This window comes from Halomonas sp. A3H3, assembly GCF_000982975.1.
Taxonomy (GTDB): domain Bacteria; phylum Pseudomonadota; class Gammaproteobacteria; order Pseudomonadales; family Halomonadaceae; genus Vreelandella; species Vreelandella titanicae.
On sequence record NZ_HG423343.1, the window covers coordinates 3505210 to 3562392 of the forward strand.

Here is a 57183-nt window from a genome sequence, read left to right on the forward strand (position 1 = left end):
TCAGCTGACGCATCAACTGGACTGGTTCAAAAAGCAGCTGTTCGGTCCCAAATCCGAGAAGCAGGTGTTCGATCTTCCCGGGCAGGACAGCTTGTTCCAGCCAGAGGAAGCGCCGCTACCGGCGCCGCCTGCTGACGAAGAAGAACGCCCCATCAAGGCCTATCAGCGTGGCACCGGCAAGAAGCAGCGCGACGATGGCTGCCTGAACGACACCGGTCTGCGCTTTACCTCTGATGTGCCGGTGGAAGTCATAGAGTATCTGCCGCCAGAGCTGACAGGGCCGGAGGCCGATCAGTACGAAGTAATCGGCAGTAAGACCACCTACCGGCTGGCCCAGCGGGCCTCCAGTTACGTGGTGCTGAAGGTGGAGCGCCCGGTGTTCCGGCGCAAGGGGAGTGACAAGCCCATCACCACGCCGGCCCCGTTCAACGTGCTGGACAACAGCCTGGCCGATGTCAGTCTGCTGGCCGGGTTGCTGGTGGACAAGTTCCAGTTCCACCTGCCGCTGTACCGTCAGCACCAGCGCATCCAGCAAGCCGGTATCACAATCAGCCGCAGCACCCTGACCAATCTGGTCAAGCGCGTGATCGACCTGCTTCGGCCCATTGTGGATGCCCAGACCGACAACGTGCTGCGCAGTCGGGTGCTGGCCATGGATGAAACGCCGATCAAGGCCGGTCACCAGGGTCGGGCGGGCCCGCAAAAAGGCAAGTTGAAATCCGGCTGGTTCTGGCCGTTATACGGCGATGCCGACGAGGTGGTGTTCACCTACTCGAACAGCCGTGGGCGTGCCCACATCGAAGCCATCCTCAGCGAATCGTTCAACGGCACGCTGATCAGTGACGGCTACGCGGCCTATGCCCGCTACGCTGCTGCCCAAGAGAACGTCACCCACGCCCAGTGCTGGGTGCATAGCCGCCGTTATTTTATCGAGGCGCAGAAGGATCACCCGGAAACCGTCACCGAGGCCCTGCAACGAATCGCAGCGCTGTACCGGAATGAAGAAACCATCAGAACCCACGGGCTGACTGGCGAGAAGAAACGTCAGTACCGGTTGGAACACTCGAAACCGGTCGTTAGCGGCTTCTTCCAGTGGTGCCGGGATCAGTTGGCGTCAGGCGGCCTGGTGCCGAGCGATCCACTGACCAAAGCTCTGAACTACGTGCTCAGCCGGGAAGCCAGCCTGAGCGTATTCCTGGAAAACCCAGACGTGCAGCCAGACACCAACCACCTCGAGCGGGCACTACGCCCCATTCCCATGGGCAAGAAAAACTGGATGTTCTGCTGGACTGAATTGGGGGCGGAACACCTGGGCATCATCCAGAGTCTGATCAGCACCTGCAAGCTGCACAATATTACCCCCTACACTTACCTGGTGGACGTGCTGCAACGCATCAGCCAGCATCCGGCCAGTGACGTCAGCGACCTGACGCCTCGTCTCTGGAAAACCCGGTTCGCCGAGAATCCGCTACGGGCGCTGATCGATCCACGCCATCCTGACCGACAGAACAAACAGCCGGAGGCCACCGTTCATGCGCATTGACGACATGAGCATCGACCAGTTGCTGGAACTGAATCAATACATCTGCCGGCGAATTGATGAACTGCGTGACCGGGAGAACCTCCAGGCGCTGAGCCAGTTGCGGGTGGGCCTGAAAGTGACCTTCGAGAGCCGGGAAGGCCCCGTGCTGGGGATTGTCACCAAGATCAACCGCAAGAGCGTGATCGTGCTGGATGAGGATGGCAGGAAGCAGTACAAGGTCTCGCCGGAGTTATTGAGACCTCTCCGGGACGTGAAGTAGGTCAACTACGTCTTGGAATGAACGCTTACCCTCGGCAGGGCGTTGCTTGATGTCCATCCGGTGCGGGATCTTGCCTAATCCCGCCCGCTTCGCCAACATGAGTTGTTATTGCGGCTGTTGCCTACCGAGCATAAATCCCTGCTCTTCAAGTGTCTCTTCCCATACTACACAGCGGTTACGGCCGCTGTGCTTGGCTTGATAAAGCGCTTCATCGGCAAGGCGCAGCAATTTCTTAGGGTCTTGAGTGTGATCAGGATATGTTGCGACACCGCAGGAAAGCGTGATTTTCCGCAGAGAAGAGCCTTGATGAATAAATGCCTGATGAGCAATGGATGTTAACAGCGCCTTTGCGCGCGTCTCGGCAGCGATTCGGGAGGTAGCAGGTAGCAAGGCAACAAATTCTTCGCCCCCAAAGCGACAGATCACATCCAAATCTCTTAAGTGGTGCCGCAATAACAGGGCGATTTCGACCAGCACGGCATCTCCTGCGTCATGACCAAAATCATCGTTAATCTGTTTGAAGTGATCCACATCCAGCATTAGCACGGAGAGTTGACTGTCATGCTGCTTAGCTCGCTGGCAATGGTGCTCGAATGCCGTGTCGAAATGGCGACGGTTGTGCAAGCCTGTTAATGGGTCTTTGCGTGAGAGCCCTTCCAGTTCTTGAACTAACCGGTCGAGGTCGGCGGTTCGCGCCGCCACCTGCTGCTCTAGAGTCTCATTGGCCATGGCAAGTTGTTGCTGTGTATGCCGATAGTGCCACAGAAAAATAGCCGCGTTCGCTAAAGAAAAAGCCAGTGTGCCGTAGCTCAAGGGCACACTGCGCCAGCCCACAAAGCCGTGGGCGACCACCATATCGGCGAGTAGCAGCGGGGCAAAAAAAGTAAAACTCACTACCAGAAGCCGTTGTTCAAGGGTGAGCTTTTGAAAGCGCATGAGCGCAAGTGCCAGCATTATGGGGAGCGTTAAGGCCAGCATGACATCAAAGATGGGGAAGGTTAATGAAAGGCTCAGCACTCCCAATTGAACCAAACCAATCGCCAGCACCAGATACACCAAGTGAATAACCCAAAGGAGAGTTATCCAGCGCTTAACGGTGCCCTCCAACCAATAGCTGAGTAACAACCCCAGTGCCACCGGCAGGGTGTAGTAACTGGCTGCTCGGAGTGTGTCCCAGGTCAATGGCTCATCGGCAATGAGTTGACGGGCTGGGGTCTCCGCAAGCAGCATTAGCCCTGAAGCATAAGCAAACAACGCAATAGACCCAAAACCACGGCGTTCGGGACCTATTAACGCGAAAATGGTGGCCAGGATAGCGAGCACCAATACCAAAGCACTCACACCGAGATCCTGAGCAGATTCATGGATAATTTGCTTTAAAACCTCAATGCGTTCCATTACCTGGACTTGGCCCCATAAGCCAATACTGGTGTAGTAAGAGTAAAAGCGAAAGGTAAGCGTCTGACCGGCGGCATTTTCTGGTAGGTCTATCATGTGCCAGGGCCAGCCCGCAAAATCGCCTTTTCCCTGTTCGTCAAATTCACCATATTGATAGATCAGTTCATCGTCTAGATAAACTTGCCCAATCAAATTGATACTGGTGATAAAAAGTACTGGATCGTTCCAATCACCGGCGGGCACTGTCGTACGTAACCAGAGGTGTTCGTGCCCGTTGCGGCCAGGTGGGTTCGAAGGGGAGTCAATCGACTGCCACTCTGTCGAGTCGCTTTGCAGCCATTGAGGATGGCTATCGGCATCGTAAGGAGAGTCGCCCCAGCGATACTCCCAATTATGGAGCGGTTTGGGAGAGGTATCAGCTAGTAGGTAGCCTGAATATGCCAACAGTAACGCAAGCGTTAAGAGCAGTAGAGTGCTTCGGCGAATGGCGAACCCACTAGGCGGCATGGTGAACGTCCTAATCTCTTGGTCGCGATCTTGCTATTAATAAGTGCTACATAGGGGCCATCATTAACGACGCTACGTGCACAATAAAAGTGAGGCTGAGCATTAAGCGTAGAGTTTAACGAATATGAACCTTACGTAGGTGATGTTTTCTTCAACGGTTGCTAGCGGTTAGCTTCCTGCACTTAACCCAAAAGCCTGGCTACTCGGGCCAGGCTTTGCAAAGCATATAAATACTCAAGTACGTTTTTAGTTACCGCTAGCGGCTCCGCCTACCAGCCCACTGCGAAAATCACTGTCACTGTGATTACGGCTTTTAAGGTGGTTTGCGACAGTATCTTCTGGTGAGCCGGCCATTTCGCGGAACATGCCCATTGAGCCAAGCAGAGCAGAGGACTCGTAGGGTACGAATACTCGCTCACCATTCTTCGCCATATTGGGTAGTACCTTGATATAGCTCTGGCCCAGCAGGTAGCCCACTACGGTGCGCTTATTCTCTTCACTATCGCCAATGGCACTAAGCACCAGTTTAATAGACTCCTGCTCACCCTGGGCACGTAGAATGGCCGACTCTTTGTCACCTTGAGCGTTGAGGATCGAGGATTCACGTTGGCCCTGGGCCATGGCAATCGCCGCTGATTTTTCCCCCTCGGCCTCGGTGACGGTGGCACGGCGCTTACGCTCGGCGGCCATTTGCAGGCGCATAGCGGTTTCCACCTCTTCCGGCATGGCAATATCCTGTACTTCGACACGGGAGATTTTGACCCCCCACTTGGAAGCAGGCTCTTCCATCGCGGCCTGAATCTCATTATTCACTTCCGCACGGGATTCAAACAGTTTATCCAGTTCCATTTTACCAACCACTGAACGTAGCGTGGTTTTCGCCAGTACTTCGACGGCCTGGCTCATATTCTCTACCTCATAGACGGCCCGCTTGGGGTCGATGATTTGGTAGTAGAGCGCGCCATTGATACGAACGGTAACGTTATCAGTGGTGACGACCGGCTGACCGGGGAAATCCATCACCGTTTCGCGGCGGTCAATGCGGGTTTCGTCGGTGGTGATAGCGTTATAGTCCTCACCCATTTTGCGATAGCGCAGCATGGTGATCGCGCGGGGTTGTTCGATAAATGGAATGATGATGTTAATGCCGCTTTCTAAAACGCGGTGAAAAGAACCTAGGCGCTCAACCACCATTACTTCCGATTGGCGAATAATAATTAGGCCTTTAGAGATGATCAGTACTGCGATCACGACAATAATGAGGCTTATTAATAAGCCGGGGCTTATAGGTAGATCCATGGTTAAGGCTCCTTGCGTTGGGAATTGTCATCTTGAAAGGCTGTGTCTTCAGGCTGATGTAATGTGACTAGCGCAGTGGTGCCTTCAAATCGTTTAAATATGACCAGCGTACCGCTGGGTAGCTCGGTTTCACCGCTTTCAAGTACGCGCAGGCGGTAGAAATCGCCGTTGACTTTAATGCCCGTGGCATCATCAAAATCCCGGCGTAGAGTAGTGTAGCGATTACCTTTTTCCACACCTGTGCCTGTTGTGCCATAAGCAATGCCGCGGGGGGAGAAGCGCGGGCGAATGACCATAATGCATATTGGCAGCAGTACCCCGGTAAAAATAGCCATGCCAAGCAGTTGCCAAGGAAGCGTTAATCCTAGCGCTGTAACGGCCGCTGTTAGCGCAGCGGCAATACCCAGCGCTAGCAGCACCATCGCGCCAGAAGTCAGCTCTGCCAAACTTAATAGTAAGGCGAGTACCAACCAGCTATAAGCCGGGCTCCAGTCCATAGCAGTGTTACTCCGTCGTGAATGCAAGTGTTAATGACAATTCGGTCAGCGTAACCTAATTATGTGAACTTATCTTGCTTAGGTCGCAAGCGTGTTTTTGGGTGCGAGCATATCCTCTGAAGGGTGCTATCCTGCCTGCCTTTAAAGATAGCGAGCATAAAAAAGGAGAAGGGCGTGTTGTCGGGCGTGGTCTATTGGCTGGATATGGCGGGTGTCATCGTGTTCGCGCTTTCGGGCGTGATTTTGGCGTGCCGGTCGCGCATGGATCCTATAGGTATGCTGGTGCTGGCAGCGGTGACCGGCATTGGTGGAGGCACGCTGCGTGATTTAGTGCTCGGTGTAAGGCCGGTGTTCTGGGTGACGGATCCAACCTACCTGTGGGTGATTTTAGCCACCGTAGGTGTGTCGTTGATGGGCTTCCACTATATCCACCGCCTGTCGCGGGGCTTTTTACCGATCGCTGATGCGTTTGGCTTGGCACTGTTTACTGTGATTGGGACTCATAAAGCACTGTTGCTGGGCACGTCTGGAACGGTAGCTGTCTTGATGGGCATGATGACCGGCGTAGCAGGCGGCATGATACGTGATGTATTGGCCCAGCGAGTGCCCATGGTGCTTCGCGAAGAAATTTATGCGACGGCAGCGATGGCTGGGGGAATCGTTTACGTGGCGCTGCATGCCCTGGAGGCGCCGCTAACCATGGCGATTGGCGCCTCACTAAGCGTCACCCTCGGGCTGCGTTTGGCGGCGATCCATTGGCACTTGGCGTTGCCGGTGTTTGCCTGGGTCACGGTGCCGCCGAAAACCCATGATGAGGCGGCAGCACCGCTCTCGACACCGCAAAAGGCTAAAGAGCGGGTGAGGATGATTCGCCGTGAGCGCAAAAAACGCTAATCATTAGAGACTAATGATTAAGGGAGCGGTTCGTCTCCCGCCAGCGGTCAAACCAGCGGCGGGGTTGAATAACATGCAAGGTTGGTTCGCTGTCCTCAAGTTCAACCCCTAATCCAATCACGCCAAGGTGGGCATAGAGCGCGCCGTTTGCGCTGCGGTCTGCCAGAGCGACATCGGAAAGCAGCAGCAGCGGGCCACCAGCGAGCGTCAAGTCGCTAAGGCTGATCTGCTTGCCGCTGATCTCTAGCTGCGCCGTGCCCTCGATATCGTGCACATTTAGCAGTCGCCCTAACCAGTCGCTATCCCTTGCGCGTGCGAGAAATAGCCGGGCGAGTAAACCGGTATCGCGCATCTCAAGGCGGAGCTGGCTGACGAGACGAATAGGGTCTTCCCACGCCAATTGCGCATCCAACATGGAAAGCGTTACCCACCAACCGGCATCGGCAGAGCCATTTTCACTTTGTCGGCTAACGTTCTCCAAGCGTAAGAATGAGTCATCTGCGTTAAAACGACGCGTTTCCAGGTCGCCGTCGGTTAGGTGTAAGTCGAGATGAACGTCGCCGCGAAGCTGCTGATCCAACAGCACTAACTCTGCGCCGAAGGCGCGCAGAGTTAGTTCGCCCTGTGCATTTAATCCTTCCAACAGCCACTCGCTTTCCAGGCTGGCTTGCCCATCCAGCAACCTAACACCCGCGCCTTCGGGCAGGTAGCGGTTGTAACGGGTGAAGTCGGGCACCTCGGTAATCGGCAGCGCGATGCGCGTGGTGAAGTGCTCGGGCTGTGGAGATTCAAGCACATCGCTAAAGCGCTCGGTTTGCGTGGTGAGAGCAAAGTGGCGTCCTTCCAGGTGCGGGCTATCATCGCCTTGGCGACTCAAGGCAAAGCGGGGGATGCCAAGCGAGAGCTGGGCCCGCTCGGTGCTATCCAACTGGGCGGTGAGCTCGCCCCGTCCGGTGGCGAGATAATCTAAAAACGTGACTTCTAACTGGTCGGCGTTGACCCGCAGCCGAGTGGGTGCCAGCAAGCGGTTATCGCGAAAGGCGCCCTGAGAAAAGAGTTGTCCTTCACCCGCGATGGCTAAACCGTGGGCGTCAGGCAAAAACGCATTTAAAAAGCCTAGCCGTTGCACGCTTCCCTCGAGTGAAAATTGCCCGCTTGGTACGTCACCTCTGCGTTGAAAGCGACCATCATTTAGCACCAATATGCTCTCTAAGCGTTCGCTCGGTTGGTCGATATCGGCCACTTGCCAGCTCAACCGGGTGCCGCTGATGTTCAGCGTTGAGCCATCCATTGCTGCCTGCTGAATAGGCAGGAAAAGCTGCATATCACTGGTTAACGTGCCGACTTGTTCGCCATGTTGCCAGCGTGTGGTAAGCCCGTTTCCGGCTAAATGTACCTCTCCGCTGAGCTGTTTTGACGCCATGGTGAGCTGGCCGTGGCTGGCGGCTTTCCCGCTAAGCAACTGCAGTGGCGCGGGGTCAGGTAAAATGGCGCCTAAGTAGGTTTGTAAAACGCTGATATTAGGCAGTTGCGCGGATTGCCAGCTCAATGTCGCGGATGCTTCTTCGCGGGCCTTTTCTGGATCAGCTGGGCTCGATGCCGAGACGTTGATAGCGGCATCGTCAAGCAGCAGACGCTCCTGGTGGTGCAGCGTGGCGTTGGCAAAGTAAAGCGTTGCTTCGATAATTTCTTGTGGCGTTAGCTGGGCATCTAATGAGCCGCCACCTCGGGCAATGAAGCCACGCGTATCTGCCATCAACTCAGTTGCTTGAATACTTAGTTGGGCATCAAAAAGGCGCGATTGGCGAATGCTGGCAGAGGCCTCAATTTGCCCATGGCCGGAAAGACTGATGCCTTCCAGTTCAGAGTTCTCACGTTCAGAATCCTGTCCTTCAGAACTCTCTCCTTCAGAACCCCGTTCTCCTATACCGGGCGAAAGATATCGATCCAGCATATCCAGGCGGGTGATATCGCCTTGCAAGGCGAGTGTCGCTGAGGTGGGAAGGTCGAGTTGATCCAGTCGCTGATTAGGAATTTGGGTCGCAAGGCGTAGCTCGGTATGCTCTGCGTAAGGGTGCGTGTCGGCTAGCTCAACATCGGCCAGCTGCGTTGAAAAATGCAGTTGATCGTTCTCAACCGACAAGCGCACTTGGCCCTCGCCCGTAGCCGTGTGACGAGGCGGAGGGGTATCCGCCAGTATCCAGCGCGGCGAGTCAGTCGGCGCATGTAAACGTTGCTCATCAATCGCTAAGCGTAGCAGGGGCGCGTTCAGTATAAGCTTGCTGCCGGGCTGTAATTCTCCTGCGGTGAGCTCCAGTGCTCCAGTTAGCGCCCCGCGCCCCTCAAGGGTTAGCCAGGGCAGGGTGCCTAGGTAGGGCATAAAGACATTCCAGGCATCCGCCTGGGCATCCAACTGAAGCTGTGCTGAGAGCGCTGCTAGTAGGTTGGGGTTCAGCTCGCCGCTGGTAGCGTCGACAGGAGTTATCGAATTGAGCGTTGCATCAGCGTTAAGGTTAATATCACGCACTAAGGTCTCTTGATCACTCAAGCGAACTAAACGACCATTGGTAATGGCGAGGGAAACGTTAGGAATCGCTAGGGTGTCGCGACTTAGCGTGGTCTCCGTTACCTGCAACTGGCCGTCAGCTTCAAGCGCGATGTCACCAACGGTCAGGCGGCGAATACCCTCGGCATCGAGTGTGTCGATATGCAGTTCGCCGCGTAATAGAGCCATTAGCGAGAGCGAAAGGGTGGCGCGTTCGGCTTCAATTGAGATGGGCAGTGCTTCATCTTCACGAGCGAGATAGAGTCCCTCTACTTCCCAGCGGCCTGGGTGGCGGCTAACGCCTTGCTCCCAGCGGATGTCGATGCCCTCGAATTGTGAAATGCGCTCGGGCAGCCACTGGCTGTTAAGCAGCCAATAGCTGCCCGCCACCCAGGTAAAGAGGATAAACAGTAGGCCAACCAACGCCCTTCGCAGCAGGCGAGGTAGGCGATTTTTACGAGTGTTCGCGTCTGACATAGTGGCTTCCCTAGCAGATAACTCCTGTTGGGACGTGTTTTATGGCATTATGCGCGGCGTTGGGCAGTGACGGGTTTTCGATTTCAACGCTAGGCAGGCAACAAACGCCATGTTCAAGGATTTTTACGCGCAGCGCGGAGAGTATGTAGTGATCTCCGCAGAGCAGGCCAGTCGCTTCGCCAAAGGCGTGGCGGGTGACTACAACCCTATTCATAACCCGGATGCACGCCGTTTTTGTGTGCCCGGTGATCTACTGTTTGTACTGATACTCACAAAGTTTGGGTTGTCGCGGCAAATGGAATTTCGCTTCACCAACATGGTGGGCGCTGATACGCCGCTTAAGTTTAGCGAAGCAGACAACGGTGCACTTCACGTCTGTGATGAGAGCGGCAAATGTTACTTACAGGTGGTGCGTAGTGGTGACATTACCCACGATCCTGCGGTGGTGGAAGCCTTTGCGCGTTGCTATGTCGCGTTTTCAGGCAAAAACTTTCCGCACTATCTCAAACCGCTGATGGAAGAGCACGGGGTCATGTTTAACCCCAAACGTCCACTGGTGATCTACGATAGCATGGGGTTTTCACTCGAGCGTTTGGATGGTTTTGCACCGGGCTTGACGCTGAATCACTCTTCGCTGGAGGTTCACGGTAAACGCGCCGATGCACTGCTGGAGTTCTCTATTGAGTCCGCCGGGGAGGCCGTAGGGGTGGGTTCCAAAAAGCTCGTAGTGAGCGGCCTTTGTGACTATGACGCCGATGAAATGGCCGCTATTGTAGAAGAGTTCTATCGTCTCAAGGCCGCTTACGAGACGGCCTCGACTTGAACACTGGTACTTAGCCTCTTGCGAGGCTAAGTATGGATAAGACGCTTATTGGTCAGGCTTGTCCTGCACCGTCAAGCCAACCGTGGTAATACGGCCACCGAGTGTCGCCAGTACCGCCAGCATGATGCCATCGAGCTGAAGTGAGTCGCCTATCTCCGGTTGGCTGGAGAGTGTATTGCGCAGCAGTGCATCGAGAGTCGTCTGGCCATCCTCTCCTTCGATCAACACGCCATACGAGTGGCGTAAATCGTCTATCCTTGTACTGCCCTTGAGCTTTAGCTCCTGATCGGGCAGCTCGTCACTGACCACGCCCACCGCATCTGAAAAGACACAGTCGATAAACGGCCTCGTCTCGGGACGCAGCACCACGCACAGGTGATCGCCAGCCATTAGCTCTGTCGAGCCTCGCGGGGGAATTACGTCCTTACCCCGGGTAATCATCGCGACGACCGTCGTATCGGGTAGTGCCATTTGTGAAAGCCGCCGACCCGCTGCGCGTGGATGGTCGCTCAGGGTGTACTCCACAATATCGGCATCTACCTCTTCCAGCGCGGTAATCTCAAGGCTGGCCGCCGGTACCGCTGGCGGTTTTTCAGTCAATCCCAGCTTGCGGGCCACCACTGGCAGAGTGGTGCCCTGGATGGTTGCCGAGATCAGCACCACGAAAAACACCACATTGAAGATTAATTCTGCACCCTCCAGCCCAAACATCAGCGGAAAAATAGCCAGGATAATAGGGACGGAGCCACGTAGGCCTACCCAGGCCACTAAACTGGCTTCACGGGCATTGAAGCCGAACAGTTTCATGACCGGCAACACGGCGATTGGCCGGGCAACCAAAATCAGTACCGCAGCAATCACCAGCCCTTCCAGCCATACATCCAGCAGAGACACCGGGTTTATCAGCAGCCCCAATACCACGAACATCACGATCTGGCTTAGCCAGGCGAGCCCATCATGAAACAGGAATGTGCTGCGCTGAAAGGCGATACGGTGGTTGCCAATGAACACCCCGGTCAGGAAAATGGCCAGGAATCCGCTCCCCCCTGCGTTGGCTGAGATACCAAAGGAAAGGAAGCCACACGCGGCCACCATTACCGGGTAAAGGCCCGAGGCCACCAGATGGATGCGGTTAATGATCTTGACTGATGCCCATCCTACGCCAAGCCCTACCAGGCCCCCTACGCCCATCTGCATGACGAAAAGCTCAAGCAGCCCCATGCCTGGTTTCATGCCATTGACCAGCACTTCCAGCAACCCGACGGTAAGGAAAATAGCCATCGGGTCGTTTGAGGCGCTTTCGATCTCTAGCGTGGATTTCAGTTTTTTATTGATATGTATGCCGGCGTTTCTTAACAGCGAAAATACCGCTGCGGCATCTGTGGAGCCCACGATAGCCCCTAGCAGCAGGCCTTCCAGCAGCGGTAAGTCGAGAATGTAGGCGGCTGCCACGCCGGTGATTAGAGCCGTGATCAACACCCCGAAAGTGGCGAGCAGGGAGGCGGGTTTCCAGACTTTTCGAATCGATGAGGTAGGCGTTTGAAGCCCGCCGTCAAAGAGGATCATTGCCAGCGCCAGCGTGCCTAGGGCATGTGCCCCCGCTGGGTTGTCGAAGGCGATCCCTCCAATACCACTCTCACCGGCCAGCATGCCAATGACCAAGAACAGAACCAGGACAGGTAAGCCAAGGCGGGCAGATAATTTGCTCGATACAATGCCCACCAATATCAAAATCGCAGCAAGTAAAATGAGCTTGTCAACGGGAAACATAAACGGAGAACCCTTCTAAAAAGGTACTGATAGTTTGAATGGCAGCGTGTCTCTAAAGCGGTGCCACTAATGAATAACTGAACAACTACGTAGTTAGCTCTTTGCGAGGATAGGCGGTGCCCGACCGGGGGGAAGAAGGAGGGCACAGCCGCTGGTGTCGTTTGAAACGACACGGCCAAGAATTGCCTGGCGGGAGATAGCTGAATGCAGCGAGGCGAAAAAGCTAACGGGAGGGGGATCGTCGGCTGACCATTTGATGGCCTTCAAAAGCTCTTTATCTACCTGCCGCTTGGTGGCAGCGTTTCTTATTCGTAGCTTGGTGGGGAGTGGCGCGAAAGCGTAGTGACTCGAAAGACTTTTCAGGCTTTCATCGGTCTGTTGCAGCTCGGTGAAATGTGGCTTGTAAAACTGTTCGACGGCACCCGATAGCAAGACCAGAAAACAGCCCAGAAGCAGGATCTGGGATGCCCAGAGAGGCGCATGCCCGACGTTTTTACCATCACCATCCCTTTGCTGCATCGGGTCTTCCTTGAACAAGCCAGCTATGTATCTGTTATACCTTAGGTGGGGTTGGTTTGCATCAGCCCACCAGTGGCATGACATCCACTTCGACTTCCAGGCGGTGTTCGCCGCCCCCGTTCATGACGCCTTTTAGCGGGGCTACGTCGGCGTAATCTCGCCCCCAGGCCAGTACAGGGTGCTGTTCACTGGCCACGGTGCCATTGGTGGGGTCTAGGGCCAGCCACCCCCATTCGGGAATCCAGGTCGCCAACCATGCATGGGAAGCATCTGCGCCGATCAGGCGTGGCTGCCCGGGCGGGGGCTGGGTTTCCAAATAGCCACTGACATAGCGCGCAGCAAGACCTACCGAACGCAATGCACCAATCGCGAGATGAGCAAAATCCTGGCAGACACCCCGCCGGTTGGCGAGTACTTCGCTTAGCGGCGTTGCGAGTGTGGTAAAGCTGGGGTCGTACTCGAAGGTTTGATGAATCAGTTCATTGAGCGCGAGAGTCGCCTCGACTATTGGCCTGCCTGGGGTAAAGCAGCTGTGGGCAAAGGTGGCCAGCTCATCATTACGGCGAATAAACGGTGAGTCGAGGCGGTAAAGTTGAATGTCAAAACTGTTGTTCTGGCTAAGCTGCTGAGCGACTTGTTCCCACGTCGTTGAGGTGGTGGGTAGCGCTGCTAAGGGGTGTGTACTCAACTGCGTTACCACCGTGACATCCAAGGTTTGATGAACTTCCTCCATGGCGAAATAGAGCACTCGATTGCCGAATACATCGCGGCGCTCCATCTGTACCTGCGGCGTGGGGCTGATCTGCAGTTCCGAGGCACCACAGTGCTGATGCGGCGTTTTACGTGGTAGTACCCGAGCTTCACTATGGCACAGCGTCACGGGGGCGCTGTAGTGGTAGCGGGTGGTATGGCGCAGCGTGTAGTTCATGCATCAGGCTCCATGCTGACTAACTGGCGTGGCCGCTCCACGTGGCTGAAATGACTCTGACTGATGGCTTCAGAAAGCGCGCTTAAGGGTTCAATTAAAGCATCCAGCAGTTGCTCTAAGGCATCCTGTGCCTCCGGTGTATCGGCTAGATGACTTAAGCGATCAATGTCGGCCAGGTGCAGTGCCGCATTGGCCTGAATTAATAGCCGCCGTTCGGCGTTACGGTAGGGCGATGAGCTGCCCGGCAGGCGATCCATCTGTCGTTCAATGCGCTTGAGCATATAGCCCACCGAGCGAGGATTGGTTTCATCGAACAGCAGTAGATCGAGAATCGCCGCAGGGTGAAGCTCACTGCGGTAGCGGCGGCGATAGGCGGTAAAGTTATCGGTGGTGGCGAGCACGACTTCCCACAACGCCAGCCCCGGCGAGTGCGGCGCATTGAGGGTGAGATTGAGCAGCGAGAGCAGTCCCAGTACGCGATCCAGGAAGCGACCAATATCCATAAACCGCCAGCCGTAGTGATGGGGCATGGTTTCGTTACACAGCCCGAAGAAGGCGGCTAGCTGAGCAGACAGCCCCTCGCAAGCGCGCCGTGCCGCGCTGGCCCCCAAGCTTGGGTTGAAGGTGGCCATGCGCTGACGCAGCTGGTGCACCACCCGCCAGGAGTCATCGCCTAAGTGGTCACGCACGCTGCGTGCGTTGCGCATTAGTTGGGCAAACAGTGGCTGTAAGGCCTGGGGATCCACGTCATCAAACTGCGCCAGTAACGCGGCGCGCTTTAGATCAAAACCAATCAAAGGTGCCTGTAGTCGCTGTTGGTCCTCTTCGTTTAGCGTGGTGATATCCAGTGCCAGCAGAAGTTCATCGAGCAGCTGATCGGCGATCTCATCCTGGTCGTACTCCATTAGCCTCATTAGCGCTTCACGCAGCAGTCGCGCGCGGGTGTCTAAGCGCTCGCCGTAGCGGCCTAACCAAAACAGGCTTTCGGCTACTCGGCTGGGTAGGTCGGTGCCGTCACGGGTGGCCACCACCGGGCCGCGGGCCTGGCGGAGCTGGCTGACATGGGGCTGAGGAGAGGCTGCCGTAACCCAGACATCTTTAACGATGGTGCTGCTTAGTGATGGCAAGCCAGGTTCGCCAACCCAAGCTAAACCACCGGGCATTACTTGGTACTCGCCAGCCGCACTATTTTTAGCAGCAGTGCTGCTTTTGGCAGTGGCATTGGGGGTGCGTGTTACAAAGCAGCGTAGGTTGAGCGTGGTGGGCTCCAGGCGCTGTAGGTGGCTATCAAAAACCGGCGCGGTGGCTGGCTGCGTCGTGGCATTGACGTTGGGCAGCAGCAGGGTCTCACCCAGAAGATGCTCGCACAGCATCGGTAAGTAGTCCGCTAACACCGGGGCTTCCAAAATGCCTACCCCCAAGGCGTTAGATAGCGCCACGCCGCCTGAGCGCATGGCCTGGAGTAGCCCGGGTACGCCCAGCTGCGAATCGCCGCGCAGTTCCAGCGGGTCGCAGTAAGCGTCGTCGCAGTGGCGCAGTATCACATCGACTGGCTGTAGACCGCCCAGGGTGCGCAGCCATACTTGGGTATCGCGTACGACTAAATCCTGGCCTTCTACCAGTGCAATATTGAGGTAATTGGCTAAATAGGCGTGCTCAAAATAGCGTGGGCTCCCCGGCCCCGGCGTTAATAAGATAAGCGTGGGGTTATCGCGATGCTGATAGGCCATGGCGATCAGCGTGCGGTGGTGTAGGTCAAGAAACCCCGCTAGCCGCTTTAAGGGCGCATTGCGATACATATCCGGCAGGGCGCGGGCCATCAGTATACGGTTTTCGAGCGCAAGCCCAGTACCGGATGGCGCCTGTAGGCGGTCTGCCAACACCCGCCACTGGCCCTGAGTATCCTGAATCACATCCACACCGTGGAAAATAATCGGCGCGCGGTCATTGGGCAGCGACTGGTGGCAGGGCAGTAATAAATGCGCTGAGGCAAGCAGCTCTTGGGTGGGGAGTAGTCCAGCCTCAAAGAGCGTTTTGGGCCCATAGATATCGTCGTAGAGGGCGCTCAGCAGACGACTGCGCTGGATTAGCCCCGCTTCTAATGCTTGCCACTGTGGTTCATCAATCACCCAGGGTAGCGGGTCGAGCCGCCACGAACGCCCCTGGGTTTCATCATGCATATTGAAAATTACGCCGTTTTCAGCCAGTAGGCGCTGAATCTCGTCATGCTGCTGGTGACGACCCGTCGGGCCCAGGCCCTCCAATGAGCCGAGTAAGCTCTGCCAGCCAGGGCGTAACTGCCCCTGGCCATCGAGCATGGCGTCGAACGTGCCGGGCTGTCCCTTGCCTAGCTGGTGTAAGTAATCCTCAACGAGCCCGTTAGCCACGGGCGCGAGAAGTGAGGGAGAGACAGGGGCCGTCATTATCCTTGTAATCCTAAGCAGTAGGAGGCGGATTATCCTGCACTAGTCGCTAAGAGAAAAGCATTAGCTAGGCGTCCAGCGCAGGTCGAGGGTCTGCGGCAGTTCCAGGCTGGGGGTTTCCAGCTTGGGAACCTGATGGCCATGACTATGGCCGCTGTCACTAAAACGCCCCAGTCTTCGCGCTTCGGCTTCAAACGCATTGACCGGGAAGGTATCGAAATTACGCCCTGTGGGGTGCACTACGTAGTAAGTACAGCCCGCGACTGAGCGCTGGTTCCAGGTGTCGATCACATCAAACACCAGCGGCGCGTGAATGGGGATCTGCGGATGAAGCGCCGAGGGCGGCTGCCAAGCGCGGTAACGCACCCCGGCCACCGCTTCGCCGTTTCTGCCGGTAGCTGAAAGGGGCACCCGGCGGCCGTTGCAGGTCACCACATAGCGGTCACCGCTCATGCCACTCACCTTGACTTCCAGGCGCTCCACTGAGGAATCCACGTAGCGGGCAGTGCCGCCAGCTGAGGCCTCTTCGCCCAATACATGCCAGGGTTCGATGGCTTGGCGCAGCTCAATATCCAGCATGGGGGTGTGCAAGCGTCCGTGCAGCGGGAAGCGAAACTCCAGGAAGGGGGCGAACCACTCTAGATCAAAATCGAAGCCGTGGTGGCGCAAGTCACCCAGCACGTCGTCAAGGTCGCTCCAGAGGTAGTGGGGAAGCATCCAGCGATCCTGCAAGGCGCTGCCCCAGCGCACCGGTTTGGCTCGGTAGGGCGTTTTCCAGCAGCGGGCTACCAGTGCGCGGATCAGCAGCATCTGCATCAGCCCCATGCGGGCATGGGGTGGCATCTCAAAGCCGCGTAGTTCCAGTAAGCCGAGGCGACCGCTGTCGCTATCCGGCGAGTAGAGTTTGTCGATACAGAATTCGGCGCGGTGAGTATTGCCGGTTAAGTCGGTGAGCAGGTGGCGCAATAAGCGATCGACCAGCCAGGGCTGCACCACTTCGCCTTCGGGCATTTGCTGTAGGGCGATCTCCAGCTCATAGAGGGCTTCATGGCGAGCTTCATCCACCCGCGGCGCCTGGCTGGTGGGGCCAATAAACAGACCCGAAAACAGGTAAGAGAGACTCGGGTGGTGCTGCCAGTAGGTGACTAAACTGGCGAGCAGATCCGGACGACGCAAAAACGGTGAATCGTCAGGCGTCAACCCGCCCAGGGTGACATGGTTGCCACCGCCGGTACCGGTGTGGCGGCCATCGAGCATAAACTTTTCAGTGCCCAGGCGGGTTTCACGGGCTTCCGCATACAGCCGTTCGGTTTGTGCCACCAGGGTTTGCCAACTGGCCGCAGGCATAATATTCACTTCGATCACGCCTGGGTCGGGGGTGATCATAAAATTTTCCAGACGCGGATCCCGAGGGGGCGAGTAGCCCTCTATCATGACCGGGCAAGCGAGTTCCTTGGCGCACTCCTCAACGGTGCTAAGTAGATCCAGGTAGTGCTCTAAGCCGGTCAGCGGGGGCAGGAAAATATTTAGGCGACCATCCCGTGGCTCCACACATAGGCTGGTGTGAATAACATTACTTTCCCTATCGCTGTTTGCCGGGGGCTGCTGTTGAACGGATTCGCCCTCGGGGTGTGATGGGCTCGGGTGGCTTGAGCGCCCCAAGCGTTCGGCATCACTGATATGCAGCTGTTCGGCGTTGCGGCGGGCAACTTCACCGTGAATATCACCCAGTTCAGGCCGAGGAGCGAACAGCGATTCAGGCTGCGGCTGCTCCTCTGGGTCAGCCCAGGGAAGCGTTGAAAGGGGTAAGCGTAGGCCCATGGGCGAATCGCCGGGCACCAGAAATAAGTGGTCGCGCTTGAGCGGCCAGCGGCCGCTCTCCCAGCGGTGGGCTTGGCTGATCGAGTGGCGCAGCGGCAGGGCGTAGCCCACGACTTCGTCTAACCCCTGCTCCAATAAGCGAGCTAAACGGTGGCGTTCGGCGTCATCTTTTAGATTGGCTTCGCGTGGGTCGACATTGACCGGCAGCGATTGCTCTTTCCAGAGGTAGTAGTAGGCATCTTCATACGCCGGAATCCAGTAGCGCTCAGCCACGCCCAGGCGTTCGCTAAGTGCTTTGGTAAAGCGTTGGGCAGTGGTGTCATCCACGGCTACCTTGGGGGCGCCTTCCATACAAGCTAGCCATTTTGGATCTCGCCATAGCGGCACGCCATCTTTCCGCCAATAGCAGGCCAGCGCCCAGCGCGGTAACGGTTCACCGGGGTACCATTTGCCCTGCTGTTGCTGAATAGCGCTGCCGGGCGCATAGGCGGCTTGCAGCCGGGTTAGCAGTGCCTCGGCGCGCTCGCGCTTGTGCTCACCTAACGCTTCGGTATTCCACTGTGGGCTCTCCATATCGTCGACGGATACAAACGTGGGTTCGCCCCCCATAGTAAGGCGAACGTCCTGCTGTAAGAGTTCAGCGTCCACTTGGTCGCCCAGCGTGCAGATACGGTGCCACTGTTCATCGCTATAGGGCTTGGTGACCCGTGGGTCTTCATGGATGCGCTCGACCTCCATGGTCACATCAAAGGTGACTTCACACTTATCCGAAAATCCGGTGATGGCCGCGGCGCTACCCGTCGTCGGAGTGGCGGCGAGGGGAATGTGTCCTTCGCCAGCGAATAGACCTGAGGTGGGGTCAAGGCCTACCCAGCCGGCGCCGGGCAGGAAGACTTCGGTCCAGGCGTGCAGGTCGGTGAAGTCCACCTCGCTGCCGCTCGGGCCGTCCAGCGCTTTAACATCTGACTTGAGCTGAATGAGATAGCCGGACACAAAACGAGCGGCGAGGCCCAGATGGCGGAAAATTTGCACCAGCAGCCAGGCACTGTCGCGGCAGGAGCCGCTGGCGAGTGTCAGCGTCTCTTCGCAGCTCTGGACACCGGGCTCCAGGCGCACTAGGTAACCGATGTCATTCTGCAGACGTTGATTAAGCGCGACCAGAAAATCGACGGTGGTAGTCGGTTCACGGGGAACGGCTTTGAGCCACTCCATCAGCCGTGGCCCTGATTCGGTTATTTCAAGATAGGGGCTTAGTTCTTGGCGCAGCGCTTCTGGGTAAGCAAAGGGAATCGTTTGCGCAATGTCGTCCAAGAAGAAATCGAACGGGTTAATCACCGTCATCGGGACGATTAGCTCGACGGCAATGGTTAACTCTTGGCGCGGTTCAGGGAACACCACGCGAGCATTGAAGTTGCCGAACGGATCCTGTTGCCAGTTTAAAAAGTGGTCATCGCCGGAGAGTTTGAGCGAGTACGCTTCGATATGAGTACGGCAGTGGGGCGCTGGGCGCAGTCGAATAACATGGGGCGAAAGACGCACCGGGCGGTCAAAGTGGTAAGTCGTACGATGATACAAGGCAACGCGAATGGTCATGAGCCACCCTCAAAAGAACCGTTATTAACCGGCTGGTCGGTTGGGTTAAGGAATAACCGAACGTTTCGCAAGTATCGTTCCACTTTTACTTTTTTGCAGCCGCTATCTTAACTAAGACGTTTAACTAAAGTGGAAATCGCGTTATGCACCAACTTGATGCCTCTTGCGCGCACCAAGATAGGGCGTAAAGACGTTTTAATTTCCTCGTGCTCTCTGTCAAGTAGCGTTTAAGTAAGTGAACGTTGAAATATCGCAAAAGATGGTACGCATTTTGCTCTCAATTGTTTGATTGTTTTGCACGCGGCAGGCCTACACTGAGCATTGAGGAAGTTGCCGCTTCCACCCCAGCGCCAGGAGAGCGCCCATGAGCCAAGTGAATTGGAATAACTATGCGTGTCGTGATTACTACGATGAGCTGATGGCCGCTCCCGGTCAGCCACGCGAGTCAGCGGGTGAATTGTGCAACATGTTGGCAAGGTTTAGCGCCGAGGAGTTAGCGGAGCGAAAAACCGCGGCGGAGATCGCTATTCGTACCATGGGGATTACCTTCACCGTCTACTCTGAAGGCGCGATGATTGACCGTGCCTGGCCCTTTGATATTGTGCCGCGAATCATTCCCGCCAGTGAGTGGCGTAAAACCGAGGCAGGCCTTAAGCAGCGCGTGCAGGCGCTGAATCTATTTATCGATGACCTTTACCATGATCAAAAAGTCATTAAGGACAAAGTACTGCCCGCCGAGGTGCTGGCACAATCGGTTAATTTCCGCCCCCAGTGTGTTGGCATTAACCCCCCTCACGGCGTATGGGCTCATGTATGTGGCTCTGACCTGGTGCGCGATGGCGACGGGACGCTCTACGTGCTGGAGGATAACTTACGCATTCCTTCCGGTGTCTCCTACATGCTGGAAAACCGCAATGTCACCAAGCGGGTACTGCCGGAGTTGTTCGCCTCAGGCAAGATTTTGCCCGTTGATGACTATGTGGCTCAGCTTTACGACATGCTGGCGGAGATGTCGCCAAGGCCAGGTGATGACCCCCAGGTAGTGGTACTGACTCCCGGGATCTACAACTCTGCCTATTTTGAGCACGCCTATCTTGCCCAGCAAATGGGCGTCGAGCTGGTGCAGGGAAGTGATCTACTCGTTGATGACGATGATGTGGTGTACATGCGCACCGTGGAAGGGCTACGCCGGGTCGATGTTATTTACCGCCGTGTAGACGATGAGTTTCTCGACCCGGAAGCATTTAACCCGGAATCCATGCTGGGGGTGGCGGGCCTAATGCGCGCCTGGCGGGCGGGGAAAGTAGCACTTGCCAATGCGCCGGGGGCTGGCGTGGCGGACGATAAGGTCGTTTACGCCTTTGTTCCCGCGTTGATTCGCTACTACCTCGATCAAGAGCCGCTGATCCCTAACGTGCCCAGCTACTTGTGTATGTTCGAGGACGACCGCCGCTATGTCCTCGACCACCTGGATGAATTGGTAGTGAAACCGGCCAATGAGTCGGGGGGCTACGGTATGCTCATTGGCCCACGCTCAACCAAAGAGACCCGCGAAGAGTTTGCCCGTTTGATTAAGGCGAACCCGCGCAACTATATGGCTCAGCCTACCCTGGCACTGTCGACCACGCCTACGCTGGCGAATGGGTTACCGCAGCCGCGCCATGTGGATTTACGCCCCTTCATTCTTTCGGGGCCAGAAATCCATGTCACCACCGGTGGTCTGACCCGCGTGGCATTGATAGAAGGTTCGTTGGTGGTGAACTCTTCTCAAGGTGGCGGTAGTAAAGACACCTGGATTGTAGAAACCGACGACAAGGCGGCAGCGGCCGCGGTGAAAGGAGCCTAACGCCATGCTGTCACGCGTTGCAGAGAACCTCTACTGGATGGCGCGCTATATTGAACGTGCGGAAGACACTGCCCGTTTGCTGAGTGTCAATAGCCACCTTATGCTCGATTTGCCGGGGCGCCTGCCGTTAGGTTGGGCACCGCTTATCGAAATGACCGGCAGTCTGGAAGCCTTTACCGCACGCCATAAAGACTTTGATGAACGCAATGTGGTGCACTTTTTATGCGCTGATACTGACAATGATATTTCGATTATCTCTGCGCTTGCCAGTGCCCGTGAGAACCTCAGAACCACTCGGGATGTGGTGCCCCGGGAGATTTGGGAAGAGGTTAACCAGCTCTATCTGAGCGTGGCCGATCATGCCGAAAACGGTGTTAGTCCACGCCGTCGCGATAGCTTTCTCAAAAGCGTCATCCGTAGCTGCCAGGCGTTGACGGGCCTGATTGAAGGCACGTTAAGCCATGGCCCTGCGCGTACCTTTATTGAGCTGGGGCGTCAGTTAGAGCGGGCCGATATGACTACTCGCATCGTGGATGTGCGCTCTGCCAGCCTGCTGCCGCAAAACCCTGAAGAGCTGCTGCCGTTTGAAAACCTGCAGTGGATGAGCGTACTCAAATCGCTCACCGCCTACCAAATGTACCGTCAGCAGGTACGCTTACGCGTTCGGGGCCCGGATGTGCTGCGCTTTTTGCTGCAAGATCCTAATCTGCCACGCTCCATTGCCTGCAGCTTGGAGACGCTGGGCCATGAGCTGACGCTACTGCCAAGACAGGATCGACCGGCAGCGACCGTTTCACTGGTGCGCGCCGATGTGGTGGATGCCGATATTCAAGCGCTGGCCCACTCACCCAGCAAGCTGCACCTGTTTATCGACGAACTGCAGATCGGCTTTGCCGCTATCCACGATACGCTTAGCGCAACCTACTTTGTGAATGACGACAGCGTGCCCCGCGTCACCCAAACCCAGAGTCAGAGCCAGAGTCAAAGCCACGCAGGGGATAACGATAACGACTAACCAGTGGGGGAGCCGCGCTCTAGCGGGCTGGCGGCCTGCACGGTTCGATGCAGGTACGCCAGCTTCTCGCGCACCGCTGGGGCAAGCACTCCTGGGGCCAAATCGAGCAGGCCCATATCCCGGTTGAGCTCATTCACTGCCATCCCTACCTGATGAAAGGCAATCAGCATGCTCTCCAGACTGCCGTCGTACTCAACGGGGGTAATACCCATGTGCAGTGCGGTATTCAGCACGGCGACCATATCCAAGTAGTAGGCAAATGTTTCAGCAAAATCTTCCCAGGGGTGCATGGTGGCGTAAGCAGAGATGAAGTGATTAGGCCAGTCGCTGGGCGCCCCCTGCTGGTAGTAGCGCTCTAACGCTTCAGCATAGGTTGGCCGGTGGTGATTGCCAAATACCGCACGGCAATTCTCTTCATCGCGATCCTTAACCAATACATCCCAATAGTAGTGGCCGATTTCATGGCGGAAATGACCAATTAATGTGCGATGGGATTCGTTCATGTCGACCCGCAAGCGCTCGCGTTCAACGTCGTCGGCTTCTTTGATGTTGATGGTGATATGCCCTGCTGCATGGCCGGTATACACCTTCTCTGGCTTGGCAGTGGAACGCCATAAGCCCTGGTCGGGGAGGGCATCAGCCATAAATGAGAAGCTTAACGGCACAGCAATGTCGTCGTCTTTGGTACCGTGGGGAAGTTTAAGTAGATCCAGAGTATGAAAAAGGCGCCGTTTAGCAGCCTCTAGTGCCGCCCAACGCTCACGGTGGCCTGCAATATTGAGGTTGGGTATTACTTCGTTGTAACGACAGCAGTCGCAGAGCGTGTCCGCTTGGCCGTGCTCCATCACCACCAGCCGATTACATACGTTTTCAACAGCGTAGTTGTGGCACTTCATTAGCGCTGTATCGCAACCCGGGTGGGTACAGCGATAGCCGCCGTTATCCAAGGGCTCAATGGCCACGATATTGCTACAAGCAGGGCACCAGCCTACTTCTGACTGACAGGCAAGGCAGTGGGTGTTTTCGTAGAACAGCGTATTGCCACAGCGGCAGTGAAAGGTCTGCATAGATAATTCCCTGTGTTTAAACACGAGCTTTCGCCGTGGGCGATCCGCAAGCCTGCGGCACACTGATTAGCCGAAGCATAGCCAGCGCGGTGCCACAATGAAAAGGCTAATTGACGTTCTGGCGTAGATTTTGTTTACTCATGAGATACTTGGTTGACGTTAACGTCAACTTGCTGCTATACCCTGTGTACTTGTCTTACCGCGATGCGTTTTAAAAACAGCTTTTTTTAATACTCGCAACCATAACAACCACAACCATAAATAGGAGCAACGCTATGTCCGTTCGCGAAATTCCCATGTATATCGATGGCCAGCCCGTCCAGTCACAGAGCCAGGAGTGGCGCGACGTGGTCAACCCTGCGACGCAAGAAGTAGTGGCTCGAGTGCCGTTCTGTACCGCTGACGAAGTAGAACGCGCTATCAGTAGTGCCAAAGAAGCGTTCAAGGAGTGGCGTAAAGTGCCGCTGGGGAAGCGCATGCGCATTATGCTCAAGCTGCAAGCGCTGATTCGCGACAATACCGCTGAACTCGCGGCACTGATTACTGAAGAGCACGGTAAAACCCTGCCCGATGCGGAAGGCGAAGTGGGTCGTGGTCTGGAAGTGGTAGAGCACGCTTGTTCGATTACTTCGTTGCAGTTGGGTGAATTAGCCGAAAACGCTGCCAACGAGGTAGACGTTTACACCATGCACCAACCGCTGGGGGTGGGGGCTGGGATTACCGCCTTTAACTTCCCGATTATGTTGCCCTGCTTTATGTTCCCGCTGGCGATTGCCACCGGAAATACCTTTGTGCTTAAGCCCTCCGAACAGGATCCCAGCTCCACCATGCGCTTAGTGGAGCTAGCCCATGAAGCGGGTATCCCTGCGGGCGTGCTCAACGTAGTGCACGGTGGCCCGGACGTGGCCAATCAAATTGCCGATCATCAGGATATCAAAGCGCTCTCGTTCATCGGCTCTACCCATGTGGGGTCGCTGCTGTATAACCGTGCAGCAGCGGCGGGCAAGCGCATGCAGGCGATGATGGGCGCCAAGAATCACTGTGTGGTTATGCCCGATGCTAACCGTAGTCAAGCGATCAACAACCTGCTGGGCTCAGCTTTTGGCGCTGCGGGCCAACGCTGCATGGCGAACTCGGTAGTGGTGCTTGTCGGCGAGGCACGCGAGTGGCTAAGCGATATAGTAGATGCGGCGCGAGCAATGAAAGTAGGCCCAGGCACTCAGCTTGATGCGGACTTGGGCCCGCTGGTGTCACCTGCTGCCCGTGATCGTGTACTACGTTTAATCGATGCAGGGGAGAAAGAGGGCGCCAAACTGATGGTTGATGGTCGCAAGGTTCAGGTAGAGGGTTACCCCAACGGTAACTTCGTGGGGCCGACCCTGTTTGCCGATGTAACCGCCGATATGACCATTTATCGCGAAGAGATTTTTGGCCCCGTGCTGTGTGTGGTCAGTGTTGAAACCCTGGATGAGGCGATTGCCTTTATCAATGCCAATCCCAACGGCAACGGTACCTCCATCTTTACTAACTCAGGCTGGGTAGCGCGCCGGTTTGAAACCGATATCGATGTTGGACAAATTGGTATTAACGTGCCAATCCCCGTACCGGTCGCTTACTTTAGTTTCACCGGGTCAAGGGCTTCAAAGCTGGGCGATTTAGGGCCCAATGGTAAGCAGGCGATTGCATTCTGGACACAAACAAAAACCGTAACGGCACGTTGGTTTGAACCCGAGAATGTTTCCAGCGGTATTAATAGCACGATTTCGCTGGGTTAAAAAAGTGGCGCTAACTGGCTCCGCTTAAGCGGGGCCAGTTGCTAACGAGGTCGGTTAACCGCTTGGCAGATCAAGCCAGGTGGCTGGCTTAAAAGTTGTCAAACAGCGGAAGGCTCTCTTCAAGCAGCTGTTCAATGGGGCCGAGCTGGCTTTCATGCAATACTAACAGCGACTCCTTACCCATAAAGTGTTCAGCGGGGGGGACGAGCAGAGCAAACTCACCCTCTTCAAGGTGAAACTCATGTATTTCGCGCATTCCCAGCGGAGTTACACACTGCGTGCAGCGGTAGGTGTCATCTTCGCCATAAATCAGCCGATGGTACATTTTAAACAGCGTATATAGTGCCAAACCACCCTCAAAGGCTGGCCAGCGCGCAGGGGTCTCGCGAATATCGTTGGTAAGGTCTTGCCCTTCGGCTTCGGCGTCTGCAATTGCATTGGCAAGCGGGGCGGCAAGAATGGCGCTGTTGTCGGCAGGTAACGGCGTGTTGTGCTTAGAAGCGTGTTCAAAATCTTGTACAGCGCGCTTAAAGTCAGGAACGCCATCAAGAGTATAGTCGACATGCTGGAGGTCTTCGGGCTCACAGCCGCCATTTTCCCAGCCATGAATGACGCGAAGTGTCATTTGACCCCGTGTCATTGGGCGGGCAAGCAGCATATGTAGCATTATACGAATGTGCAGCTGACGCTCATCGGTATCATTTTCAAATGCTCGGTAAGGGTCAGTAAACAGCTCGTTTAGACGACCGGGGGTATGTTCCTTGGCTTCGTTATGGCTCATGACAGTGTCCCTTTGAACGAACTGTTTATTAAGAGTAGCGCATGTTTTTTTGTCACAGAACGAATCTTCAGTATGGCGAGTAGGGCGGCTGAATAAAAGCCTCTTAATTCAGCTTTTTGTTACACAACCGCTAAGCCGTTTTTATGAGATGGCTAAACTTAACAAGAAAGAGGTGAGCATGTCTTCATCATTAAGTCGTTTTAACGTGCCTGAAACATTGGATGACCTGCCTGACGATATTCGCAGTACCATTTTGACCGTTCAGGGTAAAGCGGGTTTTGTGCCCAATGTCTTTCTGATGTTGGCCCATCGCCCTGCTGAATTTCGTGCTTTTTTTGCCTATCACGATGCGTTGATGGAGCGCGAATCAGATACCCTCACCAAAGCCGAAAAAGAGATGATTGTAGTGGCTACCAGCGCACGTAATCGCTGCCTATATTGTGTGGTTGCTCACGGGGCACTGGTGCGCATTTACAGTAAAGACCCGCTACTCGCTGACCAAGTGGCGATCAACCATCGGGTGGCGCCGATTAGCGAGCGCCACCGGGTGATGCTCGATTTCGCCATGCACTGTGCCATCGATGTGGGTGAAATGACTGATGAATGGCTTGCCCGCCTGCTGGAAGTAGGCTTTAGCCAAGAGGATTGCTGGGATATAGGCGCGATCGCGGCGTTTTTTGGCTTGTCGAATCGGTTGGTTACCCTGGCAGGTACGCCACCCAATGAGGAGTTCTACCTGATGGGGCGAGTGCCTCGCTAAGAGGCGACCAGCGCACCTTAACTTTACTAAGCTATGATTTTGATTGAGAATAGTTCTTGAGACAGCGCTTCGAAAAGTACCCAAAAACGTACTTAGAAAAAGCGCTTAGCAAAACACCTACATTCACTGTCGCCAGGGGAGCCCTGCATAAAAGGGCTGAGATGCGGCTACGCAGACCCTGGAACCTGATCCGGTTCGTACCGGCGGAGGAAGTGCGACATGCTTTACCTAACGTTAGCCGTGCTTGGTGCGGCGCTGTGCTGCTTTGCTTACTTAGGCCTCCGGGCTCGCTGGGTGAATGGCCCACTTGATGACTATGTCACCGCCCGTAACTCGCAAACGGCATCTACCCTGGGGCTCTCCTTCCTTGCCTCCGGCATGGGCGCATGGATTCTCTTTGCTCCTCCTGAAATCGGCGCCTTTGTTGGCCCGCTGGCCCTGGCAGGCTATGCATTAGGCTCTGCGCTGCCGTTTATCGTCTTAGGACTGTATGGGCCGAAGATTCGCCGGGCGTTGCCCGAGGGGCGCAGCATCGCCGAGTTTGCTGAAGCGTGCTATGGCCCTGGTGTAAGGCGCTGGGTAACGCTGGTATCAATCGCCTATATGGCGTGCTTTTTAGCTGCCGAGCTAACCGCTATTGGCGCCATTACCGCGCTGCTTTCCGATGTGCCCCCCGCACTGGTGATTATTGGCGTGGCGCTTACCACGCTCATCTATACTGCGGCAGGTGGTCTACGGGCCAGCCTTGCCACTGACCGTTGGCAGGCGTGGTTGTTACTGGTACTGCTGTGTGTGGTCGGTGGCATGGCCCTATGGCGGCTTCCCACTATTCCCAACGAGGCTGCGCTTCCTGCCATTCCCATCACCAGTGCGCTCAGCGTAGCGTTAACGCTAGTGATCGCGGTTACCGCGGCCAATCTCTTCCATCAAGGCTATTGGCAGCGCGTGTGGGCCGCTCAAGACGATCAAAGCCTGGGGCGCGGGGCATGGTTAGGTGGCGCAATGACGGTAGTCGTCGTCATGGTGATTGGTGGTCTGGGTGTATTGGCCGCGATGAGTGGTGTGCCATTAGGCGAGCCGCCGATGCCATTTTTTGCCCTGTTAAGTGATGCTCCTGTTTGGCTGACGCTACCCGCCTTGGTATTAGCGGTGACCTTGGTGGCCTCCAGTGTTGATACGCTGCAAAATGGTATTGCCTCGTTGGTGGTCGCGCGCAGCGAGCAGCAGGGCGTATCACTGGTGGCTGCCCGCTGGGTGACAGTGGTAGTAATGGTACCGGTGGTATTAATTGCCTTGCAGGGGTTGTCAGTACTGCGTCTGTTTTTGATTGCCGACCTGCTGTGTGCTGCCATTGTGGTACCTGTGCTGTTGGGCCTGTGGCAACGAATGACGCCACTGGCCGCCATTGTAGGTGGCATCGCGGGGCTGCTGGGTGCCATTCTCCCAGGGTGGTTAAGCCAAGGAAGCTTGGTCGCCGGGATGGTGGCCGCCAGTTTTCCGGGCAGTGTCCCTACCTTGGGGCCATTCGTCGGGGCGTTAATCGCCTCAACGCTGGTGAGTGTGCTGTTAGCCTACTTAACGCTAGCTATTCGCAAGGACATCCATGATTCGAACTCTTCTGACTACCCCTGAAGGTGAGACCCACGAGGGGGATGAAAGCCTGTTGGCTGTCTGGCAGGCGACGCCTGGCAGCCATATCTGGATCGATATGCAGGGCGAGTCCCAACAAAGCGAGCGGGCGATTTTAGAGGCGTTTGAGTTTCACCCCATGGCGATTCAAGATGCCCACAAAGAGCGCCATCCGCCAAAAATTGAAGAGTTTGATAATCACACCTTGATTATTTATCGTGGCATCTCCTCCTTTGATGCCGAACTAAACTATCTGCCTCAACAGGTCTGTTTCTTTGTGGGGGAGCGATTTCTGGTCACCCTCCATCCCGGCCAAGCGCTCTCCATAGAACGGCTATTCAACGAGCACGGTAAAGCCTTGCTGGCCCATTCGCCGGAACATGTCGCGCTGCGGGTGATGTATATTTCTGCGGGCTTTTATATCGATAGCCTGCTTGAGTTCGAAACGGCGTTAAGCGATCTGGAAGACGAGCTGCTGGAAAATGGTAATGATGTGCTAATGCGCAAGATCATCACTTACCGTTCCCGGCTGGTTAAAATGCGCCGCATCTTTAGCTACCACCAGGGGATTACCCAAGAACTCACCGCTTATGACTATGAGCATTTACCGCGGGAAGAGAGCGAAACCCTGCACGCCATCAACGATGTAGCGGATCGCTTCGAACGCCTCTACACATTGACCCAAATGTACTACGACATTTGCGGTGACCTAATCGATGGCTATATCTCTATTTCCTCCCACCAGCTAAATATCACCATGCGGGTGCTCACGGTGATTACCGCGATTTTTGTGCCGCTCACGTTTATTGCCGGGATTTACGGTATGAACTTCGAAAATATGCCCGAGCTGCGTTATCAGTATGGCTACTTTTTTGTCTGGGGAGCCATGTTGGGTATTGCGGGTGTCATGATTTGGCTATTTAAGCGCAAGCATTGGTTTTAAGGACAGGTTTTAAGGACGGGGTTTAGTCTCCCCATAGAACGACTCCAGGAAACAAAAAGTTGACCCATGCATAGGTGGTCGGTGGCTGAGTGTGGCATCCTCTCCAGCGACCAAGACTATAAGGCATAAAGCCGTCGACTAGCGTTTTCACTGGGAGTTGTTCCATGACGATTATGATTATCGGGCTGCTGATTTTTTTAGGCAGCCACTCTGTACGTATCTTTGCTGAAAACTGGCGTCAGCAGCAGATTGCGAAACATGGCGAAACCACTTGGAAAGTCGCCTATTCGGCGGTATCCATCGTTGGCCTGGCCATTGCTATATACGGTTTTGGCCAGATGCGCCTTGATCCCATCTATATCTGGTACCCGCCAATGGGAATGCGCCATGCGGTGGCGCTGCTGATGGTGCCGGCCTTTATTATGCTGGTGGCGGCATACATTCCGCATAACGCGATTAAGGCCAAACTTGGCCATCCGATGATGCTGGCGGTGAAAGTCTGGGCTTTTGCTCACCTGCTGGCCAACGGTCGCTTGGGTGATATTATCTTTTTTGCTGCCTTTCTTATCTGGGCTATCCTGGCGTTCAAAGCCGCCAAAAAACGTGGCCGTCTTGCACCGCCCGCGCCCGTCAGCACCCATAAAATGGCCACCATTGTTACCGTACTCGTCGGCTTGGTAGCGTATGTGGTGTTTGCCTTTTACTTGCACACAGTACTGATTGGCGTCCCTGTTTTTAGCTAATCTATTTTTAGCAGTTTGACGTTAGCCCAACCTAGGAGTCACTCCATGGCCGAGACAACACACACGGTGCCCACCACAATGGCTGCTATGCTTTTGATCGGACATGGCGGTATCGAAAAGCTGGAATACCATCAGGATGTCGCCACGCCGCAGCCCAAGGCGGGCGAAGTGCTGGTGCAGGTGACCGCCACGGCGAAGAACAACACTGATCGCAAAGCGCGTGAAGGGCTGTACCCTACCAAGGACAAAGGCGATGTCACGTCCTTTGCCATGGGAGGTACGCCAACCTTAACTTTCCCGCGTATTCAAGGCGCCGACGTCGCTGGCCGCATAGTGGCGGTGGGAGAGGGCGTTGACGCTGAGCGCATTGGTCAGCGAGGTTTGCTGGATTTTAATATTTACGCCGATGAACGCCGTGATATTAATCTAACCCCGGATTACTATGGCCATGGAGCCGACGGCGGCTTTGCTGAGTATATCGCTGTGCCTGCTGATCAGTTTTATCACGTGCCCAACCCCGAGCTTCACGACGCTGAATTGGCCTCAATGGGCATGTGCTCTTATCAAACGGCTTACCACATGATGACTGCCGCCAAGGTGAGTGCTGGCGAGCGTGTGCTGGTCAGCGGTGCCAGCGGCGGTGTGGGCACTGCGCTCATTCAGCTCTGCCGTATTGTTGGCGCTATCCCGTATGCCGTTAGCCAGTTAGATAAAGCCGAGGCGCTCAAAGCACTAGGCGCAGAAGCGGTCATTGATCGTGGCGACCTACCGACGTTTGTTGACCGGGTGCTGGAAACCACTGGCGGCAAACCAATCGATGCGGTGATGGACTTGGTCGGCGGTGAGATGACCAACCTGTTTATTGACACCATGATTGTCGATATGCAGGGGCGTAAGAGCTACCCCCGTCTCTCTATTGCCGGTGCCAGCGGTGGGAACCTTAGCGAAATGATGTGGACCCGCGTGTATCTTTATCAAGTACAGATATTTGGCGTTTCCCATGGCACCCGAGAAGAGGCCGAACAGCTGGTGGCGTGGATTCGCAGCGGGGAATTAAAACCGGTACTTCACGCCGCTTTTAAGCTTTCTGACCTGCATGCCGCCGAGCGCTATTTTGTTAACCGGGGCAGCAATTATCTAGGCAAAATTGTGCTTGTTCCCGATGCTCAGTGGGCATCTCACGGTGCGCCGTTCGCCCTTGAAAATCCTTCTTCTGCCGTTCAGGAGCGCCGCTAGTGCATAACCTTCATACTATCCAGCTAATGGACACTCATGCCGGTGGTGACGTTAGCCGTATCGTCACAGGGGGTATTGATGTTCTGCCTGGCGCCACCGTTCGCGAGCAGATGGAGTACCTGCGTGATGACGCCGACGGTTTGCGCCGCCTGCTGCTCGAAGAGCCCTACGGCATCCCGGAAATGTCGGTCGATTTGTTGGTGCCGGCCACTCACCCTGAGGCGGTGGCGGGTTACATCATTATGGAAGTGATGGGGTACCCTATTTACTCTGGCTCCAACACGCTGTGTACCGCCACGGCCGTGCTGGAGAGCGGCATTGTGCCCAAGCAGGAAGGCATACAGCGCTTTAAGCTTGAAGCGCCGGCGGGGCTAGTGCAAATCGAAGCGAAGGTGCATAACGGTGTGGTGGAGTCGGTGACTTGTGGCGGCCTTCCCAGCTATATCGATACCTATCGCGATACGATTCAAGTGCCGGGGATTGGCGAAGTCACCTATTCGATCGCCTATAGCGGTGGCTTTTACGCCTTGGTCGATGCAACCGAGCTGGGCTTTAAGTTGGTGCGTGATGAGGAGCGCGCACTTTCAGAGTGTGCCTACAAAATTGTTGAGGCAATAAAAGCGCAGCGGGGCTTTTCTCACTACACTCTGGGCGATGTGGGGCCTCTGCCATTTTTGCACTTTATGGGGCCTGAAGAGCAGATAGGGGAGGGGTATACACGTTCACGGTCAACGACCTACGTTCATCCAGGCGTTATTTGCCGCAGCACAACGGGCACCGGCACCTCGGCACGTCTAGCGCTAATGAACTACGAAGGGCGTTTGAATGTAGGTGATAAGCTAGAGACGGTGTCACTGCGTGAGACGGGGTTTATCGGCACCTTCATTGGCACCCATCAGGAAGGGGCTTACCAGGTAGTGGAAAATACCATTACTGGCCGCAGCTATGTATTGGCCCACTCGGATATTGTGATTAACTGTGATGACCCGATGGTCGCGTGTGGCGAGCTACACCATATCTTGCGCGACCGTCACTCGCCGGAAGCCCTGCCTTTAGAAACGTAGCCTTTAGAAACATAGCCGTTAGAAACATAGCCTTCGCCTATTAAGCGTTCCCATACCGGGGTCTTTTCGGCCTCGGTCATGCTGCCCCAAACCGCAATTTCATCCAGCGTGCGACCACACCCTTCGCACACCGATGTTGTTGGTTCAATCTGACAGATTTGTATGCAGGGCGAAAGGGGGCGCTGAGCAGGAGGTGCGGCGTCTTTAGTCATTAAGAGGCCGACACCTTACCGCGCAGCGATTTAATTTTGCCCTTACGGGTTTTGTGATCGACGCGGCGGCGCTGTGAACCTTTGGTGGGCTTAGTGGCACGGCGTGCTTTTTGCTGCTTGGTGGCACTCTGTATCAGTTCTTTTAAGCGTGCCAACGCATCCTCTTTATTCAGCTCAAGCTTACGATGGCTCTGGGCTTTAATAATCACCACTCCCTCTTTGCTGATGCGCTGATCGGACAGCGCCATTAAGCGCTCTTTGTACAGCGGTGGCAGTGTTGAGCTAAGAATATCGAAGCGCAGATGTACCGCTGAAGCGACTTTATTGACGTTCTGGCCGCCTGCGCCTTGGGCGCGAATCTGGCTAATATCAATCTCCCAATCAGCCAGGGTAACGTTGTTCGAAATGGTGAGCATTAATGGCCCCTGTGTTACTCGTGAACCCATAAGGCTAGCACAATTGGCATAGTGGTGGTGCTCGTTAGGTACTTAGCTCAAGTTTTAGCGTGCCTAATTAACTGGCTAGATTGTTGACCGGCTGGCCATTGATGTAGGCCAGCAGGTTACTAAACGCATCGCCAAAGTAGAGCTCGTAGCTATCCTTTTCCACATAGCCAAGGTGTGGTGTGGCGACCAGATTGGACAGTCCCAGCAGTGAGTTTTCGAATACAGGTTCTGCATCGAATACGTCTACCGCAGCTTGACCGGGTCGCCCGGCTTTTAGTGCTCTTTCCAGCGCCCCAGGTGCCACTAGCTGAGAACGGCTGGTATTCACCAACAGAGATGTGGGCTTCATCTGGTCGAGGGTTTCAGCGTTGACGATACCGCGAGTATCGTCGTTTAAACGAAGGTGTAGGCTGAGCACATCCGCACGCTGGAACAAATCAGCCTGATTTTTGGCTACCTCTAGTCCAGCATCTGAAGCGCGCTGGCGGGTGCCTTCTCTTTCCCACACCAAAACGTTCATTTCAAATGCCTGGCCATAGCGCGCTACTAAGCTGCCGATTTTGCCATAGCCAAAAATGCCTAGGGTGCGGCCTTTAAGGCCCGTGCCTAAGGTACGCTGCCAACGGCCCGCTTTCAGGTTCTCGACCTCTGCGGGTATATGGCGCATCGCGGCAAGCACCAAGCCCCAGGTTAATTCTGCCGCCGCATAGGGCGAGCCAGTGCCCGTCATAACAGTGATGCCATGACGGCGGCAAGCCTCCATATCCACGTGCGCTGCACCACCACCCGTTTGGCTAATGACTTTCAGGTTGGGCAAGCGTTCAAGCAGGGCGGCCGTGATAGGCGTGCGTTCACGGATGAGTACCAACGCCTCGGCATCCTGAAAGCGCGCGCTCAATGCATCCAGGTCAGTAAGCGTATCGTGATAAACCTTTACCTCTTGACCTTCTAGCTGCTTGAAAGCGTCTAAACTGCGCACACAGTCCTGATAATCATCAGCAATGACAATTTTCATTGAATCGGTTCCTTGCTGGGCAGCATATGTTTGTAAAACGCGTCTATGCTGGCAATGCTGTTGTAAAGTGATAGCTGTTATAGGTTGATAATACGCCTAAACCCATTACTCAGGAGTCAAAAATGAGCGACTACCTATTGGATGATTCCCCACTAAGCCCAGGGGTTATTTATCGGTTGCTGTCGGGCACTGTTTGCCCCCGGCCTATTGCCTGGGTGTCTACCCAGAATAAGCAAGGAAATACCAATTTGGCGCCATTTTCCTTTTTTAACGTGGTCAGCGTGAATCCACCGGTGCTGGCGTTTTCTCCACTGCTGAATGGTAGCGGTGAACTTAAAGATACCGTGCGCAATTTAAAAGAAGTACCTGAATGTGTCGTACATGTGGGTAGTGAAGGGTTGATAGAAGCGCTCAATACCACTAGCGCCAGCTTGCCGCCAGGAGAGGATGAGTTTGCGCTGGCCGACCTTGAAAAAGCTGAGATGCCTGGGGTCAGCGTGCCACGCATTGCCAACGCTCCCGTGGCGTTTGGTTGCAAACTATTCGATATGATTAGCTTTGGTGACCAGCCGCTAGCAGGTACTTTGGTGCTGGCTCAGGTTGTCTCCATCCATATTGACGATTCGCTGTGGGATGGTCGCCATGTAGATATGGATCGACTCAAACCTGTTGGTCGGCTTGCAGGCAGTGATTACATCCGTATCAGTGACCGTTTTGCCATCGAAAGACCTGCTTAAAAGCATAATTTTGCGCTAATGGCGGGTGTGACATCAACTGTTACAATCTAAGTAATATTTGTTACTTAGCAACCAACGATAATTAATCTTTAGTCGTATATCCTCCCGCCGATAGAGATAAGAACTGGTTGGTGATTTCGAACGCGTGCGGTGTTAACCATTGCACGTATTCGATATTGCCATTTATGTAGTGGGGAAGTGATCTAGCCAGCAAGGAGCAGATCAATGCAACGATTGGGAATCGGGTTGTTAATAAAAGCCTTGTCACAAAAGGTCTTATTAAGAAAATACTTATCGAATATAGCATTAGCAGTGGGAATGTTTGTTCCACTTCTTGCGCAGGCAGAGCTGAGTTTCGGTATTGTTGCTCCTTCCAGCGGTGGGGCCGCACCGCTAGGATTGGGTATGCAAAAAGGTATCGAGACCTACTTTGCCGAAGTCAACGAGGCAGGCGGGGTTAATGGTGAAACCCTGGCGTTAATTGCCCGGGATGATCAGTACAAACCGCTGCAGGCCGCCAGTAATACCCGACAGTTGATTCAAGAGGATGAAGTGCTCGCGGCGATCGGAAATGTCGGCACTCCGACGGCCACCGTTACTATTCCCATCTTTAATGAATATGAAACGCTGCTGTATGGCGCTTTTACTGGCGCGGGTGTGCTGCGCAAAACGCCGCCTGACCGCTACGTGATTAACTACCGGGCAAGCTATGTACAAGAAACCGCCGCCATGGTGGACGGGCTGTTGGAGGCAGGTGTTTTGCCCGAGGAGATCGCCTTCTTTACGCAGAACGATAGCTTTGGCGATGCAGGATACAATGGCGCCACCCAGGCATTAACTGCCCATGGCGTCGACAATATCGCGGCACTGGCCCATGGTCGCTTTACGCGCGGTACACGCAATATTCACCAGGGCTTAGCGACGATTCTGGAAGCACCAGTAACACCTCGCGCTGTTATCATCGTCGGTACTTACGGCCCCGCAGCGGACTTCATTCGTGAAGCGAAAAATGACTTGCCAGATACGGTATTTCTGAACGTCTCCTTTGTGGGCAGCCAAGCCCTTATGGAAGAACTGGGCGATCTGGCCGAAGGCGTCATTATTACCCAAGTCGTCCCTCCGCTAAATGCTGACCTACCCGCCGTTGAGGCCTACCGCAAAGCGCTGGAAACCCATGCCCGTGGTAGTGAGCCTGACTTTATTTCCCTGGAAGGTTATTTGGCGGCAAAACTCTTTGTTGAGGGCGTAAGAGCGGCCGGTGCTAACCCTGACCGTGAGGCGATTGTGGATGGTCTGCTTGGGTTGGGCTCGGTTGATATTGGTTTGGAAGAGCCGTTGAGCTTGGGGCCAAATGACCATCAAGCCAGTGATGCGGTATGGCCAACCATTATTAAAAACGGCCGTTTCGAGTCGGTGGAATGGGCAAGCCTGTTGCCCTAAAGCTTACGTTACCTGTCTGTCCCCTGACACAAGTGAAAACAGATAATGAAAAAAACCTTAAGTATTCGAGCGATGTTGATCAGCCTGTTCTTAGCCGCAGTGCTAGGCGCTGTGGTGCTGGCGGCAACCGGTTGGACGACCAACCAACGGCTAATCGACTCACAGCGTTATATTACCAATGAAGTATTGCCGCTTCAGGATGCCAGCATGGGCATGGTGCTTACCATGGGGGCATTTGGTCAACGCCATGCGGATTTGCTTGCCGCAGGGAGCGTGAATGACCTCAACGAGGTCACGACTCAATCGGCATTGGATGCACGTTTTCGTGATGCACGGAAAGGCCTTCAGGGGGTCGATCAAGCGCAAGGGCTGAGTGACCTGGATAGCCATTATGAGACGTTACTAGAAGGCGATACGGCGCTGGAAGCAGTGCGCCGTGAAGAGCTGAGCCTACAAACCCAGATGGCCGAACGCATCAGTGCGATGCAGGCGCTTATTTCTCAAGTGATGCTGAGTGCTGAAGATATTGCCGGCCGTACGGCGCTGGCACAGGTTCGCAGTGACCGCGAACAGCGCGAGTTAATGGAAGCCTGGCGCGAAGATGGCATGACCACGTTACCGACCCAATTGCTCGACAATATGTTTACCGCGCAAGCGGATATTGGGCGCCTGAGTGGTAATGCACGCATGGCATTAGCGCAATTGTCAGATCTTGGCCGCCAGATGATGCAAACGGATAGCGCCGATGCGCTGGTTAACTTGCGCCACAATGAAATTGCCCAGCAGGTGGGGCTTGCTCGCCAATCTCTGGCGGCGATCGCCGACGCGCCAAGCACCGAAGTAGATCAGCGCGCGCTAATCAGTGATTTGGATGCTGTCATCGTAGAGTTGGATGGGTTGATGGTATCCGATGACAACGCTGTCTATGAGCTGCGTTTACAGCAGCTAGAGTTAAATGCCCAGGTGCAAGCGGCACTCACTAATGTTGCCCAGGCCATGGCGCAGATGCGAACGGCGCTAAGTGATGTCGAAGCTTACACCGTTGCCCAGGCAGGTAGTGCGGCAACGCAAGCAGAGACCTTAGCCAACGCTGGTCGCTCGTTACTGATCATGGTCACACTGACCGTCATCGCGCTGCTTGCCATCTTTGGCTGGCGTACCATGGTGCGTGTATTGGGCCCGCTAGTGGCGATGCGCCAGCAAATGGAAAACATCAGCGGAGCCGCAGGGGAAAACGCTGACCTTTCTAAGCGACTTGAGCTTAAGCGCAATGATGAAGTGGGCCAAACTGCCCAAGCGTTTAACAACATGATGAATACTTTTGAAGGCATGGTGGCACAAATTCGTGAAAGTGCCGAAGCCATCGCGGCCAGCAGCCGACAAATAGCCGCCGGTAATGAAAACCTCTCCCAGCGTACTGACCAGCAGGCAGCATCGTTGGCGGAAACGGCTTCAAGCCTCGAGCAGATCACGGCCACGGTGAAACAGACCGCTGATTACGCTGACCAAGCCAAAGACGCTAGCGGTAATGTTGATCAGCGCGCCCGTGCCGCTGGTGAGGTATCAACGCGCACCACGGCGGCAATGGGTGATATCCGCGAGGCGAGCGAAAAGATTACCTCGATCATCAAAGCCATTGACGATATCGCTTTTCAAACCAACTTGCTGGCGCTCAACGCTTCTGTTGAAGCGGCGCGAGCGGGTGAGCAGGGCCGTGGGTTTGCCGTAGTGGCCCAAGAAGTGCGCAAATTAGCGGGACGTAGCGCCAACGAAGCGGCCCAAATTCGTCATTTGGTAGACGACAGTGTCGCCAAGGTAAGCGAGGGTGAGCAACTGGTAAACGCCTCAAGCAAACACCTGCAGGAAATCATTGATAGCCTGGGAGAGGTGACGCGCTATGTTACCGAGATTGCTGGGGCGACCCATGAGCAATCTGCTGGTATTGATCAGATCAACCAGGCAATTTCGCAGCTGGATCAGGTGACACACCAGAACGCCCGCTTGGTGCAAGAAGCGACGACTGCCAGCCATACGCTGGATGATCGTGCCGGTGATATGCATTCACTGGTAGGGCGCTTTCGGGTCGGTGACGCGGCAGGGCAACGGCATCTAGCGCTTCCGCAGCAGGAGAAAGTGACTCAGTAGTAAGCAATTACTACCTATTGTCGGAAAGCGCTTGCTAGTCTCATCTAACACGCCCTGCGTGTGCTCAAACACTCGATCAATAACCATAAGATAACCAAGAGGAGCACTGAGATGAGCAGCAAGCGCATTTTAATGATCACCGGCGATTTCACTGAAGATTATGAAACCATGGTGCCATTTCAGGCACTTATGGCAGTCGGCCATCGTGTCGATGCAGTTTGCCCCGGGAAAGCCTCGGGCGATACTGTGGCGACGGCGATTCATGACTTCGAAGGCGATCAAACCTATTCCGAAAAGCCCGGCCACCGTTTTGCCCTGAATGCCGATTTTGCCAGCATTAATCCCGCTGATTACGATGCCTTGGTAGTGCCTGGTGGACGTGCACCTGAATATCTTCGTTTGAACAAAGAGGTGCTAACCATGGTTCAGCACTTTTTTGAGACCAATAAACCCGTGGCGGCGATTTGCCACGGCGCTCAGCTATTAGCCGCTGCAAAAGTACTGGAAGGGAAGCAGTGCTCCGCTTACCCGGCCTGCCAGCCGGAAGTAGAGCTTGCGGGTGGCCACTTTGCCAACCTGGAAGTGACCGATGCGGTAACCGATGGCAACCTGGTCACCGCCCCCGCATGGCCTGCCCACCCAGCCTGGCTGGCGCAGTTTATGGCGCTACTGAATAAGTGAGCTTGGCCCACTAACCTAACGAAATTTGCGCCCAGCACCCGCTGGGCGCTCTTGTTTGCTGTGCCAATAATTGCCGCTATGCTCTAATCAGAGGATTCCTGATAATGCGTGTGGTTACGAACACCCCGAGAGACAGCGCCTATGTGTAAACTGTTTATTCAAGCCGACCCAGAGCTGTGGCGCAGCGCGACACACTCGCTGCGTATCGATGGCATGGTTACCAGCGTGCGAATGGAAAATTACTTCTGGCACATTCTCGAAGAGATTGCCCAGCGTGATGGAATGAACACGGCCCAAATGATTACCCGGCTTTATCATGAATCTATCGACGCCGGGCACGACTTGGGTAACTTTACCTCGTTTTTACGCGTTTGCGCTCTGCGTTATCAAGCGCTTCAATTGACGGGTGATATTCCTACCCAGCATCAAGTGCCTATCGCCACCCTGGATGCTGAGCAAATTTTAGCGCGTGAGGGCGGCAAAACGCGCGACCCATTGCATTAATAAGAGAGAGTAGGGCGATTATTGAAACGGTCACTCAAGTCGCGCTTCCAGCGCCGTTAAAAATTTTTCAATACGCGCTGCGTTGGTGCCCACGTCGCTGGCACCCAGACGTGATGCCGAGCGCATATCCACCTGTACTCCGTTCTCAAGCTCGGTTAGGCGAATGACCACATCATCCTCAAAGCCAAACCAGCGCGTGGTCGCGGTGGCTTCTATGTGATTGTCGGTAATTCGCGCGATCCGCCAGCCAGCCTCTTCGGCCTCAGCTTGTGCAGCAGCGAGTATCATTTGTGGGGCCTCGTCCAAGACCAGCGGCTTGATATAAGGGTAGGCTGCTTGCTGCTGCTGAGCGGTGGCATCGCCCGGGTAGTCAACCGCGTTAGGCGCCGCTTCTCGTGCGTCAGCTAACGCTTCAAAGACAGGAGGGTTCTGCGTATCGGTGGTGATGTCGTGAATCGCGGGCACTTGTTGAGCGCGTTGCCAATGCTGCCAGGGTACGTAAAGCAGTGCAGCAGCAGCGACGATAACCAGCGTGGCTATTAAGGCGGGCCTAGAGCGATGAACCAGCAGGCTAAACAGTAGCGTGACAATACTGACCGCGACTGCTCCTCCAGCGGCATAAACGCCGTTACGGAGTAAGTTGAACGCCTCGCCTAGGCTGATAAATTCGCCCCGATAAGCAGGCCCGGAGCCCGCCATCATTAGGGTCGCCACCGCTAGCAGCAAAATGGCTAAGCCAGCTAGCACGCCTGGCCAACGGCCTCCACGAGGGCGTACCGTTGTTAGTCGCGTTACCATGTTCTCTCCTTATCACAGCGTATTTCGCTATTCTTAGCACAACTATTTCTTAGCACAAACACTGGATCAATGGGCAATGTGAACGTGTTAAAACCTGACGATAGGATATATATGACCGATAACGTAGCCGCTCTTCGCCAGCTACTGCTTAGCGCACCGCGTGACGCCCTGCCAATGACATATCAGCAGGTGGCTAGCGCGCTAGCGCTAACACCGCCGCAGACTATCGCTCAAGTCACTCAGGCGTTAGAGCAGTTAATGCGCGAAGACGCCGCACAGCAGAAGCCTTTCATCGCAGCACTGGTGGTCAGCCGGCGAGGCGGCGATTTACCTGCGGCTGGCTTTTTTGAACTAGCCGTCACCTTAGGCCGCTTTCCTGCGGATACCGCACAGCACGAGGCCGCTTACCGCGCTGAGTTTCAGAGTGCTCTTGACGAGCGTGAGAACGCAGATAAAAACGCTCAGCCTTAAGTTTCGCCACGCTGGCTAGGCGTTTTTCGCAGTGGGTCAAGCAACGGGCCAAGCCCATTATGATCAATTTCGTGCATCAGATGCAGCAGTTGGCCAATTTCCCCGGAGGGAAACCCCTCCCGAGCGAACCAGTTTAAATAAGGGCCGGGAAGGTCAGCGATAAGCCGACCCTCGTACTTGCCAAAGGGCATGGTACGCGTCACTAGCTTTTCCAGATCCTCTGGTTTCATGCAGTTACTCCTTTGATATTGAACGAAACATTTTAGGCGCCATTATCAGGCCGCTGAGCGATTTCGCCAATCAATTGGGCCAGCGCCCGGGCGGGTTCGCTCAAATGGCCGCTACTGGGATGTATCAGCCCTATGTCGCGGTGAAAGGTGCGTTCGCCTAAATCAATCGCACGCACTTTCGCTGGCCAGGGTTGCTGCGCAATCGCTTGGGGCACCAGAGCAACGCCTACCCCTTTGGCGACCAGTTTAACGATGGCCTCCAGTTCATCCACTTCGCATACTTCACGTACATTGCAGTGATTGTCACGCAGAAAGCGTTCGACCTGCCGTCCCCCAAAGGAAGCACGGTCGTAGCGGACAAACGGCTGGTGGGCGATCAGCTCCTGCCAGTGATCGCCCTCAATATGGCGCGGCACGATTAAACGAAATGGCTCGTGGGCAAGGGGCGTCCAGCGTAAATCGCTGTGCAGTGAAAAGGGCGGGCGAATAATCACCGCCATATCCAGCTCCCCAGCGTCGACTTGATTCACCAGCTCCATGGAGAGCCCAGGCACCACGCGGGTGCGGCATTCGCTATAGGCGTGATGAAAGCGCGCCAGCGCATCGGGCAGTAGCGAACGCTGTATGGACGCGATGGCCCCAATGTTGACCCGTTGAGTGGTGGCTTGGCCTGCAGTCGTCGCACCCAGCGCGCTGTAGAGGGTGAGCAGTGCATGAGCTTGCTTTAACGTTTCCTGCCCACGCTGCGTCAAGATGGCGGCACGCCCTTTACGCTCAAACAGTGGGATACCCAGCTCTTCCTCGAGGCGTTTCATTTGTGCGCTTACCGCCGCTTGAGTCAGGCCAATTTTATTGCCCGCTGCGGCAAAGGTGCCTTCCTGTGCTACCGCAATCAGCGTTTTTAGCTCACGGATCATTGATCAATCCTTTTTGTGAATCAGCTAAATAGTTATTGATTTTATTTTCCCATGAGCGGCCCTAGGATTAATACAGCGGGGCTGCATAAAGTGCCCGCTAACCCTCATAAAACCCAATAATGTGGAGAATGACCATGAGCCTCTCACCCTTCCATCTGGCGATTCCCGTTTACGATGTGGCGCTGGCGCGGGCGTTTTATAATGATGTGTTTGGCCTGGAAGAGGGGCGTTCCAGCGAGCAGTGGGTCGACTTTAATTTCTTTGGCCACCAACTGGTCATTCATGAGCAGCCCAAAACGCCGGGGCAAGAGAGCGCCCACACTAATCCGGTAGATGGGCACAACGTCCCGGTGCCGCACTTTGGCGTCATATTAGCGTGGGACGAGTGGGAAGCCCTGGCCGAGCGCTTGAAATCGCGCGATACGCAGTTTGTGATCGAGCCGTATATTCGCTTTAAAGGCGAAGTAGGTGAGCAGGCCACCATGTTTCTGCTCGACCCCTGCGGAAATGCCCTGGAGTTCAAGGCGTTTAAAGATATGAGTCAGGTGTTTGCTAAATAAGCCCTGCATTAAATCTCGTTTTAAGCGCGTAACGCTTGCTCCTGGCGGCGATGCTGAAGCGGGGGCTCGCCAAAGTAGCGCTTATAGTCACGGCTAAACTGAGGCACGCTGCGGTAACCCACCGCCGCAGCGGCCTGATTAACGTTGTGATTATCCTGCAGCAGCAACTGCTGCGCTTTGATTAGGCGCAACCGCTTTAAGTACTGAGCCGGTGATGAGCGGGTAATTTGCTTAAAGTGCTGGTGAAAAGTCGAGGGGCTCATATGGGCCTGTGCTGCCAACTGCTCCACGCTAAAGTCGTCGGCAAAATGGGTGTGGAGCTTAGACAGCACCTGCACGATACGTGAGTAATTACCGTGCCCTAATACCAACGCCCGTAAAGCGGGACCCTGTTCTCCCTTCAGCGCTTCAAACACCACATCGCGAATGCGAGCGTTGCCCATTGTGTTGCGCTCAATGTCAGCATGCAGCGCGTTGGCCAAGCGCAATACGGCCTCCTGCATGCCCTCTGTCATGGCCACCGAGGCCATCGGCAGCGGAGCCAATGCGTTATGACCGGCATCGCCCATGGCCGTCACCATCTCGCTTAACAGCGCCGGTTCCAGGCGTACCGATATACCCAGTAACGGGGCTTCCGGTGAGCCGTGAGTTTCGCACTCAAAGGGCAGTGGTAGCGTTTGCACTAAGTAGTGGCCGGGGTCGTAGTGGATTTCGCGATCACCCAGATAACCCATTTTGCGCCCCTGGGCAATGATGGTCAGGCTCGGCTCATAGAGCAGTGGTGTACGTACCTGATGGCGGCTTAAACAGAGTAACGACACGCCGGGTAGCTGCGTGTTATTGATTCCGTCGCTTTTAACCAGTGGCGCGATAACGGCAGCCAGCGCATTGCCAGCCTGAGTGGTGGAGGCCATGATGGTTTCTCTCGAGCTTCTGGTGACTTTTGTATAATCATAACGATTTATGGCTATTTTTTGTTATTTTATTACGTAGTATCGGAGTATTTGGCAAAAATGACGTAGCTTCGTTCATCGCCATCACCACTGAATAGGCCAATACTATCGGCACACCTCGCACGAGAGGGAAATGTCTGCTGAGTTATACGGCAGTCTTTTGCTGATAAGGAGTTTCACCGATGAGCCAAGCATTATCCTACGCCGCATTTGCTAACGATAAGCCCTTAGCACCGTTTACTTTTGATCGTCGCCAGCCGCGCTCCGATGACGTCGCCATCGAAATTCTCTACTGCGGCGTCTGTCATAGCGACCTGCACTTTGCTCGCAATGACTGGGGAATGAGCCAGTACCCCGTCGTGCCCGGTCATGAGATTGTCGGTCGCGTGACCTCTGTAGGCGATAAAGTGTCGCGTTTTAAAGCCGGTGACTTGGTGGGGGTTGGCTGCATGGTGGATTCATGTCGCACCTGTAGCGCCTGTAAGGACGGCGTAGAGCAGTACTGCCTGGAAGGCTTCACCATGACCTACGGCAGCGAAGATCGTCAGGATGGCACCCTAACCCAGGGTGGCTACTCCGATTCCATCGTGGTGAGCGAGCACTTTGTGCTACAGATGCCTGATGGTATTGATCTGGCCTCAGCGGCGCCGATTCTATGCGCCGGTGTAACGACTTACTCACCGCTCAAGCATCACGGCGTGGGCAAAGGCCATAAAGTCGGTGTGATCGGTATGGGTGGCTTAGGCCACATGGGCGTTAAATTGGCCAAAGCGTTGGGCGCTGAAGTCACGGTGTTCACCCGTTCCGACGCCAAGGTTGAAGAAGCGAAGCGTAACGGTGCAGACCACGTGGTGGTTTCCAGCGACCAGGCACAAATGGATGCCGTGGCTGAAACCTTTGATTTCATGCTCGACACTGTACCTGTCCAACACGATCTAAACCCCTACCTAACGTCGTTGAAGTATGACGGTACCCATATCATTGTCGGCTTGTTAGAGCCTATTGAGCCTGCTATTGAAGCGTTCAATTTGGTCTTTAAGCGTCGTGTGGTTGCCGGTTCACTAATTGGTGGCATTGCGGAGACTGAAGAGCTGCTCAAGCTGTGCGCCGATCAGGGCATTACCTGTGATATCGAGATGCTCGATATCAATAACATTAACGAAGGTTTTGAGCGCATGGAAAAAGGCGATGTGCGCTATCGTTTCGTGATTGATATGGCCACGCTAAAAAACAGTGCAGCCTAAATAACGGATTGTCTAGCTGCCTATCTATCCACTCAGGTAGGTAGCTAGCTGGAGCAAAACAAAACGGCCCGAGTCCTGCAGAGGACTCGGGCCGTTTTTCTAGCTAGCCACTTTAGCGCCTGAGGCGTTTCAACTTCGTGGTTGGCGTGTGACTCTTGCTGCCACCACGCCGGGCAAGAGCATCAAGCCTGCTAACAGCCAAGCTGGCCAGCTACCCAAGCGGGTGAAAGGCGTTAGACCCTCCATGGCGTAAAACTCACCGGTGAGCGTGGTTGTCTCAAACTGCGGCGCGCGTTCAACAATGCGCCCACTGGAATCGATAATAGCGGTAATGCCATTGCTGGTGGCGCGAACCACATAGCGTCCATTCTCTAGCGCGCGTAGGCGTGCCATCTGCAGATGCTGGTGGGGGCCAATTGAGGCGCCAAACCAGGTGTCGTTAGACACCGTCATGATGACACCGCTGTCTTGGGCTCGGCGGGCGACTAGCTGTGGGTAGATGATCTCATAGCAAATGGCGTTACCAATATGAATCCCGGCGGCCTGCATCGGTGTTTGCTCATGCTCACCTTTGGTAAAGGTCGACATGGGCAGGTCAAAAAAATCAATCGCCCCGCGGAGTACACTCTCCAGCGGCAGGTACTCACCAAAAGGCACCAGGTGTTCTTTCTGGTAGCTGCCCTCTACGTCGCCGACGCCAATCACGCTATTGAAGTAACGCTCCTGCTCGTCGCGCTGAACGATGCCGGTGAGCAGAGCGACGTCGGGCGGTAGGTTCGCTTGCACCCGCTCCAGCACCGGGCGAGCCTGGGTCTCCATCATTGGCAGGGCGGTTTCTGGCCAGATGATCAGGTCAACCTCATCGGCGACTTCGCGGGTGAGGTTGCTATAGGTATTCGCCGCCGTGCGCTGCCCTTCGGGCGTCCACTTCAGCAACTGCGGCAGGTTGCCCTGTAGCAGTGCCACGCGCGTGGGCTCGTCCACAGGCGTGGTCCACTGATGGGGGAGTGCCAAGGGAATTAACCAAATAGCCGCCAGTGGCGCAAGTGTCCACCACTGACGGCGCAGCAGTAGTTCAGCGCCAAGCGCACCGCTAAGTGCGACCAGCAGCGAGAGCAGGTAGACGCCGCCAACGGGTGCCCAGGCAGCCAGCGGCGAGTCGACGTAGCCAGAGCCCAGCAACAGCCAGGGAAAGCCGGTAAACAGGTAGGTGCGTAGCACTTCGCCCAGTACCCAGGCGCCAGCAAAGCTGATAAACGCAAGCCGGGCGGAGGTGAAGCGCCGGTAGAGCCAGAAAGTGCCGGCAAAAAACAACGCCAGAATCGTCACGAACAGCGCGGTTAGGAAAACGGCTAGCGGTACACCGGTATAGCCATAGTCGTGGATAGAGACGTACACCCAGGAGGTGCCGCTGGCGAACAGTGCCACACCGTATAACCAGCCCTTCAGGGCCGCCTGGGCGGGGGTTAAAGTGTGCAGGCCCACATAGAGTAAGCCAATGGCCACCGGGCCCAGCCACCAAAGCTCAAAAGGAGAAGTCGTTAGGGTGGTGAAACCGCCCGCCACCAGGGCGGCAAGCAGCTGTAACAAAAACGCGGGGGGTAAACCCATAGCGATAACCTATCTACGGTAAAGTGCGAGGGAGTGGATAGAAAATAGTGTGACAACAAGCGCCTAGGCTGGCTTGTTCTCCTGGTCATCATCCTCTTCGTCATCGCGGCGGGTGTCGCGATAGGCTTCGAGTAGACGGATGCGTCGGGTGTCGGCATTAAGAATCACAAACCGCCAACCGCCCAGAATGGTGTGTTCGCCGCGCCGCGGTAGATGGCCAAACTGCTGCATCACCAGGCCGCCAACGGTATCGAACTCATCGTCAGAGAACTCGGTGTCAAAGCGTTCGTTGAAATCTTCGATGGGGGTCAGCGCGCGAATGGCGTAGCGGCCATTCTCTATTTCGCGGATATCGTCCTCTTCATCGGTATCGTGCTCATCTTCGATGTCGCCAACGATCTGCTCAAGAATATCTTCGATGGTGATAATGCCCGCGGTGCCGCCGTATTCATCCACCACCACTGCCATGTGATTGTGGGTATCCCGAAACTCTTTGAGTAGGCTGTTTAGCCGTTTTGATTCAGGGATAAACATCGCCGGGCGCAAAATGTCGTCTAACTTGAACGCATCACGCTGGGCCTGTGTCTGGGAGAGCAGGGGAAGTAAATCTTTTACCAGCAGGATGCCCTTTACATCATCCAGGTTTTCACCAATCACCGGGTAGCGGGAGTGGCCGGTTTCCTGAATCAGCGGTAGGTAGCCGTCGCTGGTTTGATCCAGCGCAATGGCTGAGACCTGGGAACGGGGGATCAACACCTCACGAACCTGCTGATCGCTGATCTCAAGAGCGCCTTCGATGATCATAATGGCGTCTTGATCCAGCTTTAATTTCCCTGCGGTATGGCGTAAGAACGTCATCAACTCATCGCGTGAGCTGGGTTCGTCATTGTCTCCGGAAAGGGCGCCAAAGAGTTTCTCGAGCCAGGATTTTTGATTGGGGTTGCTCGATCGGTCTTCGCTCATGCGTCAATTCTCTCGTTTGCGGGCAGACAGTTGCTATCTCGTTGACGACATCGTTATATAAACCATGTCGTCAGGTAGCTGTTTTATCACTGAAACGGGGGATAGTACCAGATTAGTTGTTACGTGATTTAACGCACTCACCGCTAAATAATAAAGAGGTAAGGGGCTAAGCGTGTTCGCTATTGAGCGGGGGGCTGTCAGCATACGGATCAGGAATGCTTAGCTCGGCTAACAGCTCGCGCTCAAACTGCTCCATTTCCTCGGCCTCGTGATCATCAATATGATCGTAGCCCATTAAATGCAAGATGCCATGCACGACCATATGGGCGTAGTGGTGCTCGATCGACTTGTTTTGCTCGTTGGCTTCTTTGGCCACCACGGCATGGCAAATCACCAGGTCGCCGAGTAACGGTAAATCCACACCCGGCGGGCTCTCAAAAGGGAATGACAGCACGTTGGTGGTTTTGTCTTTGCCGCGGTAATCACGGTTGAGCGTTTGGCTTTCAAGCTCATCCACAAAGCGAATAGTCACTTCAAGACGCTGATCGTCAGGGTGGTGGGCAAACACACAGCCCACCCAATGGGTGAGCTGTGTCAGGCTGGGTAGCAGTGGTTCGTCAATCGCCGCCTGACGATCAACGATGACTTCAATGGCCTCGCTCATCGCGAACTATCCCATGCGTCTTCGCGTGCCTGCATACGTGCGTCACGCTCTTGCTGGCGTGCCTCGCGGCGGGCACGCTCTTCCACTTCCTGCTGGGATTCGAACATATCGTAGGCTTCGATAATGCGCTGTACCAGCGGGTGGCGTACCACATCCTTGGCGGCAAAGTGGGTGACGCCGATGCCTTGAGTGTCTTTCAACACGTCGAGCACCTGAATCAGCCCTGAACGCTGGCCTTTGGGGAGATCGACCTGGGTCACGTCGCCGGTAATCACGGCGGTGGAGCCAAAGCCAATCCGGGTCAGGAACATTTTCATCTGCTCCGGGGTGGTGTTCTGGCTCTCATCCAGAATGATGTAGGAGTTATTGAGTGTGCGGCCACGCATATAGGCCAGCGGGGCAATCTCAATCACCTGACGCTCAATCAGTTTTGCCACCTGCTCGAAGCCAATCATTTCATACAGGGCATCGTAAAGGGGCCGCAGGTAGGGATCGATTTTCTGGGCCAGGTCGCCGGGCAAGAAGCCAAGTTTTTCACCCGCTTCCACCGCCGGGCGCACGAGCAGGATGCGGCGTACTTCCTGTTGGTTGAGTGCCTCAACCGCGGCGGCAACAGCGAGGTAGGTTTTACCGGTACCCGCAGGGCCAATGCCGAAATTGATGTCGTGTTCACGGATACTTGATACGTAGCGCTGCTGGTTGAGCCCGCGCGGTTTGATCATGGTGCGTGGGGTGCGCATGATCACTTCATCGCTGCTGCCGACGCCGTCAGCTTCCTCTTCCAGCGCTTCAAGCCCGGACTCTTGCAGGAACAGGTGCACAGTGTCGGCTTCAAGTTCGCTCGCCGCTGTTTCGCGATAGAGGTGTTCCAACACGTTCGCCGCTGCTTTGATGCGGTTGGCTGGGCCCGCCAGTTGGAACACATTGCCCCGGTTGCGCAGCGTCACATCTAGGCGGCTTTCAATCAGCTTCAAATGCTCGTCCTGCTGGCCGCAAAGGCTAGCAAGGCGCTGCGGATCATTGGGTTCAAGGCTTAAGGTGATGATGCGATTGGCCTGAGGTGTTGGCTGGCTCAAGAGTGGGAAACCCCTCGTTAGTGTGTGTATCGTTCAGCTTACTGCCCCGCCAGAAGCGGGGCAATGATCTGTGCTAACTGAAAGGTACTTTATACAGTACGGTGCCGAGAGCAGGTTTCCGCGAGGGCGCTGTGAACCCTTCCTTGGGCGCTACTTTTGCCATCCCTGGCAAAAGACCCTCACTACAACCTGTTCTCGCACTCGTTATCGGGCATTTATAAATGCGTTAAACAATCAATAGCGCTCAGGTGAGGCAAGCTCACCGCGTAGCGAATTGGGAAATGCCTCGGTGATCTCTACATCGACAAAGTAGCCGATTAGTTCGGTGGGGTTGGCAGCGCGGAAGTTAACCACTCGGTTATTCTCGGTACGCCCTGAGAGCTGGCCGGGGTCGCGGGGCGAAAAGCCGTTAACCAGTACACGCTGTGTGCTGCCGACCATGCGGCGGCTAATTTGCGCGGTTTGCTGAATGATCCGCTCCTGCAGAATCGCCAGACGCTGCTTTTTGACACTCTCCGGTGTTTCATCCGGCAGGCCAGAAGCAGGTGTGCCGGGGCGTGCGGAGTAAACGAAGCTGAACGAATGATCGAAGCCGATTTGATGAATTAAATTCATCGTCGCTTCAAAATCTTCTTCTGTTTCGCCGGGGAAGCCGATGATGAAGTCAGAAGAGAAGCTGATGTCCGGGCGGTTGGCGCGGATGCGCTCCATCTTTTCAATGTATTCGGCCGCCGTATGCCCGCGCTTCATGGCAGTAAGAATACGGTCTGAACCCGACTGTACCGGCAGGTGAAGGTGGCTCACCAGCTCAGGGATATCGGCAAAGGCGTCAACTAGGCTGTCGGTAAACTCCACCGGGTGTGAGGTGGTAAAGCGGATGCGGTCAATGCCCTCAACCGCCGCAACGCAGGCAATCAGTTCGGCCAGGTCGATTTCATCGCCAAGCTGGTTTTCACCGCGGTAGGCATTGACGTTCTGGCCCAACAGGTTGATCTCGCGCACGCCCTGGTCGGAAAGGTGAATGACTTCATCCATCACCGCCTCAAAGGGGCGCGAGACTTCTTCACCGCGGGTGTAGGGCACCACGCAGAAGGTGCAGTACTTTGAGCAACCTTCCATGATCGACACAAACGCCGTTGCGCCATCAGAAGAGGGCTTGGGCAGGTGGTCGAATTTTTCGATCTCTGGAAAGGTGACATCTACCGCCGCAATCTGATTATTGCCACGGGCATCCAGCATTGAGGGTACGCGGTGCAGGGTTTGCGGCCCGAACACCATGTCCACGTGAGGCGCGCGCTTGCGAATGGCTTCGCCTTCCTGGCTTGCCACGCAGCCGCCCACGCCAATCACCAGGTTGGGATTGGCGTCTTTAAGTTTTTTCCAGCGTCCCAGCTGATGAAAAACTTTTTCCTGCGCTTTTTCGCGAATCGAGCAGGTGTTTAACAGAATGACATCGGCTTCACGCTCATTATCAGTGAGTTCGAGCTGGTGAGATTCGCCGAGTAGATCCGCCATGCGGGAGGAGTCGTACTCGTTCATTTGGCAGCCGTGCGTTTTGATGAAGAGCTTCTTCGCCATCGGTACCTGTCATCTATGAGTCGTCGGGGGACGAGGATGAATGGAGTGTTGTCGTGCGGTCGGCAGTGATAGTGCCCGAACCGCTGTCGTTAGTTGGCGCATTATACGGATACAAGAAACCAGCGGCTAGCGTTCATCCATAATCGATACTTGACCCTCACGATTCTATGGGTATACTACGCACCGTGTTTGAGCAGTTCCTCGATAGCTCAGTTGGTAGAGCAAATGACTGTTAATCATTGGGTCGCAGGTTCGAGTCCTGCTCGAGGAGCCAATCACTTGCTGGAAGTTATTAGCAATTTTGGTTTCGCTTTAAACACGATAGCGTTTGAAAAGACAGCGCTTATGAAAAGATAGCTTAAGATGTTCCTCGATAGCTCAGTTGGTAGAGCAAATGACTGTTAATCATTGGGTCGCAGGTTCGAGTCCTGCTCGAGGAGCCATTTAATCCCCCCTGTTAGTCTAAGTCTCACTGTTTCTTTAATACCCGCTGCTTAATGGCATCTGGGTGTTTTTCTGTGCCTGAATGCCGCGCATTCGCGCGGTGCTTACTGCTAACGGTTCTTGTGGCGTAAACTACACATAGTCAATCAGTCTGGGAAGTTTATGGTGGGCAAAGTGAATACACCGCAAGCCTTGCAGGTGTTTAAATGTTTAAGCGATGAGACGCGTTTGATGCTGGTACTGCTGGTGGCTCAAGAGCAGGAGCTTTGCGTGTGCGAAATGACTTATGCGCTGCAGGAGTCCCAGCCTAAAGTATCGCGTCATTTGGCTCAGCTGCGTCAGTGTGGGTTGCTGAGTGATCAGCGTGAGGGGCAGTGGGTCTATTACCGGCTTGCCCCCCAGTTGCCTGCCTGGGCTCATGAGGTGATTCGCGCGGGTGGCCAGGGCAGTGCCGCCCAGTTAGCTGCGCTGACTCGGCGCTTAACCAAAATGGGTGACCGGCCAGCCCGCCTGGCGGCGCTCTGTTGAAACCAGGGTTAAAGCCAAAACGTTAAAACCAAAACGCCGCCCCTTGCGAAGGGGCGGCGTTTGCTTCTTTAACTCGGCTTGCTTAGCGCTTAGCGGCTAGCCGCTGAGTGTCTTGCAGGCGGGCGTAGTCGAGCAGGATTTCAGCCGATTCGAGCACATAGGCGCGATCAACAGCCAGTGCGTCATCTTCGTCGCTTTCCCCTTCACTGTCTTGGGTTGCCTCTGCGTCCTCAATTCCTTCTGTGACGCTTTCGGTGGCATCCGTACGAGCATCCATCCACTCATCCAGCTCTTCCAGGCCCAGTGCACGACGGCGTTGGTTTTCCAGCGAAAGCTGTTCGGCTTCCTGGGCTTCCATTTCACGCTGACGCTGCTCACGATTTAAGCTCACGCTGGTGTGCTGCTCGCGTAACTGGCGGGCCAGCGTGGACTGGCGCTCTAAATAGCGGAAGTTGGCGTTGTCCTCAGCGCGTGCGTCGTGCTGGGCTATCAGCTTGTCTAGCATGGTTTCAGGTTCGCCATAGCGGCGATACTGGACATTCTGAACGGTGTCCCAGGCCAAGGCATTATCCAGGCTGCTCTCACCAATCCGCTCGGGGTCAATCAGGCTGGGGAAGTCGATGTCCGGCTCAACGCCGCGGTTCTGGGTGCTGTCGCCGGAAATGCGGTAGAACTTGGCGCGAGTCAGTTTGATCTGACCATGGCTCAGCTCGTTGAGCGTCTGCACGGTGCCTTTGCCAAACGTCGGCGTGCCCAGTACTAAGCCGCGACCATAATCCTGAATCGCACCGGCAAAGATTTCCGAGGCAGAGGCGGAGAGGCGATTCACCAGCACCCCTAGCGGGCCGTCATAAAGTGTCCCTGCTTCGCTGTCGCCATACAGTTGAATGCGCCCCTGGGCATCGCGCACTTGTACGGTGGGGCCGCGGTCGATAAACAGGCCAATAAGCGAGTTGGCTTCCTGGAGCGCACCGCCGCCGTTGTTGCGTAGGTCAAGCACGATACCTTCCACGCCCTCTTCTTTAAGGCGTTCGACTTCTTTGGCAACATCGCGAGTAGTGCTGCGATACTCCTCTTCACCCGCTTGCCAGGCGTCAAAATCGACGTAGAACGTCGGGATGTTAATCACCCCTAAGCGGTGAGGTTCTCCATCACGCTCGACTTCAATCACTTCGCCATGGGCGGCTTGGTCTTCAAGGCTAACGGTGTCACGGGTAATCTCAACGGTTTGCGAGCGGGTCATATCCACCGCTTGGGCAGGTACCACGTCCAAGCGAACAACGGAGCCTTTGGGGCCACGAATCAGATCCACCACGTTGTCCAGGCGCATGCCGACCACATTGACCATCTCACCCTCTTCCTGGCCTACGGCGATGATGCGATCCGCTGGCTCAAGTACGCCGGCGCGCTCCGCTGGGCCGCCGGGCACAAGGCTGGAAACTTTGACATATTCACCATCGGACTGAAGTAGGGCGCCAATGCCCTCAAGGGAGAGGCTCATCTGAATATCGAAGGATTCGCCCTGGCGAGGGGAGAGGTAGCCAGTATGTGGGTCGATACTGCTAGTAACGGCTGCCATCAGTACGCCAAATACATCTTCAGACTCGGTTTGCTCCAGCCGCGTTAGTTGGCCTTCATAGCGCTGGCGCAGGTTGTCTTCAATCTGTTCGCTATCCTGATCGGTCAGGGCGAGCGTTAAGGCGTCGTTTTTAAGCCGCTTGCGCCATAGCTCGTCAAGCTCGCTTTGCCGGGATGCCCAGGGCGCCTCTTCACGATCAATTTCTAAACGCTCGTTGCTTTCAAAATCGAAATCAAGGCCTTCGTCCAGCTTTGCCAACAAAGACTCAAGGCGCGACCGTTGCCGATCACTAAAGGTGTTATAGAGATCAAACGCATCATCCAGCTCACCATTGAAAAGAGCGTCTGCCATGCCCGTCTCTAAGTGACGATAGGGCTCGATATCACTGCGCAGCAGGTAGGCGCGCTGGCCGTCCAGAATATCCAAATAGCGTTGGAAAGCATCCTGCGACCACGCTTCATCAAATGTAATATCAGCATAATGGCCGTAGCGGAGCGAGTCCGCAATTTCCACTGCCGCCTGGCGTTGTTCGCCGGTCGGCTCAAGTTGCGCCAAGGCGGCTGGGCTGGTAACAACCAGCATGACAGCCAGGGCGACCGAACGCGAAAGCGTTGCAAACAAGCTCATCAGTCAAGCTCTCCCGGATTTGTGTACACTCATTCTTCCCTAGACTCGCATATGACCCATGAGTTGCGTAGGTCGAAGGGGTATTGTAGCAGGTCGCCTGCGCGATGAGACTCAATCATTACTGTTATGAGGATTTCCATGTCCGAGACTTTCAACGCTGATCGTTTAACGCGGTTATGCGATTTTCTGCGCCAATCACCGACCCCGTGGCACGCTGCAGGTAATATGGCTGAGCGATTGGAGCAAGCTGGTTTTCAGCGGCTGGAAGAGAAGGCCAATTGGCAGCTAACCCCGGGCAAGCGCTACTACGTCACCCGTAATGACTCGGCGATTATTGCTTTTCAGTTGCCTGAGTCTGAAGTGACGGCGCTGCGTATGATCGGTGCCCACACCGATAGCCCGGGGTTGCATCTAAAGCCTAACGCTACGCAGTGCTCTGCAGGCTGGCTACAGTTGGGAGTGCAGGTGTATGGCGGTGTTTTGTTGGCGCCGTGGTTTGACCGTGATCTTGGGCTGGCAGGGCGTGTGCATGTGCGCCATGCCGATGGTCGCTTGGAAAGCGTATTGCTTAATGTCGATCAGGCAATTGCCATGGTGCCGAGCCTGGCGATTCACCTGGATCGTGATGTCAACGCGGGACGGCCGATTAACCCGCAGACGCAAATGGCGCCAGTATTGATGCAGAGCGATACGGCTACGCTAGGCGAGCTAGCGGCGCAGTGGTTAGAAGAGCAGCACGGCCTGCGTGCAGTGGAAGTAGTGGACTTTGAATTAGGCTTTTACGATGTTCAGCCACCGTCCCTGGTCGGTGTTAAGCAAGAACTGGTGGCCAGCGCCCGGTTGGATAACTTGCTCTCCTGCTTCATCGGTTTAGAGGCACTCTTGGCTTGCGATGGCAGTCAAGGCGCTTTGTTGGTGGCCAACGATCACGAGGAAGTCGGCAGTGCCAGTGCCTGTGGTGCCCAAGGCCCATTCTTGGCGGATGTGCTAAAGCGCATTAATGGCCAGGTGGGCAAGGGAGACGACGAGTCGCTGATTCAACTGATTCAGTCGTCGCTGATGATTTCTTGCGATAATGCCCACGCACTGCATCCTAACTTTCGCGACAAGCACGATGAGCGCCATGGTCCAGCGATTAATGGTGGCCCGGTCATCAAGGTAAACTCCAGCCAGCGTTACGCCACCAATAGTGTCACTGGTGCGCTGTTTCGCGATGTCTGTCGTGAGGCTGACGTACCCGTGCAGTCGTTTGTTACCCGGGCGGATATGGGCTGTGGCAGTACGATTGGCCCGATTACCGCCACCGAGCTGGGTGTGCCCACTATTGATGTGGGGGTGCCTCAATGGGCGATGCATTCGATTCGGGAAACCGCGGGTACTAAAGATGTCGAGTATCTAACCCGCGCCCTAACGCTATTTCTAAACCGACCTGCGTTAAGCTAGTCCAAGCAAATAGCTGAATTTTGCTTAGCAATAACAGCTTTGCAACACAAAAAAGCCCGCTAAATAAAATTAGCGGGCTTTTAATATGCTTGGTGGCTACGCCCTGATTTGAACAGGGGACCCCATCATTATGAGTGATGTGCTCTAACCAGCTGAGCTACGTAGCCTTTCAACGGGGGCGAATGATACTGATAACCCCGCCTTCAGTCAATGTTTTATTGCTGGTCGTATGGGTGTTGCCGCTTACACATTAAAGCGGAAGTGCACCACATCGCCATCTTTGACAATGTACTCTTTGCCTTCCAGGCGCCATTTTCCGGCGTCTTTGGCTGCCTGCTCGCCGCCTAACGATACGAAGTCCTCATAGGCAACTACTTCTGCACGGATAAAGCCTTTCTGGAAGTCGGTGTGAATCACGCCAGCGGCTTCTGGGGCTGTGGCACCTTCTTTCACTGTCCAGGCGCGCACTTCTTTAACACCGGCAGTGAAGTAGGTTTGCAGACCCAGCAGTGAGTAGCCCGCGCGAATGACACGATCAAGGCCTGGTTCATCCATGCCCATCTCACTTAAGAACATCGAGCGCTCTTCATCATCCAGCTCGGCAATTTCGGCTTCCAGCTGATTGCAAACAGGCACCACAAGCGCGCCTTCTTCAGCGGCGATTTCGTTAACAATATCCAGGTAAGGATTGTTCTCAAAACCATCTTCATTGACGTTAGCGATGTACATAGTTGGCTTCAGAGTCAAAAAGCCGAAGCTCTTCACCTGGCGCTGCTCTTCCTCGCTTAAGCCAAAGCTGCGTAGCGGTAAGCCTTCCGCAACGTGGGGCTGAATACGATCAAGAATCGTCTTAGTGGCAATGGCCTCTTTATCACCGCCTTTCACCGAACGAACCAGACGCTGGCTGGCTTTTTCGACAGTATCCAGGTCGGCCAGCGCCAGCTCTAAATTGATCGTTTCGATATCGGCGCGCGGGTCGACCTGGTTGGCTACGTGGATAACGTTGTCGTTGTCGAAGCAGCGCACCACATGGGCAATTGCCTGGGTTTCACGAATGTTAGCCAGAAACTTGTTGCCTAAGCCCTCACCTTTGGAGGCCCCGGCGACCAAGCCAGCAATGTCGACGAACTCCATGGTGGTCGGCAGTGTTTTTTGTGGCTTGACGATCTCGGCAAGCTTATCAAGGCGCGGATCCGGCATCGGCACGATACCCACGTTCGGCTCAATGGTACAGAAGGGGAAGTTTTCTGCATCGATGCCTGACTTGGTCAGTGCATTGAATAGTGTGGACTTGCCGACGTTAGGCAGGCCGACGATGCCGCAATTGAAACCCATAAAATGTTCCTGAGAATAAGGTGGTAGGGCGTAAAAGTAATCGCCATTCTACGAGATGCGCTAGCCGTCAGCTACCGGCGTAACTGAACAGCTTTTGGCGGCGTCTATGCTGGCTTGAGGCTGTGCAGCTGGTTCATGGCTTTGGCCCAGTCTCCCGCGAGCGCTAGCGGCAGGGTGGTGACACACTCGTCCATGGCGCGAACAATGGCCTCGTGTTCGGCCTTGCCGGGACGCCCCAGTACATAATTAGTGACTTGGCGTGCCTCGCCGGGGTGGCCAATGCCAATTCGTACCCGGTGAAACTGCTTCTGGCCGCCTAGTGCGCTAATAATATCGCGCAGGCCATTGTGGCCTCCATGCCCGCCACCGGTTTTGTAGCGTGCTTGGCCGGGGGGGAGGTCGAGCTCGTCGTGGGCGACCAGTAGGTTTTCAGGGGCAAGTTTGAAAAACTGGCACAAGGCTGCCACCGCGGCGCCACTGCGATTCATAAAGGTGGCAGGGTTGAGCAGGTGCAGTTCATGGTCGCCTAGGCGTACCTTGGCGTAGTGGCCGAAAAATTTCTTTTCCGGTCGTAGCTCTGCATGGGCGCTCTGCGCAATAGCCTCTACCAGCCAGAAACCGGCGTTATGGCGCGTGGCTTCATATTCCGCTCCGGGGTTGCCTAATCCAATAATGGCTGTTACCTGGCTCATCTTCCCACCTCGCACAAAATATTCAGAAGACCAAAACTATCCAGAAGACTAAAACAATCCAGAAAACATGGTTGACGCCGCGCCAGCGACGGCCCTAAAAAAAATCAAGCGCCGAGGCGCTTGATTCTAACATCG

At 55.2% G+C, this 57183-nt stretch carries 49 protein-coding genes, 3 tRNA genes and 1 riboswitch; of the genes, 25 read left to right on the plus strand and 27 right to left on the minus strand.

Annotated elements, in window-relative coordinates; genetic code table 11:
• The coding region (tnpC, locus tag HALA3H3_RS15605; RefSeq protein ID WP_199105081.1) for an IS66 family transposase at positions 1–1543 on the plus strand (1543 nt) is incomplete at its 5' end.
• Positions 1533–1802 carry a hypothetical protein gene (locus HALA3H3_RS15610; protein WP_022519664.1) on the plus strand — a complete coding sequence of 90 codons (270 nt, stop codon included), beginning with the start codon at positions 1533–1535 and terminating at the stop codon, positions 1800–1802. The genes tnpC and HALA3H3_RS15610, both read left to right, overlap by 11 nt.
• A 105-nt stretch (positions 1803–1907) precedes the next feature.
• Here HALA3H3_RS15610 and HALA3H3_RS15615 read toward each other — a convergent pair whose 3' ends face one another.
• The 3 genes from HALA3H3_RS15615 to HALA3H3_RS15625 form a co-directional block, all read right to left on the minus strand.
• Positions 1908–3707 carry a GGDEF domain-containing protein gene (locus HALA3H3_RS15615; RefSeq protein WP_022522524.1) on the minus strand — a complete coding sequence of 600 codons (1800 nt, stop codon included), beginning with the start codon at positions 3705–3707 and terminating at the stop codon, positions 1908–1910.
• Between the two features lie 246 nt (positions 3708–3953).
• Positions 3954–5006: an SPFH domain-containing protein gene (locus tag HALA3H3_RS15620; RefSeq protein ID WP_022522525.1), complete on the minus strand. Its 1053-nt coding sequence runs from the start codon at positions 5004–5006 to the stop codon at positions 3954–3956.
• A 2-nt stretch (positions 5007–5008) separates the two neighbouring features.
• Positions 5009–5503, minus strand: a complete 495-nt coding sequence (locus HALA3H3_RS15625) for an NfeD family protein (RefSeq protein WP_022522526.1) — start codon at positions 5501–5503, stop codon at positions 5009–5011.
• A gap of 177 nt (positions 5504–5680) precedes the next feature.
• On the opposite strand from HALA3H3_RS15625, the gene HALA3H3_RS15630 reads away from it, so the two are divergent.
• Complete coding sequence (locus HALA3H3_RS15630) at positions 5681–6397, plus strand: trimeric intracellular cation channel family protein (protein WP_082116921.1); 717 nt, start codon at positions 5681–5683, stop codon at positions 6395–6397.
• Between the two features lie 10 nt (positions 6398–6407).
• On the opposite strand, the gene HALA3H3_RS15635 is transcribed toward HALA3H3_RS15630, so the two are convergent.
• Positions 6408–9419 (minus strand): AsmA family protein, encoded by a 3012-nt coding sequence (locus tag HALA3H3_RS15635; protein ID WP_022522528.1) that lies wholly within the window; start codon positions 9417–9419, stop codon positions 6408–6410.
• A 109-nt stretch (positions 9420–9528) separates the two neighbouring features.
• Between HALA3H3_RS15635 and HALA3H3_RS15640 the strand changes: the two genes are divergently transcribed.
• Positions 9529–10242 (plus strand): DUF3581 family protein, encoded by a 714-nt coding sequence (locus tag HALA3H3_RS15640; RefSeq protein WP_009288206.1) that lies wholly within the window; start codon positions 9529–9531, stop codon positions 10240–10242.
• Positions 10243–10287: 45 nt separating this feature from the next.
• Here the strand turns inward: HALA3H3_RS15640 and HALA3H3_RS15645 are convergent, their stop codons facing one another.
• The 5 genes from HALA3H3_RS15645 to HALA3H3_RS15665 form a co-directional block, all read right to left on the minus strand.
• Positions 10288–12012: a potassium/proton antiporter gene (locus HALA3H3_RS15645; RefSeq protein WP_022522529.1), complete on the minus strand. Its 1725-nt coding sequence runs from the start codon at positions 12010–12012 to the stop codon at positions 10288–10290.
• Between the two features lie 93 nt (positions 12013–12105).
• Positions 12106–12531: a hypothetical protein gene (locus HALA3H3_RS15650; protein ID WP_022522530.1), complete on the minus strand. Its 426-nt coding sequence runs from the start codon at positions 12529–12531 to the stop codon at positions 12106–12108.
• Positions 12532–12592: 61 nt separating this feature from the next.
• A complete protein-coding gene (locus HALA3H3_RS15655) occupies positions 12593–13459 on the minus strand; it encodes a transglutaminase family protein (RefSeq protein WP_022522531.1) in 867 nt (288 codons plus the stop codon).
• Positions 13456–15882, minus strand: coding sequence for a circularly permuted type 2 ATP-grasp protein (locus HALA3H3_RS15660; RefSeq protein WP_022522532.1), 2427 nt, complete (start codon positions 15880–15882; stop codon positions 13456–13458). Before HALA3H3_RS15660 ends, HALA3H3_RS15655 begins: the two co-directional genes overlap by 4 nt.
• Positions 15883–15945: 63 nt before the next feature.
• Positions 15946–19296, minus strand: a complete 3351-nt coding sequence (locus tag HALA3H3_RS15665) for a transglutaminase family protein (protein WP_022522533.1) — start codon at positions 19294–19296, stop codon at positions 15946–15948.
• Between the two features lie 364 nt (positions 19297–19660).
• Between HALA3H3_RS15665 and HALA3H3_RS15670 the strand changes: the two genes are divergently transcribed.
• Positions 19661–21142: a circularly permuted type 2 ATP-grasp protein gene (locus tag HALA3H3_RS15670; protein ID WP_022522534.1), complete on the plus strand. Its 1482-nt coding sequence runs from the start codon at positions 19661–19663 to the stop codon at positions 21140–21142.
• Between the two features lie 4 nt (positions 21143–21146).
• Positions 21147–22157, plus strand: coding sequence for an alpha-E domain-containing protein (locus HALA3H3_RS15675; protein WP_022522535.1), 1011 nt, complete (start codon positions 21147–21149; stop codon positions 22155–22157).
• Here HALA3H3_RS15675 and HALA3H3_RS15680 read toward each other — a convergent pair.
• Positions 22154–23224 carry a zinc-binding metallopeptidase family protein gene (locus HALA3H3_RS15680; protein WP_022522536.1) on the minus strand — a complete coding sequence of 357 codons (1071 nt, stop codon included), beginning with the start codon at positions 23222–23224 and terminating at the stop codon, positions 22154–22156. The genes HALA3H3_RS15675 and HALA3H3_RS15680 overlap by 4 nt on opposite strands.
• A gap of 275 nt (positions 23225–23499) precedes the next feature.
• Here HALA3H3_RS15680 and HALA3H3_RS15685 point away from each other — a divergent pair, with 275 nt between their 5' ends.
• The gene (locus tag HALA3H3_RS15685) at positions 23500–24999 is read left to right on the plus strand and encodes a CoA-acylating methylmalonate-semialdehyde dehydrogenase (protein ID WP_009288214.1); all 1500 of its coding nucleotides are present in this window, start codon (positions 23500–23502) and stop codon (positions 24997–24999) included.
• An 88-nt stretch (positions 25000–25087) separates the two neighbouring features.
• Here the strand turns inward: HALA3H3_RS15685 and HALA3H3_RS15690 are convergent, their stop codons facing one another.
• The gene (locus tag HALA3H3_RS15690) at positions 25088–25780 is read right to left on the minus strand and encodes a hypothetical protein (protein WP_009288215.1); all 693 of its coding nucleotides are present in this window, start codon (positions 25778–25780) and stop codon (positions 25088–25090) included.
• Between the two features lie 178 nt (positions 25781–25958).
• Between HALA3H3_RS15690 and HALA3H3_RS15695 the strand changes: the two genes are divergently transcribed.
• From HALA3H3_RS15695 to HALA3H3_RS15720, 6 genes are all read left to right on the plus strand, one after another.
• Entirely contained in the window at positions 25959–26540 is a 582-nt protein-coding gene (locus HALA3H3_RS15695; RefSeq protein WP_022522537.1) for a peroxidase-related enzyme, read from the plus strand.
• Positions 26541–26664: 124 nt separating this feature from the next.
• Positions 26665–26770, plus strand: a riboswitch (TPP riboswitch).
• Complete coding sequence (locus HALA3H3_RS15700; protein WP_009288217.1) at positions 26760–28172, plus strand: sodium:solute symporter family transporter; 1413 nt, start codon at positions 26760–26762, stop codon at positions 28170–28172. It overlaps the preceding riboswitch by 11 nt.
• Positions 28144–29112: a magnesium/cobalt transporter CorA gene (corA, locus tag HALA3H3_RS15705; protein WP_022522538.1), complete on the plus strand. Its 969-nt coding sequence runs from the start codon at positions 28144–28146 to the stop codon at positions 29110–29112. Before HALA3H3_RS15700 ends, corA begins: the two co-directional genes overlap by 29 nt.
• Positions 29113–29276: 164 nt before the next feature.
• Positions 29277–29855 carry an NnrU family protein gene (locus HALA3H3_RS15710; RefSeq protein ID WP_009288219.1) on the plus strand — a complete coding sequence of 193 codons (579 nt, stop codon included), beginning with the start codon at positions 29277–29279 and terminating at the stop codon, positions 29853–29855.
• A 45-nt stretch (positions 29856–29900) separates the two neighbouring features.
• On the plus strand, positions 29901–31091 hold the full coding sequence (locus HALA3H3_RS15715) for a zinc-binding dehydrogenase (RefSeq protein ID WP_022522539.1): 1191 nt from the start codon (positions 29901–29903) through the stop codon (positions 31089–31091).
• A complete protein-coding gene (locus HALA3H3_RS15720) occupies positions 31091–32155 on the plus strand; it encodes a proline racemase family protein (protein ID WP_009288221.1) in 1065 nt (354 codons plus the stop codon). The genes HALA3H3_RS15715 and HALA3H3_RS15720 overlap by 1 nt, the downstream gene beginning before the upstream one ends.
• Here HALA3H3_RS15720 and HALA3H3_RS26240 read toward each other — a convergent pair.
• The 3 genes from HALA3H3_RS26240 to HALA3H3_RS15730 form a co-directional block, all read right to left on the minus strand.
• A complete protein-coding gene (locus HALA3H3_RS26240; RefSeq protein ID WP_022522540.1) occupies positions 32122–32367 on the minus strand; it encodes a DUF1289 domain-containing protein in 246 nt (81 codons plus the stop codon). The two genes, HALA3H3_RS15720 and HALA3H3_RS26240, sit on opposite strands and share 34 nt — an antisense overlap.
• The gene (gene arfB, locus HALA3H3_RS15725; protein ID WP_022522541.1) at positions 32367–32783 is read right to left on the minus strand and encodes an alternative ribosome rescue aminoacyl-tRNA hydrolase ArfB; all 417 of its coding nucleotides are present in this window, start codon (positions 32781–32783) and stop codon (positions 32367–32369) included. Before arfB ends, HALA3H3_RS26240 begins: the two co-directional genes overlap by 1 nt.
• Positions 32784–32880: 97 nt before the next feature.
• Positions 32881–33828, minus strand: a complete 948-nt coding sequence (locus HALA3H3_RS15730) for a D-2-hydroxyacid dehydrogenase family protein (RefSeq protein ID WP_022522542.1) — start codon at positions 33826–33828, stop codon at positions 32881–32883.
• Positions 33829–33950: 122 nt separating this feature from the next.
• Between HALA3H3_RS15730 and HALA3H3_RS15735 the strand changes: the two genes are divergently transcribed.
• The 5 genes from HALA3H3_RS15735 to HALA3H3_RS28015 all read left to right on the plus strand — a co-directional run bounded on the left by HALA3H3_RS15735 (position 33951) and on the right by HALA3H3_RS28015 (position 39335).
• Entirely contained in the window at positions 33951–34565 is a 615-nt protein-coding gene (locus HALA3H3_RS15735; RefSeq protein ID WP_022522543.1) for a flavin reductase family protein, read from the plus strand.
• Positions 34566–34883: 318 nt separating this feature from the next.
• Positions 34884–36005 carry an ABC transporter substrate-binding protein gene (locus HALA3H3_RS15740; RefSeq protein ID WP_238326088.1) on the plus strand — a complete coding sequence of 374 codons (1122 nt, stop codon included), beginning with the start codon at positions 34884–34886 and terminating at the stop codon, positions 36003–36005.
• 45 nt (positions 36006–36050) lie between these two features.
• The gene (locus tag HALA3H3_RS15745; protein WP_022522545.1) at positions 36051–38150 is read left to right on the plus strand and encodes a methyl-accepting chemotaxis protein; all 2100 of its coding nucleotides are present in this window, start codon (positions 36051–36053) and stop codon (positions 38148–38150) included.
• Positions 38151–38261: 111 nt separating this feature from the next.
• Entirely contained in the window at positions 38262–38831 is a 570-nt protein-coding gene (locus tag HALA3H3_RS15750; RefSeq protein ID WP_022522546.1) for a DJ-1/PfpI family protein, read from the plus strand.
• Positions 38832–38972: 141 nt separating this feature from the next.
• Entirely contained in the window at positions 38973–39335 is a 363-nt protein-coding gene (locus tag HALA3H3_RS28015; protein WP_022522547.1) for a ribbon-helix-helix domain-containing protein, read from the plus strand.
• A 30-nt stretch (positions 39336–39365) separates the two neighbouring features.
• Here the strand turns inward: HALA3H3_RS28015 and HALA3H3_RS15760 are convergent, their stop codons facing one another.
• A complete protein-coding gene (locus HALA3H3_RS15760) occupies positions 39366–40133 on the minus strand; it encodes a DUF1499 domain-containing protein (protein WP_022522548.1) in 768 nt (255 codons plus the stop codon).
• Between the two features lie 111 nt (positions 40134–40244).
• Between HALA3H3_RS15760 and HALA3H3_RS15765 the strand changes: the two genes are divergently transcribed.
• Positions 40245–40604: a hypothetical protein gene (locus HALA3H3_RS15765; protein WP_022522549.1), complete on the plus strand. Its 360-nt coding sequence runs from the start codon at positions 40245–40247 to the stop codon at positions 40602–40604.
• Here the strand turns inward: HALA3H3_RS15765 and HALA3H3_RS15770 are convergent.
• Together HALA3H3_RS15770 and HALA3H3_RS15775 are read right to left on the minus strand one after the other, a co-directional pair.
• Positions 40601–40834 (minus strand): DUF3820 family protein, encoded by a 234-nt coding sequence (locus HALA3H3_RS15770; protein ID WP_022522550.1) that lies wholly within the window; start codon positions 40832–40834, stop codon positions 40601–40603. The two genes, HALA3H3_RS15765 and HALA3H3_RS15770, sit on opposite strands and share 4 nt — an antisense overlap.
• A gap of 32 nt (positions 40835–40866) precedes the next feature.
• Positions 40867–41751 (minus strand): LysR family transcriptional regulator, encoded by an 885-nt coding sequence (locus HALA3H3_RS15775; protein ID WP_022522551.1) that lies wholly within the window; start codon positions 41749–41751, stop codon positions 40867–40869.
• 134 nt (positions 41752–41885) lie between these two features.
• On the opposite strand from HALA3H3_RS15775, the gene HALA3H3_RS15780 reads away from it, so the two are divergent.
• Positions 41886–42311 (plus strand): VOC family protein, encoded by a 426-nt coding sequence (locus HALA3H3_RS15780; RefSeq protein WP_022522552.1) that lies wholly within the window; start codon positions 41886–41888, stop codon positions 42309–42311.
• Between the two features lie 20 nt (positions 42312–42331).
• Here HALA3H3_RS15780 and HALA3H3_RS15785 read toward each other — a convergent pair whose 3' ends face one another.
• Positions 42332–43225 (minus strand): AraC family transcriptional regulator, encoded by an 894-nt coding sequence (locus tag HALA3H3_RS15785; protein WP_022522553.1) that lies wholly within the window; start codon positions 43223–43225, stop codon positions 42332–42334.
• 221 nt (positions 43226–43446) lie between these two features.
• Between HALA3H3_RS15785 and HALA3H3_RS15790 the strand changes: the two genes are divergently transcribed.
• A complete protein-coding gene (locus tag HALA3H3_RS15790) occupies positions 43447–44508 on the plus strand; it encodes an NAD(P)-dependent alcohol dehydrogenase (protein WP_022522554.1) in 1062 nt (353 codons plus the stop codon).
• Between the two features lie 129 nt (positions 44509–44637).
• On the opposite strand, the gene lnt is transcribed toward HALA3H3_RS15790, so the two are convergent.
• The 5 genes from lnt to miaB form a co-directional block, all read right to left on the minus strand.
• Positions 44638–46119, minus strand: coding sequence for an apolipoprotein N-acyltransferase (gene lnt, locus HALA3H3_RS15795; RefSeq protein ID WP_022522555.1), 1482 nt, complete (start codon positions 46117–46119; stop codon positions 44638–44640).
• 63 nt (positions 46120–46182) lie between these two features.
• On the minus strand, positions 46183–47082 hold the full coding sequence (locus HALA3H3_RS15800; protein WP_022522556.1) for an HlyC/CorC family transporter: 900 nt from the start codon (positions 47080–47082) through the stop codon (positions 46183–46185).
• A 166-nt stretch (positions 47083–47248) separates the two neighbouring features.
• The gene (ybeY, locus tag HALA3H3_RS15805) at positions 47249–47746 is read right to left on the minus strand and encodes an rRNA maturation RNase YbeY (protein ID WP_022522557.1); all 498 of its coding nucleotides are present in this window, start codon (positions 47744–47746) and stop codon (positions 47249–47251) included.
• Positions 47743–48822, minus strand: coding sequence for a PhoH family protein (locus HALA3H3_RS15810; protein ID WP_009288233.1), 1080 nt, complete (start codon positions 48820–48822; stop codon positions 47743–47745). The genes ybeY and HALA3H3_RS15810 overlap by 4 nt, the downstream gene beginning before the upstream one ends.
• A 234-nt stretch (positions 48823–49056) precedes the next feature.
• Positions 49057–50400 carry a tRNA (N6-isopentenyl adenosine(37)-C2)-methylthiotransferase MiaB gene (gene miaB, locus HALA3H3_RS15815; RefSeq protein ID WP_009288234.1) on the minus strand — a complete coding sequence of 448 codons (1344 nt, stop codon included), beginning with the start codon at positions 50398–50400 and terminating at the stop codon, positions 49057–49059.
• Between the two features lie 198 nt (positions 50401–50598).
• Between miaB and HALA3H3_RS15820 the strand changes: the two genes are divergently transcribed.
• The 3 genes from HALA3H3_RS15820 to HALA3H3_RS15830 all read left to right on the plus strand — a co-directional run bounded on the left by HALA3H3_RS15820 (position 50599) and on the right by HALA3H3_RS15830 (position 51372).
• Positions 50599–50674, plus strand: a tRNA-Asn gene (locus HALA3H3_RS15820).
• A gap of 93 nt (positions 50675–50767) precedes the next feature.
• Positions 50768–50843: transfer RNA gene (locus HALA3H3_RS15825), tRNA-Asn, on the plus strand.
• Between the two features lie 163 nt (positions 50844–51006).
• Complete coding sequence (locus tag HALA3H3_RS15830; protein WP_022522558.1) at positions 51007–51372, plus strand: metalloregulator ArsR/SmtB family transcription factor; 366 nt, start codon at positions 51007–51009, stop codon at positions 51370–51372.
• 82 nt (positions 51373–51454) lie between these two features.
• Here HALA3H3_RS15830 and HALA3H3_RS15835 read toward each other — a convergent pair whose 3' ends face one another.
• Positions 51455–53578, minus strand: coding sequence for a carboxy terminal-processing peptidase (locus tag HALA3H3_RS15835; RefSeq protein WP_022522559.1), 2124 nt, complete (start codon positions 53576–53578; stop codon positions 51455–51457).
• Between the two features lie 138 nt (positions 53579–53716).
• Between HALA3H3_RS15835 and HALA3H3_RS15840 the strand changes: the two genes are divergently transcribed.
• The gene (locus HALA3H3_RS15840; RefSeq protein ID WP_022522560.1) at positions 53717–55021 is read left to right on the plus strand and encodes a M18 family aminopeptidase; all 1305 of its coding nucleotides are present in this window, start codon (positions 53717–53719) and stop codon (positions 55019–55021) included.
• A gap of 90 nt (positions 55022–55111) precedes the next feature.
• On the opposite strand, the gene HALA3H3_RS15845 is transcribed toward HALA3H3_RS15840, so the two are convergent.
• From HALA3H3_RS15845 to pth, 3 genes are all read right to left on the minus strand, one after another.
• Positions 55112–55188 (minus strand) — tRNA-Met (locus tag HALA3H3_RS15845).
• Between the two features lie 76 nt (positions 55189–55264).
• The gene (ychF, locus tag HALA3H3_RS15850) at positions 55265–56356 is read right to left on the minus strand and encodes a redox-regulated ATPase YchF (protein WP_022522561.1); all 1092 of its coding nucleotides are present in this window, start codon (positions 56354–56356) and stop codon (positions 55265–55267) included.
• Positions 56357–56460: 104 nt separating this feature from the next.
• Positions 56461–57048, minus strand: a complete 588-nt coding sequence (pth, locus tag HALA3H3_RS15855) for an aminoacyl-tRNA hydrolase (RefSeq protein WP_022522562.1) — start codon at positions 57046–57048, stop codon at positions 56461–56463.
• Positions 57049–57183 lie beyond the last annotated feature (135 nt).

Coding starts and splice junctions, on each gene's coding strand:
- HALA3H3_RS15640 (WP_009288206.1), top strand. CDS start 9,529: ATGTTCAAGGATTTTTACGCGCAGCGCGGAGAGTATGTAGTGATCTCC.
- HALA3H3_RS15770 (WP_022522550.1), bottom strand. CDS start 40,834: ATGAAACCAGAGGATCTGGAAAAGCTAGTGACGCGTACCATGCCCTTT.
- HALA3H3_RS15660 (WP_022522532.1), bottom strand. CDS start 15,882: ATGACGGCCCCTGTCTCTCCCTCACTTCTCGCGCCCGTGGCTAACGGG.
- HALA3H3_RS15710 (WP_009288219.1), top strand. CDS start 29,277: ATGACGATTATGATTATCGGGCTGCTGATTTTTTTAGGCAGCCACTCT.
- HALA3H3_RS15610 (WP_022519664.1), top strand. CDS start 1,533: ATGCGCATTGACGACATGAGCATCGACCAGTTGCTGGAACTGAATCAA.
- miaB (WP_009288234.1), bottom strand. CDS start 50,400: ATGGCGAAGAAGCTCTTCATCAAAACGCACGGCTGCCAAATGAACGAG.
- HALA3H3_RS26240 (WP_022522540.1), bottom strand. CDS start 32,367: ATGACTAAAGACGCCGCACCTCCTGCTCAGCGCCCCCTTTCGCCCTGC.
- HALA3H3_RS15715 (WP_022522539.1), top strand. CDS start 29,901: ATGGCCGAGACAACACACACGGTGCCCACCACAATGGCTGCTATGCTT.
- HALA3H3_RS15780 (WP_022522552.1), top strand. CDS start 41,886: ATGAGCCTCTCACCCTTCCATCTGGCGATTCCCGTTTACGATGTGGCG.
- corA (WP_022522538.1), top strand. CDS start 28,144: ATGATTCGAACTCTTCTGACTACCCCTGAAGGTGAGACCCACGAGGGG.
- ychF (WP_022522561.1), bottom strand. CDS start 56,356: ATGGGTTTCAATTGCGGCATCGTCGGCCTGCCTAACGTCGGCAAGTCC.
- HALA3H3_RS15840 (WP_022522560.1), top strand. CDS start 53,717: ATGTCCGAGACTTTCAACGCTGATCGTTTAACGCGGTTATGCGATTTT.
- ybeY (WP_022522557.1), bottom strand. CDS start 47,746: ATGAGCGAGGCCATTGAAGTCATCGTTGATCGTCAGGCGGCGATTGAC.
- HALA3H3_RS15645 (WP_022522529.1), bottom strand. CDS start 12,012: ATGTTTCCCGTTGACAAGCTCATTTTACTTGCTGCGATTTTGATATTG.
- HALA3H3_RS15760 (WP_022522548.1), bottom strand. CDS start 40,133: ATGGTAACGCGACTAACAACGGTACGCCCTCGTGGAGGCCGTTGGCCA.
- HALA3H3_RS15730 (WP_022522542.1), bottom strand. CDS start 33,828: ATGAAAATTGTCATTGCTGATGATTATCAGGACTGTGTGCGCAGTTTA.
- HALA3H3_RS28015 (WP_022522547.1), top strand. CDS start 38,973: ATGTGTAAACTGTTTATTCAAGCCGACCCAGAGCTGTGGCGCAGCGCG.
- HALA3H3_RS15790 (WP_022522554.1), top strand. CDS start 43,447: ATGAGCCAAGCATTATCCTACGCCGCATTTGCTAACGATAAGCCCTTA.
- HALA3H3_RS15765 (WP_022522549.1), top strand. CDS start 40,245: ATGACCGATAACGTAGCCGCTCTTCGCCAGCTACTGCTTAGCGCACCG.
- HALA3H3_RS15835 (WP_022522559.1), bottom strand. CDS start 53,578: ATGAGCTTGTTTGCAACGCTTTCGCGTTCGGTCGCCCTGGCTGTCATG.
- HALA3H3_RS15800 (WP_022522556.1), bottom strand. CDS start 47,082: ATGAGCGAAGACCGATCGAGCAACCCCAATCAAAAATCCTGGCTCGAG.
- HALA3H3_RS15830 (WP_022522558.1), top strand. CDS start 51,007: ATGGTGGGCAAAGTGAATACACCGCAAGCCTTGCAGGTGTTTAAATGT.
- lnt (WP_022522555.1), bottom strand. CDS start 46,119: ATGGGTTTACCCCCCGCGTTTTTGTTACAGCTGCTTGCCGCCCTGGTG.
- HALA3H3_RS15680 (WP_022522536.1), bottom strand. CDS start 23,224: ATGCAGACCTTTCACTGCCGCTGTGGCAATACGCTGTTCTACGAAAAC.
- HALA3H3_RS15665 (WP_022522533.1), bottom strand. CDS start 19,296: ATGACCATTCGCGTTGCCTTGTATCATCGTACGACTTACCACTTTGAC.
- HALA3H3_RS15635 (WP_022522528.1), bottom strand. CDS start 9,419: ATGTCAGACGCGAACACTCGTAAAAATCGCCTACCTCGCCTGCTGCGA.
- HALA3H3_RS15695 (WP_022522537.1), top strand. CDS start 25,959: ATGTCTTCATCATTAAGTCGTTTTAACGTGCCTGAAACATTGGATGAC.
- HALA3H3_RS15650 (WP_022522530.1), bottom strand. CDS start 12,531: ATGCAGCAAAGGGATGGTGATGGTAAAAACGTCGGGCATGCGCCTCTC.
- HALA3H3_RS15700 (WP_009288217.1), top strand. CDS start 26,760: ATGCTTTACCTAACGTTAGCCGTGCTTGGTGCGGCGCTGTGCTGCTTT.
- HALA3H3_RS15740 (WP_238326088.1), top strand. CDS start 34,884: ATGTTTGTTCCACTTCTTGCGCAGGCAGAGCTGAGTTTCGGTATTGTT.
- HALA3H3_RS15655 (WP_022522531.1), bottom strand. CDS start 13,459: ATGAACTACACGCTGCGCCATACCACCCGCTACCACTACAGCGCCCCC.
- HALA3H3_RS15745 (WP_022522545.1), top strand. CDS start 36,051: ATGAAAAAAACCTTAAGTATTCGAGCGATGTTGATCAGCCTGTTCTTA.
- HALA3H3_RS15735 (WP_022522543.1), top strand. CDS start 33,951: ATGAGCGACTACCTATTGGATGATTCCCCACTAAGCCCAGGGGTTATT.
- HALA3H3_RS15785 (WP_022522553.1), bottom strand. CDS start 43,225: ATGGCCTCCACCACTCAGGCTGGCAATGCGCTGGCTGCCGTTATCGCG.
- HALA3H3_RS15615 (WP_022522524.1), bottom strand. CDS start 3,707: ATGCCGCCTAGTGGGTTCGCCATTCGCCGAAGCACTCTACTGCTCTTA.
- pth (WP_022522562.1), bottom strand. CDS start 57,048: ATGAGCCAGGTAACAGCCATTATTGGATTAGGCAACCCCGGAGCGGAA.
- HALA3H3_RS15620 (WP_022522525.1), bottom strand. CDS start 5,006: ATGGATCTACCTATAAGCCCCGGCTTATTAATAAGCCTCATTATTGTC.
- HALA3H3_RS15625 (WP_022522526.1), bottom strand. CDS start 5,503: ATGGACTGGAGCCCGGCTTATAGCTGGTTGGTACTCGCCTTACTATTA.
- HALA3H3_RS15750 (WP_022522546.1), top strand. CDS start 38,262: ATGAGCAGCAAGCGCATTTTAATGATCACCGGCGATTTCACTGAAGAT.
- HALA3H3_RS15685 (WP_009288214.1), top strand. CDS start 23,500: ATGTCCGTTCGCGAAATTCCCATGTATATCGATGGCCAGCCCGTCCAG.
- arfB (WP_022522541.1), bottom strand. CDS start 32,783: ATGCTCACCATTTCGAACAACGTTACCCTGGCTGATTGGGAGATTGAT.
- HALA3H3_RS15675 (WP_022522535.1), top strand. CDS start 21,147: ATGCTGTCACGCGTTGCAGAGAACCTCTACTGGATGGCGCGCTATATT.
- HALA3H3_RS15690 (WP_009288215.1), bottom strand. CDS start 25,780: ATGAGCCATAACGAAGCCAAGGAACATACCCCCGGTCGTCTAAACGAG.
- HALA3H3_RS15670 (WP_022522534.1), top strand. CDS start 19,661: ATGAGCCAAGTGAATTGGAATAACTATGCGTGTCGTGATTACTACGAT.
- HALA3H3_RS15775 (WP_022522551.1), bottom strand. CDS start 41,751: ATGATCCGTGAGCTAAAAACGCTGATTGCGGTAGCACAGGAAGGCACC.